49 protein-coding genes, 1 other RNA gene and 1 pseudogene (2 of these 51 only partly in view) are annotated in these 57671 nt (G+C 42.4%); 22 read left to right on the top strand and 29 right to left on the bottom strand.

Going from position 1 to position 57671, the window contains the following annotated elements; all coding sequences use genetic code 11:
• On the top strand, positions 1-364 hold the 3' portion of the coding sequence (locus FM019_RS15895) for a DUF2062 domain-containing protein (RefSeq protein WP_143836940.1). It extends 173 nt beyond the left edge of the window; the window shows 364 of its 537 coding nt (coding positions 174-537); the start codon falls outside the window, past its left edge; its stop codon occupies positions 362-364.
• 21 nt (positions 365-385) lie between these two features.
• Here FM019_RS15895 and FM019_RS15900 read toward each other — a convergent pair whose 3' ends face one another.
• The 5 genes from FM019_RS15900 to smc all read right to left on the bottom strand — a co-directional run bounded on the left by FM019_RS15900 (position 386) and on the right by smc (position 8243).
• Complete coding sequence (locus FM019_RS15900) at positions 386-805, bottom strand: DUF1801 domain-containing protein (RefSeq protein WP_143836941.1); 420 nt, start codon at positions 803-805, stop codon at positions 386-388.
• Positions 806-864: 59 nt separating this feature from the next.
• The gene (locus FM019_RS15905; protein WP_143836942.1) at positions 865-1230 is read right to left on the bottom strand and encodes a cupin domain-containing protein; all 366 of its coding nucleotides are present in this window, start codon (positions 1228-1230) and stop codon (positions 865-867) included.
• Between the two features lie 37 nt (positions 1231-1267).
• On the bottom strand, positions 1268-3295 hold the full coding sequence (gene ligA, locus FM019_RS15910) for an NAD-dependent DNA ligase LigA (protein ID WP_143836943.1): 2028 nt from the start codon (positions 3293-3295) through the stop codon (positions 1268-1270).
• Positions 3296-3366: 71 nt separating this feature from the next.
• On the bottom strand, positions 3367-4740 hold the full coding sequence (zipA, locus tag FM019_RS15915) for a cell division protein ZipA (protein ID WP_143836944.1): 1374 nt from the start codon (positions 4738-4740) through the stop codon (positions 3367-3369).
• Positions 4741-4763: 23 nt separating this feature from the next.
• Positions 4764-8243 (bottom strand): chromosome segregation protein SMC, encoded by a 3480-nt coding sequence (smc, locus tag FM019_RS15920; RefSeq protein ID WP_143836945.1) that lies wholly within the window; start codon positions 8241-8243, stop codon positions 4764-4766.
• A gap of 173 nt (positions 8244-8416) precedes the next feature.
• Here smc and cysZ point away from each other — a divergent pair, with 173 nt between their 5' ends.
• The gene (gene cysZ, locus FM019_RS15925) at positions 8417-9160 is read left to right on the top strand and encodes a sulfate transporter CysZ (RefSeq protein WP_143836946.1); all 744 of its coding nucleotides are present in this window, start codon (positions 8417-8419) and stop codon (positions 9158-9160) included.
• 47 nt (positions 9161-9207) lie between these two features.
• On the opposite strand, the gene FM019_RS15930 is transcribed toward cysZ, so the two are convergent.
• The 3 genes from FM019_RS15930 to nlpI form a co-directional block, all read right to left on the bottom strand.
• The gene (locus FM019_RS15930) at positions 9208-10896 is read right to left on the bottom strand and encodes a putative bifunctional diguanylate cyclase/phosphodiesterase (RefSeq protein WP_143836947.1); all 1689 of its coding nucleotides are present in this window, start codon (positions 10894-10896) and stop codon (positions 9208-9210) included.
• A gap of 196 nt (positions 10897-11092) precedes the next feature.
• A complete protein-coding gene (locus FM019_RS15935) occupies positions 11093-12409 on the bottom strand; it encodes a sel1 repeat family protein (RefSeq protein WP_143836948.1) in 1317 nt (438 codons plus the stop codon).
• Between the two features lie 128 nt (positions 12410-12537).
• Positions 12538-13425 (bottom strand): lipoprotein NlpI, encoded by an 888-nt coding sequence (gene nlpI, locus FM019_RS15940; RefSeq protein WP_185969319.1) that lies wholly within the window; start codon positions 13423-13425, stop codon positions 12538-12540.
• Between the two features lie 274 nt (positions 13426-13699).
• On the opposite strand from nlpI, the gene cdd reads away from it, so the two are divergent.
• From cdd to FM019_RS15960, 4 genes are all read left to right on the top strand, one after another.
• Entirely contained in the window at positions 13700-14071 is a 372-nt protein-coding gene (cdd, locus tag FM019_RS15945) for a cytidine deaminase (protein ID WP_143837034.1), read from the top strand.
• A gap of 85 nt (positions 14072-14156) precedes the next feature.
• Positions 14157-15419, top strand: coding sequence for an adenylate/guanylate cyclase domain-containing protein (locus FM019_RS15950; RefSeq protein WP_185969314.1), 1263 nt, complete (start codon positions 14157-14159; stop codon positions 15417-15419).
• Between the two features lie 17 nt (positions 15420-15436).
• On the top strand, positions 15437-16585 hold the full coding sequence (locus tag FM019_RS15955; RefSeq protein WP_221934388.1) for a cupin domain-containing protein: 1149 nt from the start codon (positions 15437-15439) through the stop codon (positions 16583-16585).
• Between the two features lie 25 nt (positions 16586-16610).
• The gene (locus FM019_RS15960; protein ID WP_143836950.1) at positions 16611-17069 is read left to right on the top strand and encodes a GNAT family N-acetyltransferase; all 459 of its coding nucleotides are present in this window, start codon (positions 16611-16613) and stop codon (positions 17067-17069) included.
• Positions 17070-17107: 38 nt separating this feature from the next.
• Here the strand turns inward: FM019_RS15960 and FM019_RS15965 are convergent, their stop codons facing one another.
• The 3 genes from FM019_RS15965 to FM019_RS15975 form a co-directional block, all read right to left on the bottom strand.
• Positions 17108-17539: a DUF4826 family protein gene (locus tag FM019_RS15965; RefSeq protein WP_143836951.1), complete on the bottom strand. Its 432-nt coding sequence runs from the start codon at positions 17537-17539 to the stop codon at positions 17108-17110.
• 29 nt (positions 17540-17568) lie between these two features.
• Positions 17569-20616 carry an FAD-binding and (Fe-S)-binding domain-containing protein gene (locus FM019_RS15970; RefSeq protein WP_143837036.1) on the bottom strand — a complete coding sequence of 1016 codons (3048 nt, stop codon included), beginning with the start codon at positions 20614-20616 and terminating at the stop codon, positions 17569-17571.
• A gap of 145 nt (positions 20617-20761) precedes the next feature.
• Positions 20762-21589: a hypothetical protein gene (locus FM019_RS15975; protein ID WP_143836952.1), complete on the bottom strand. Its 828-nt coding sequence runs from the start codon at positions 21587-21589 to the stop codon at positions 20762-20764.
• A gap of 84 nt (positions 21590-21673) precedes the next feature.
• On the opposite strand from FM019_RS15975, the gene FM019_RS15980 reads away from it, so the two are divergent.
• A complete protein-coding gene (locus FM019_RS15980; protein WP_185969315.1) occupies positions 21674-22612 on the top strand; it encodes a fatty acid desaturase family protein in 939 nt (312 codons plus the stop codon).
• A gap of 326 nt (positions 22613-22938) precedes the next feature.
• A complete protein-coding gene (locus FM019_RS15985; RefSeq protein ID WP_143836954.1) occupies positions 22939-23157 on the top strand; it encodes a tellurium resistance protein TerC in 219 nt (72 codons plus the stop codon).
• Positions 23158-23232: 75 nt separating this feature from the next.
• Here FM019_RS15985 and ppsA read toward each other — a convergent pair whose 3' ends face one another.
• Positions 23233-25605 carry a phosphoenolpyruvate synthase gene (ppsA, locus tag FM019_RS15990; protein WP_143836955.1) on the bottom strand — a complete coding sequence of 791 codons (2373 nt, stop codon included), beginning with the start codon at positions 25603-25605 and terminating at the stop codon, positions 23233-23235.
• A 207-nt stretch (positions 25606-25812) separates the two neighbouring features.
• Between ppsA and FM019_RS15995 the strand changes: the two genes are divergently transcribed.
• The gene (locus FM019_RS15995) at positions 25813-26625 is read left to right on the top strand and encodes a pyruvate, water dikinase regulatory protein (protein ID WP_143836956.1); all 813 of its coding nucleotides are present in this window, start codon (positions 25813-25815) and stop codon (positions 26623-26625) included.
• A 10-nt stretch (positions 26626-26635) separates the two neighbouring features.
• On the top strand, positions 26636-27319 hold the full coding sequence (locus FM019_RS16000) for a DUF2461 domain-containing protein (protein ID WP_143836957.1): 684 nt from the start codon (positions 26636-26638) through the stop codon (positions 27317-27319).
• Positions 27320-27330: 11 nt separating this feature from the next.
• Here FM019_RS16000 and ylqF read toward each other — a convergent pair whose 3' ends face one another.
• From ylqF to FM019_RS16020, 4 genes are read right to left on the bottom strand one after another with little or no spacing between them, the layout of a single operon-like run.
• A complete protein-coding gene (gene ylqF, locus FM019_RS16005; RefSeq protein ID WP_143836958.1) occupies positions 27331-28317 on the bottom strand; it encodes a ribosome biogenesis GTPase YlqF in 987 nt (328 codons plus the stop codon).
• Positions 28318-28328: 11 nt separating this feature from the next.
• Complete coding sequence (locus FM019_RS16010) at positions 28329-28901, bottom strand: nuclear transport factor 2 family protein (protein ID WP_143836959.1); 573 nt, start codon at positions 28899-28901, stop codon at positions 28329-28331.
• 21 nt (positions 28902-28922) lie between these two features.
• Positions 28923-29255 (bottom strand): RnfH family protein, encoded by a 333-nt coding sequence (locus FM019_RS16015; protein WP_143836960.1) that lies wholly within the window; start codon positions 29253-29255, stop codon positions 28923-28925.
• Positions 29252-29683, bottom strand: a complete 432-nt coding sequence (locus FM019_RS16020) for a type II toxin-antitoxin system RatA family toxin (RefSeq protein ID WP_143836961.1) — start codon at positions 29681-29683, stop codon at positions 29252-29254. The genes FM019_RS16015 and FM019_RS16020 overlap by 4 nt, the downstream gene beginning before the upstream one ends.
• A gap of 127 nt (positions 29684-29810) precedes the next feature.
• Between FM019_RS16020 and smpB the strand changes: the two genes are divergently transcribed.
• Entirely contained in the window at positions 29811-30290 is a 480-nt protein-coding gene (gene smpB, locus FM019_RS16025) for an SsrA-binding protein SmpB (RefSeq protein WP_143836962.1), read from the top strand.
• A 47-nt stretch (positions 30291-30337) separates the two neighbouring features.
• Here smpB and FM019_RS16030 read toward each other — a convergent pair whose 3' ends face one another.
• Entirely contained in the window at positions 30338-30787 is a 450-nt protein-coding gene (locus tag FM019_RS16030) for a nuclear transport factor 2 family protein (protein WP_143836963.1), read from the bottom strand.
• 203 nt (positions 30788-30990) lie between these two features.
• Positions 30991-32229 carry an NADH:flavin oxidoreductase/NADH oxidase family protein gene (locus FM019_RS16035; protein WP_143836964.1) on the bottom strand — a complete coding sequence of 413 codons (1239 nt, stop codon included), beginning with the start codon at positions 32227-32229 and terminating at the stop codon, positions 30991-30993.
• Between the two features lie 81 nt (positions 32230-32310).
• Here FM019_RS16035 and FM019_RS16040 point away from each other — a divergent pair, with 81 nt between their 5' ends.
• The 3 genes from FM019_RS16040 to FM019_RS16050 all read left to right on the top strand — a co-directional run bounded on the left by FM019_RS16040 (position 32311) and on the right by FM019_RS16050 (position 34448).
• Positions 32311-32718, top strand: coding sequence for a MerR family transcriptional regulator (locus tag FM019_RS16040; protein ID WP_143836965.1), 408 nt, complete (start codon positions 32311-32313; stop codon positions 32716-32718).
• A 112-nt stretch (positions 32719-32830) separates the two neighbouring features.
• Positions 32831-33190: a transfer-messenger RNA gene (gene ssrA / locus FM019_RS16045) on the top strand.
• Positions 33191-33363: 173 nt separating this feature from the next.
• A protein-coding gene (locus tag FM019_RS16050; protein WP_143836966.1) for an IS3 family transposase occupies positions 33364-34448 on the top strand; the annotation gives its coding sequence in 2 pieces (ribosomal slippage) (positions 33364-33625 and positions 33625-34448; 1086 coding nt in all).
• Positions 34449-34969: 521 nt separating this feature from the next.
• Here FM019_RS16050 and FM019_RS16055 read toward each other — a convergent pair.
• From FM019_RS16055 to FM019_RS16100, 10 genes and pseudogenes are all read right to left on the bottom strand, one after another.
• Positions 34970-35344: a hypothetical protein gene (locus FM019_RS16055; RefSeq protein ID WP_143836967.1), complete on the bottom strand. Its 375-nt coding sequence runs from the start codon at positions 35342-35344 to the stop codon at positions 34970-34972.
• Positions 35341-43038, bottom strand: a complete 7698-nt coding sequence (locus FM019_RS16060; protein WP_143836968.1) for an RHS repeat-associated core domain-containing protein — start codon at positions 43036-43038, stop codon at positions 35341-35343. Before FM019_RS16060 ends, FM019_RS16055 begins: the two co-directional genes overlap by 4 nt.
• Positions 43039-43074: 36 nt before the next feature.
• Positions 43075-43539 carry a collagen-binding domain-containing protein gene (locus FM019_RS16065; RefSeq protein WP_185969316.1) on the bottom strand — a complete coding sequence of 155 codons (465 nt, stop codon included), beginning with the start codon at positions 43537-43539 and terminating at the stop codon, positions 43075-43077.
• A 271-nt stretch (positions 43540-43810) separates the two neighbouring features.
• Positions 43811-43966 (bottom strand): annotated as a pseudogene (locus tag FM019_RS16070) (transposase); the annotation flags it as partial.
• Positions 43967-44084: 118 nt separating this feature from the next.
• The gene (locus tag FM019_RS16075; protein ID WP_143836970.1) at positions 44085-45176 is read right to left on the bottom strand and encodes a hypothetical protein; all 1092 of its coding nucleotides are present in this window, start codon (positions 45174-45176) and stop codon (positions 44085-44087) included.
• 283 nt (positions 45177-45459) lie between these two features.
• A complete protein-coding gene (locus FM019_RS16080; RefSeq protein WP_143836971.1) occupies positions 45460-46161 on the bottom strand; it encodes a hypothetical protein in 702 nt (233 codons plus the stop codon).
• 216 nt (positions 46162-46377) lie between these two features.
• Positions 46378-47049, bottom strand: a complete 672-nt coding sequence (locus tag FM019_RS16085) for a hypothetical protein (RefSeq protein ID WP_143836972.1) — start codon at positions 47047-47049, stop codon at positions 46378-46380.
• A 5-nt stretch (positions 47050-47054) separates the two neighbouring features.
• Positions 47055-47774 carry an FkbM family methyltransferase gene (locus tag FM019_RS16090; protein WP_143836973.1) on the bottom strand — a complete coding sequence of 240 codons (720 nt, stop codon included), beginning with the start codon at positions 47772-47774 and terminating at the stop codon, positions 47055-47057.
• Positions 47775-48011: 237 nt separating this feature from the next.
• Positions 48012-48521, bottom strand: coding sequence for a hypothetical protein (locus FM019_RS16095; RefSeq protein ID WP_143836974.1), 510 nt, complete (start codon positions 48519-48521; stop codon positions 48012-48014).
• The gene (locus tag FM019_RS16100) at positions 48521-49222 is read right to left on the bottom strand and encodes a hypothetical protein (RefSeq protein WP_143836975.1); all 702 of its coding nucleotides are present in this window, start codon (positions 49220-49222) and stop codon (positions 48521-48523) included. Before FM019_RS16100 ends, FM019_RS16095 begins: the two co-directional genes overlap by 1 nt.
• Before the next feature lie 432 nt (positions 49223-49654).
• On the opposite strand from FM019_RS16100, the gene FM019_RS16105 reads away from it, so the two are divergent.
• Both FM019_RS16105 and FM019_RS16110 read left to right on the top strand, forming a co-directional pair.
• Positions 49655-50233: a hypothetical protein gene (locus FM019_RS16105; protein ID WP_143836976.1), complete on the top strand. Its 579-nt coding sequence runs from the start codon at positions 49655-49657 to the stop codon at positions 50231-50233.
• A 216-nt stretch (positions 50234-50449) separates the two neighbouring features.
• Positions 50450-51295 (top strand): alpha/beta hydrolase, encoded by an 846-nt coding sequence (locus tag FM019_RS16110; RefSeq protein WP_221934389.1) that lies wholly within the window; start codon positions 50450-50452, stop codon positions 51293-51295.
• Between the two features lie 80 nt (positions 51296-51375).
• Here the strand turns inward: FM019_RS16110 and FM019_RS16115 are convergent, their stop codons facing one another.
• Positions 51376-51939: a YSC84-related protein gene (locus FM019_RS16115; RefSeq protein WP_143836978.1), complete on the bottom strand. Its 564-nt coding sequence runs from the start codon at positions 51937-51939 to the stop codon at positions 51376-51378.
• A gap of 222 nt (positions 51940-52161) precedes the next feature.
• Here FM019_RS16115 and FM019_RS16120 point away from each other — a divergent pair, with 222 nt between their 5' ends.
• From FM019_RS16120 to FM019_RS16145, 6 genes are all read left to right on the top strand, one after another.
• Positions 52162-52617 (top strand): hypothetical protein, encoded by a 456-nt coding sequence (locus FM019_RS16120; RefSeq protein ID WP_260681646.1) that lies wholly within the window; start codon positions 52162-52164, stop codon positions 52615-52617.
• 164 nt (positions 52618-52781) lie between these two features.
• Entirely contained in the window at positions 52782-53096 is a 315-nt protein-coding gene (locus FM019_RS16125) for a helix-turn-helix transcriptional regulator (protein WP_143836979.1), read from the top strand.
• On the top strand, positions 53090-54409 hold the full coding sequence (locus tag FM019_RS16130; RefSeq protein WP_143836980.1) for a type II toxin-antitoxin system HipA family toxin: 1320 nt from the start codon (positions 53090-53092) through the stop codon (positions 54407-54409). Before FM019_RS16125 ends, FM019_RS16130 begins: the two co-directional genes overlap by 7 nt.
• A 90-nt stretch (positions 54410-54499) precedes the next feature.
• Positions 54500-56137 carry an FMN-binding glutamate synthase family protein gene (locus tag FM019_RS16135; protein ID WP_143836981.1) on the top strand — a complete coding sequence of 546 codons (1638 nt, stop codon included), beginning with the start codon at positions 54500-54502 and terminating at the stop codon, positions 56135-56137.
• A 15-nt stretch (positions 56138-56152) separates the two neighbouring features.
• A complete protein-coding gene (locus tag FM019_RS16140; protein WP_260681647.1) occupies positions 56153-57055 on the top strand; it encodes an NAD(P)-dependent oxidoreductase in 903 nt (300 codons plus the stop codon).
• A 74-nt stretch (positions 57056-57129) separates the two neighbouring features.
• Positions 57130-57671, top strand: the 5' portion of a protein-coding gene (locus FM019_RS16145) for a transglutaminase-like domain-containing protein (protein ID WP_143836982.1). Its footprint extends 121 nt past the window's final position; 542 of the gene's 663 nt are visible here — the first part of the coding sequence; the start codon lies at positions 57130-57132; the stop codon falls past the right edge of the window.

Below are 57671 nucleotides of genomic sequence, written 5' to 3' on the forward strand. Positions count from 1 at the left end.
TTTCCAAATGTGGCTTTCCGCCGCTCTGTCGATTCCATTGCGCGTTAACCTTCCTCTTTCCGTTGCCACCGTATGGATCACCAACCCGTTTACTATGCCTCCGATGTTTTATGGAGCTTACATGGTAGGAACCTGGGTTATGGGCTCCCCCCAACAAGATTTCGAATTTCAGCTAAGTTGGTCCTGGGTGGTGCAAAGCGTTGAGACCATTGGCCCTGCCTTTTTGGTCGGTTGCGCCGTGTGTTCCGTTTTCTTTGGCATCACCGGTTATCTCGGGTTAAATGCCCTATGGCGATATTCCGTGGCTAAAGCTTGGAAACGCAGAAAAAAACTCAGAGTGACCAACACCAACGATCAACGTTGATTCATTAAAGTTCCAGTACCTTTATTCGGGATAACGCTGTTCCATCACCGCCAAATCTGCTCGGATCAACTCTTCTAAAACAGACAAATCTATATCATCCAACTTATTGATGTATAAACACGCTTTACTGGTTTTGTGTTTTCCCAGCCGCTCGAGCAACTGAGGGTTTTCACTCATACCAGCTCCTACATAAACACTCATATTTTGTTTGCGAGGAGAAAAACCTGAGCGCATAAATTGATTTTGTTTGCCATTTGCTAGTGTGTAGGTATAGGTTCCATATCCAATAATGCTCTGTCCCCACATTACAGGATCTTTGCCAGTAACAGATTTGAATAGTTTAAGCAAAAGCCAAGCATCTTCGCGTCTTCGTTTGCTCTCAACCGATTGAATAAAATCTGCCACAGCGGCATCTGTAGGTCGTGTTTTTAATTCAGACATGCATTTCTCTCCTTCTATAGCACTTTATACTAGAAGAAAATCCTTGAATTGCATGAAAATTAGATCCAGTTTTGATCGTCGATATTTACTGTTAGTGGTGTGGTTTTATCCCCAGTTTGTAAGGTTGCAATAGGCTCAAATAACAGAACCTGGGCTTCTTCTGTTGCTACTGGTTTATGCTCAACACCTTTTGGCACGACAAAGCACTCACCTTGCCGAAGCGTAATAACTTGATCCCTGAGAAGAATGTCTATCTGTCCCTTAATGACTTGAAAAAACTCATCCTCAAACTCGTGAGAATGCCAGTCAAATTCACCTTTGAACTTTGCCAATTTAACGTACTGTCCATTTAGTTGAGCGACAATTTTGGGCTGCCAATACCCGTCTATTAAGTCAAATTTTTGGTTCAAATTAATAGTTTTCATATCCCTCTCCACAAAACACAAAGTAGTTGCTGCGAATTTAGCTATATTGGGTGAACAAATGAATTAACTCTTCTTCAGTTAACACCTCGACACCAAGATCTTGCGCTTTAGTCAGTTTGGAGCCTGCTTTTTCTCCCGCTACCAAAAAGTGCGTTTTCGCCGAAATACTGCCAGAAACTTTTGCGCCTAAGCCTTGTAATTGCGCCTTGGCCTGATTTCTATCCATCGTTTGTAGGGTACCGGTCAAAACAAATGTCTGACCATTTAACGGTTGTTGATCTTCAGATTTTGCCTCGATGCTGGGCCAATTTAAGCCAACATCTAACAAATCATTAATCACTTCAAGGTTGTGCTGTTCTCTGAAAAAATGAAACACGTGCTGAGCAACGATCACGCCAACATCATTGACCTCTTGAAGTTGTTCTAATGACGCTTCTTTTAGTGCTTCAAGATTGAGAAAATGATTGGCTAGATTTGCCGCAGTCGTCTCACCCACTTCACGAATACCTAAAGAATACAAAAATTTGGGCAAGGTTGTTGTCTTGGCAGTGATCAATGCGTTAACCAGATTGGACGCAGATTTCTCGCCCATGCGTTCCATATTTGCTAACTGTGCAACGTCTAACTTAAAAAAGTCCGCGGGCCCTTTTACCAGTTTCTGATCAACTAACTGTTCCACAAGCTTATCGCCCAAACCATCTACATCTAATGCCTTGCGTGACGCAAAATGTTTCATTGCTTCTTTTCGTTGAGCACCGCAAAACAACCCACCGGTGCAACGGGCTACTGCCTCCCCTTCAAGCTTTTCAATGTTTGATTCACACACCGGGCAATGCTCAGGAAAGACAATATTTTCAGCATCTTCTGGGCGCAGATGGGAAACAACAGAAACCACTTGCGGGATCACATCACCGGCACGGCGAATCACAACAGTATCGCCCTTTTTTACGCCAAGTCGGTGTATTTCATCCTGATTGTGCAAGGTTGCATTTGAAACAGTCACGCCACCAACAAACACCGGGTCTAATCTTGCGACAGGCGTAATGGCACCGGTTCTGCCAACTTGAAATTCTACCTCTAACAACTTAGTCATTTGCTCTTGAGCTGGAAATTTTTGAGCGATTGCCCAGCGCGGTGCACGAGCAACAAATCCTAATTCTTTTTGTACTTCGATGTCATTGACTTTGAAAACGACCCCGTCAATTTCGTAACTCAAGTCGTCGCGTTGTTGACCAATTTTGGCAAAATAGTCATGGCACTGCTGGGCGCCTAATGCAGTGTCGATCTCCTTGCAGACTGGTAATCCCCAAATAGTTAACTGTTGCAAACGCTCAGAATGTCGATTGGCTAGCGCCTCTACTTCTCCTTCAACTAACCCCACCGAATACGCATAAAATAACAAAGGTCGCGAAGCTGTTATTTTTGGATCGAGCTGCCTCAAACTGCCCGCTGCCGCATTCCTGGGGTTAACAAATACTTTTTTGTCTGCGGCTTTTTGTTGTTCATTCAGTTTTTCAAATCCCTGCTTTGGCATAAAGACTTCGCCTCGAACCTCTAGCCTTTGGGGATAATTGTTTCCTCGTAGCCTTAACGGCACATTAGCAATGGTTTTCACATTGTTTGTAATGTTTTCACCGACTTGTCCATCTCCACGAGTTGCGGCACGCACCAACAATCCTTGTTCGTATAAAATGCTCACGGCCAATCCATCTAACTTGGGCTCACAGCTGTATTCCACTGTCCATGACCTTTTCAACCGGTCCTGAATACGTTTATCAAATGCACTAAACTCTTCGTCTGCAAAGGCATTATCCAAAGACAACATTGGCACTTCATGTTGCACCGGAGTGAATGCATCCGAAGCCTGACCACTGACTTTTTGGGTTGGAGAATCATGACTGATGAGTTCAGGATGTTTTTCCTCGAGCGCTTCGAGTTCTCGCATCAAGCGATCGTACTCGGCATCGGGTACGCTTGGATCATCTAAGACATAATATTGATAATTGTAATCATTGAGCTGACTACGCAACACATCAAGTTGTTTAGCAACGTCGGGGTTGTTCATAAAGATTTATTAAGACCTTTTATAGGTAAAAACAGGCCAGAGAGCCGATTCAAAGCAGCACTGCAACAAGGTTATTTCACAAGCATACGTTTTCGTTCGAATTCTCTTATTTTCTCAACATATTGTTGCAAACTTTGTTTAGTTAGCGCGCTGCGCCGACCATCCAAAACTTGCGCAGAGAATTCATCTGCGATCTTTCTCGCAGCGTTGTGCATCATATTGAATACTTGATGCGGATCACCTTCTATAGGCAACATCATGAATAATGACACGCCCATGGTGTTAAAATTTTCCAAATTATCAATATCAAAAACCCCTGGCTTAAACATATTTGCCAGACTGAATAACACAGGTCCCTTACCGTTGCTATTTACGTGTCGATGAAAAATATCTTGATCACCAAATTTAAAGCCCAAGGTTAACAACATTGGAAGCAGCGCAGCACCTTGAATGGGTGCATCATCTGCTGCCTTTACGTTTAAAATCAGAACTTCTTGCTCTGGCGCTTCGGCAGTAGCTGCTTGGTCAACTTCTACATTTGTCGTCTTGGCTGCAGCTTTTTCTGGCTCTGCATCTGGTTCCATCGGTTCATCGAAATCGATACGCATCTGATCTTCACGAATTTTTGGCTCGCGTCTTTTGCGCGGCTTACCCTCTGCTTTTGAGCGTTTGACAAAATTTCTAGCTTGTTCTGCGAGACTGACTTTAGGCTCATTTTCTGCTTCGCTTGACGCTATTGCCTCTTTTGGTTGTTGATCGTTGCGCTCGTCTCTATGTGGAGTTTCTTTGCTCTTCGGCTCTTGTTTGTCGAGTTGTTTGGCGTCAAGAGAAGTGGTGTGTGTGCTCTGCTCTACTACGACGGCTTCGCCCGATTCGGCTGTTTTGAGTAAAAACGGGGGAGGCTCAGGTATGTCATTCATTTCAGCAACATTTGCGGCTGTTGCTTTACTGCGCATCGCTTGTACTTGTTGCGCGGCATATTCAGGTTTGGGTTGAGTGACAACCGATGAATAAATTTTAGGCTGCACCTCAACTTCGGATTTTTCTTCAGCAATTTGCGCAGCGTCTTGGGAAAAATCCGTATGAGTTTTTGATACCACTTCTTCACGTGCAGGTTCAGAGTCACTCTGTACATCAACTGGCCGGGTTTGGTTTTCTGATGGTTTTTCGCTATTTACGACTCGGACCGCACCTAGCCCCAAATCGTCGAAACTATTTTCCGTCAAACTTGGCTCAACTTTCTCCTCAGACGCCTGAGGATCAATAACGATGACGTCTTCATCAAACTCATCAGCATCATTAAAGTCATCTTGCCAGTCAGATGTCTCGAGGCGAGCCTCTCGATTGTCTTTAGCGTTTTTACGTACACTCCACATACCGTGGACTAAAATGCCGACAATCGCGACGGCGCCAATGACTAAAAATGCTAGTCGTAATGTATCCATTTGACTTTTTCTACCCTAAATTATTATGCCTGCGCAATAGCGACAGCCTCTTCTACATCAACAGCAACCATCCGTGAAACGCCAGGTTCGGCCATTGTCACGCCGGTTAAATGCTTCGCCATTTCCATCGCGATTTTGTTATGGGTGATATAAATAAATTGCACTGATTTTGACATTTCAGACACCAACTTACAAAAGCGACCCACATTGGCATCATCCAATGGTGCATCGACTTCATCGAGTAAGCAAAAGGGTGCAGGATTCAGTCTAAAAATTGCAAACACCAATGATAAAGCGGTTAGCGCTTTTTCTCCACCGGAAAGAAGATGTATTGTACTATTTTTCTTTCCAGGCGGCCGAGCCATGATCGTCACACCTGTTTCGAGTAAATCTTCACCCGTTAGTTCCAAATAAGCCGCCCCGCCACCGAACACTTTAGGAAACAATTCTTTTAAGTCTGCATTTACTTTGTCATACGTGGTTTTAAATCGGGTCCGAGTCTCTTTATCGATTTTTCGAATAGCCGACTCAAGTGTTTCTAAAGCCGATACCAAGTCGTCGTTTTGCTCGTCTAAATGATGTTTGCGTTTAGCTTGGATTTCGTATTCCTCTACTGCAGCAAGATTGACGGCGCCTAACCTAGAAACCGATGCTTGAGTTCGCTCTAATGATTGTTGCCACTGCTTTTCGTCAGTTTCTTCTGGCAATCCTTCAAGAATCGTCTTAAGCGATTCATTAATTTCCTCGAGTTGTTCTAAGGTACTATTGGCGCGAACCCGATACCCTTCACATTCTAATTTTTTGCTCTCCAATTCAGCGCGCATTTGCTGAATTTTTTCAATAATCCCATGTTGTCCTTTTTCCGCACTGGCAAGTTTGCTGTCTACCTCGGCCAATTGATCGCTTAACATTTGTTGTTGCTGCTCAATTTCCAGTCGCCTGGCCAATAACGTTTCTAACTGCTGCTGTTGTTCCTCAAAAGGCTGACTGATAACACTGGATTCTTGTTGCAATTGAATTTGGCGCTTTTGTAAGGTCTCAAGCATCTGGCGCGTACGCTTATGAGCTTCCAGTCCGCCACTATGCTGACTTTTGATTTCTTGAATCGTTAGAGCGAGTTGATGAGACTGAGAAGTTAAGTGTTCTAATTGATGACGACAGTGTTGCTCACTGTCCAATAATTGAGACTTGCCTGATTCGAGCTCTACCTGCTTGCCAGACATGTCTTCAAGCTGCAATTCTAATTGTTGCACCTGTTCGGCCAGTTGTTCCGATTGGATTTTTTCGTCTTCCAATAACTGTTGTTGCCGACTAAGCTCTTCACTGATCCGCGTCTGTCTGATCAAGGTTTGTTGATGTTGCATTTCCAGTAAATTGAGCTGATTTTGTTGCTGAGTTAATGCCTGTTCCGCTTGTTTGAAATCGCTAGTTGCCGTGTTCAAACGCCCTTGCAATTGCTCGGAACTCGATGCGCACTGAGATATCTTGAGCTCTAAAGGCGATTTTTGTTGCTCCTTGAGTGACTCGATCTGCTTGTCTAGCGCTGATATTCTGGCAGCGCGCTCGATTAAACCTTCAGGTGCATCATTATCGCCAAAGTCCACCCAATCGATCCCAAAGCGTTTACCACACTGAGTGACAATACTTTGATGGGGTTGCAAATTATCCAGAATCTGTAGTGCCGAATCGACATCTTGCGCAATCAAAATGTCAGATAACCAATGTGGAAAAGCGTGATTGTGTATCTTTGACGAGAGGGTGTTTTCAATTTTTTGAGTAGATAGGCGATTTTGAATCAGCAACTTTCCAGCACAATCCAGAGGTAAGTCGTTGATCCTGACCTCCCCTTGTGGCCATATTGCTTCTTGCCATTCATTCACTACCGTTTCAACCGCTCGCTCCCAACCACTTTCGACCTCGAGTTGCTTCCACATTGCCTCAAAAGGAATATTTAATGCCTCTAGCGATTCGGTAAGATTTTGATTTGATTGACTTTCTTGCTGTAAACTTTGCAATGCTGATTTTTGTGCGTTCAGGGATAGTATTTGTCCATTGAGTTCAAACAATTGTTCTTGAAAGTCTTTTTCTTGCTCCTGAGATTGTTTTAACTGTGTTTCAATTTGCTCTACACGTTCATCTGCATGCTTGTGCCGGCCTTTTGATTGTGCAACCTGGTGCTGCAGACTTTCAATTTGTTGTGCGAGCAAATCATGCTCCAACTCATTTTGCTCTGTCTGCAATTCTCCTATGCGTTGTTGCGTGCGCATTTGCATATTCATCGTTGCTTGAATTTGGCTATGACATCTTTGTGCTTGTTGTTTAGTTTGTTGAAAGTCTTGATCGTGCTCTCGCCAAAGTGCTTCATGTGCTCTGAGTTGCTCTTGACTGGCTTGTAACCGGTCTTGTGCGTCTTCTAGTTGTGCTGCGAATGCTTCCGCTTCTGGTTCCAAACGCTGCAATTGTGTCGACAATTGTGCAAGTTTGTCACTTTCTTCCTGCTCAAAATGCAGCGATTCGTCAATATTCGACTGAATATCACTCAACTCAGATTCGATTTGTGTCGCACGTTGTTTAGCATGCAAGCGGTTCTGTTCTAGTTTGGTGATTTCCGTGCCAACTAAAAAGTTATCCTGTTGCAAACTGTCTACTTGTTGTTTGAGATCCTGCTGTTGGTCGCGAAACTCAGTGATCCCTTTTTCATCGCCTCGTTGTTTGGCCACAAAGGCTTCAATGTCGTTTTGTTGCAGCGCAATCGCATTTTCGAGTTCTTCTATATGCTGACTGTGTTTCAGCCAACGTATCGCGCTGAGCTGGCCTTTTAGTAAACGCTCTTTTGCCTTGAGTTCTTTATACTTCTTGGCTGCACTGGCTTGGCGCTGTAACTTTTCTATCTGTTGACCCAATTCACTTCGCACGTCATCGAGACGCTCTAGATTTTCCTTGGTATGACGGATCCTATTTTCGGTGTCTCTGCGCCGCTCTTTGTATTTGGAAATACCAGCGGCCTCTTCGATAAATATTCGCAGCTCTTGTGGCTTGGATTCAATTAGGCGCGAAATCATGCCCTGTTCGATGATGGCGTAGCTTCTTGGACCAAGGCCTGTGCCTAAAAATAGGTCGGTAACGTCTCGTCGGCGACATTTTGTACCGTTGAGAAAATAAGTCGATTGCGCTTCTCTGGTAACTAAGCGCTTGACAGATAATTCGACATAATTAGCAAATTCACCTTGGATCCGACCAGACGAATTATCAAATACTAGCTCAACGCTGCATTGTGAGACGGGTTTGCGTGCAGAGGAACCATTAAAAATCACATCAGTCATTGCGTCGCCACGCAGATTTTTTGCAGAGCTTTCACCCAACACCCAACGTACCGCATCGATTACATTCGATTTTCCACAGCCATTCGGACCGACTACTGCGGTCATATCGTCTGGAAATGGAATATTGGTAGGGTCGACAAATGACTTGAACCCCGCCAAGCGGATTTTCTTTAAGCGCATGCTGTGATAATGACACATTATTATTGTTGTGGGTTGAATGTATCAAATGTCACGAAGTGTAACAATTGGGGATTGGTATTGATTCCGCAGAAAGTTATTATACCCTGCAACATTGATAAGTGTTCTACCTCAAGAGCACGTGCAACGGGATGACCATAGGAAGATTGATCAGAATGCAAAATAGTAGTGGTGCCAATTATTTTTTTGAAGGCTTTAGCCTGATCCGTACCAAAGGAATAAAACGATTTGTCTTCATTCCTCTTGCTGTGAATTTAATTTTATTCTCGATTGCTTTATATTTTTTAGTCGGCCAAATTGATGATGGCATTGCATACATCATCGGCCTAATACCGGACTGGGAATGGTTTGCCTGGTTAAAGCAAGGGATCGTTTTTATACTTTGGCCACTAGCAGTTATTAGCATACTTTTGGTTTTTGCATTGATTTTTGGAACCCTGGCGAATTGGGTCGCAGCGCCGTTTAATGGCCTACTTGCTGAAAAAGTGGAGAGGCATCTAACCGGTCAAAGTTTGGGTGATAGCGGCATTATGGATGTTGTTAAAGACATTCCTCGCACCCTAGGCAGAGAATTAGCAAAGCTCTTATATTACATCCCCAGAGCGATCGGTTTTTTAATCCTTTTTTTCTTGCTTCCGGTTTTTGGGCAAGTGTTGTGGTTTATGTTTTCAGCATGGATGATGGCTATCCAATATTGCGATTATCCGTTTGATAATCACAAAATAGGTTTTAAACCGATGCGTAATACCCTTGCCGAGAGCCGTTCACAAAGCTTTTCATTTGGTGTCATGGTCAGCGTATTTTCTATGATCCCAATCGTTAACTTTCTCGTCATGCCAGTAGCCATTTGCGGTGCGACATCCATGTGGGTCAATGAACTACGCCATCGAGTAGAATAAGCTAATTCCGCAACGCTGGGCGCTACCGACAGTAACGTCGGTAGTTGCTAGGCAACGTCAGTGGTGAATTGCACCAAATACTGATAAAAATCCTCTGCATTGAGTGGAGCACTGAACAGATAACCTTGCATCAGATGACAATCGTTGGCCGATAAAAAATCCGCTTGAGCCTGATTTTCAACACCTTCTGCTACGGCTTGAATACCAAGCGTGTCTGCAAGTTGAATTATCGCCTTTACAATCACTTTGTCATGAGGGTTGTTGTCTAAGTTACGCACAAAGGAACGGTCGATCTTTAATGTATCCACAGGTAGTTGTTGCAGGTAGCGTAATGATGAATATCCCGTACCAAAATCATCAAGGGTAATGCTAAATCCTGCCGTCTTAATTTCTTTAAGCTTGTCGACTAATTTTCTGCCACTTTCTTGCAACGTGCTTTCGGTTACTTCCAGGCGCAACGCATCGGCATGAAGTGCATTGTCTTTCATCAGCGTATCAATGTGGTCAAAGGTATCTTGCTGAAAAAACTGTTTACTAGAAATATTAATGGCCATAGGTACAGCAAGATGACAATGAGAACGCCAATAAGCCAGATGTGAAAAAGCGTTTAATAGAACTTGCTTAAAAATATCTTGCAGTAAGCCGATTTTCATCGCAATTGGAATGAACTCCATTGCCCCCAAAACACCTCGACTAGGATGGTGCCATCTTGCCAAACATTCGATACCCACTAAGGCGTTATTTCGAATATCAATTACGGGTTGGAAATAAGGAATAAATTGCTTGTGCTCGATCCCTTGATGTAATTGTTGTTCAATCAGTCGAATATCTTGCAATTCCTGATTTAACGCGTCGCTAAAATAGTAATAATGGTTTCCACCATGGTGTTTTGCTCGGTACATGGCTGCATCTGCATGTTGCAGTAACTGCTCTGCCTGCTCACCATTTTCAGGGTACACACTAATCCCAACGCTGCAGCCAATCTCCATGATATTCGCACCACTTTTTATCGGCTTTTTTATCTCGCGAATCAGCTTTTCAGTGACTTTTGCCACTGTATCAGAGTCTCGAATGTTGTTCATAATGACTGCAAATTCATCGCCTCCCAGGCGAGCAACCACATCACTCTTACGTAAAGATTTCTGTAAACGTTCTGCGACGGTGCACAGCAATGCATCCCCCACATCATGACCTAAGTTGTCGTTAACTTGTTTAAATCTATCTAAATCAATAAACAATATAGCAAAGCGCAAATTTAGACGCTGAGACTGACTAATTTCATGGTCAAACAACTGGTTAAATAGCGAACGATTCGCTAAGCCAGTTAAACAATCTTTATACGCCAACTGTGCAAGGGTTTCTTCTGATTGCTCATTTGAGTTGACGATATCTATCTTTGCAAGGAAATACAGTGATTCGCCTTGCTGCGCAATCGCGTTTATTTGAATTCGATTGACGCTAGAACCTTGCCCTTCTTTAACGATTCCAACATACCCTTGCCACGGCTCTTTTTCAGCGCGCGTGAGCACATCTTTCCAGTCCGTTTCGGCTGTTTGGTAAAGCGCAAACATTTCACTCAGTGGGGTGAGTATTTTTTCATCCAATGTGAGATCAAATGCGTTGGTAAAAGCGCGGTTGACATATACACATTTGCCTTCACTATTAAATAATCCGACAGGATCTGGCAAAAACTCATAGGCAATTTGCAGCTGCGAGAGAGTAACAGTCGTTGACATGAAACAGAGCCTCTTTTTTTATTATTGTTTGGCACAATTGAACAAAGCTTGGATGGGTCATAAAACACTCATTGCTGAGCGCATTTCCACATATTTGCAAGCATTCTAACTAAAATCTGCGGATTGCCAATAGGTAAGACCACCGGCAAACGCTAAGCGCCTGTTACACATCGCATTAAATCACAATTCAGTTGGGTTATACCTCAGGAATCTGACGATATTGATGATATCGGAGCCACCATTTCTGGGCCTCTGCATGCTGACCTGATGAGTCAAAGTATTGTGCAAAGTTTACATAGGCTGGAGTGAGTGATGTGCGTTCAGTCAAAACTTTTCGCCAAATATCTAGGTAGATGTCAGGAATTCTGCCAATTTCATGTTGTTCTAAAAAGGTCAATTCCGAAGACGGTTTAAATGCCTGAAACTCGTTTGTTTGACATGTTCTAGCCTCGCTCAGTGCCAAACCTGGGTATCGATTTATATATGGAGCAAACTGAGTCGCGTTAATGTTTGGGGCCGTTTTACTAAATACCAGATTGGGCGCATTGTTACGAGAACAAAATTTCTCTGCCATTGATTCATTGATTGGATATTCATCAATAAAACCTGCGAAGTGAGCAAATTCGTGCACAAAAACTTGATAATCATCATTCTCATCCAAATACATAATGCCATTATGGACGTTTGCCACCCCATGTTCGGCAACGACTACTGCATGCGAAAATGGCCTTTGACCTGCAATGCCTATCAACCCCGACAAACTACAAGACAGTCTTACAGCGGGATCGTCTCCACATTGCATTGTCGGAGCATTCACCCAAACGGGGGGATTGAAACAAACAGGAAAATCATCAAATCGACTATCTTTGGAAAATCTATCAATAATCTTGTCGATTTTGATCATGGCAGGTAACGTCGCTGCGACAAATTGTATTGCCATTGTGCAAGTCGCCGATGTGGGATCATTCGTTTTAATAGAGGATAATGGCGAGAATTTTTTTATCAGACTCAACATAGTGCTAGCCTCAACATGCCCCTGCTCTTGCGCCATTTTCAGCAGTTGTTTAGCGTATGCCTCGTCGCCACTTTTCCAGACCTGCGTTGCTAGACGCACTGCTATCTGTGGAGAATGTTTTGATGCTAATTCACCCCATCTTTGGGTTTTTTCGACCTGATCCTTACTAGCATAATACTCATAAAGCGCTTCAATTGCTTTTACATGTCCCTGCTCCGCGGCCTCAGTTAACCAACGCTTTTGACCACTAGATGTTTTAGCAAATTTCGAAAGTTCGTATTGGCTTGGGCTATGTCCTCGTTGAGCTGCCACTAACAACAGTTTTTTGAGGTTTTGCTCGTTTAATCCTTTACCAACAAGTTGAAAAATCGCGTCGCTGGACATTAAATTCGCGCTAACAGTAAGCCAATAGGGATCTTCTCGTGAAATCGATTCGCTCAGCAGCAGTTGCACTGCTTTCACATTGCCATTTTTTGCTGGTACATACAGGACAGGCAATGGATTTTCGTAAGCGGAATAACTCGCTAATAATCGAGGCTCATGTAAACAATGATCTGCTTGTAAGGCTAAGATACAGATGAAGAATAAGAGTATCTTGCTGGAAGTCATCGGATTGGTGTGTGTTATTAACTGTTGTTTCTAGATTGTTTTCGCAACATATCAATCTCAATGCGAGAATAACGGTGCTCAACATACTCGTAGACATTGGTGCTCAATACCATCTTAAAATAGTTCAGGGCTAAACCATTTTGACCGCGTTTGCCATAATGCTTACCCATATAAAAATACACTTCACACATTCGTTGATTGAGCTCGTTAACATTTTTGACTCCCACAACAAATTCATTAAGAAGTGCGTTGCGGGTAATATTCCCAAGATAAAAATCGACGATAAGATTTGCCCAGTTACCTGACTCCAGTAATTTTCGCTGTGCGCGCAGTTGTGCTAATGCTTGTTCTGGATCGACTTCCCGACTGGCCAAATATAACCAAAGCGCTGCAAAAGGGTTGGCCGTGTCTTTTTGATAAAAACGCGTCAGATCCTCGATAGCTAAATCAGTGCGTTTGCCGTAATAAAGGGCGATACCTCGATTTAGAACAGCAAAATCCATTTGTGGGTTAATTTCTAGTGCTGAATCGAATGACTCGTATGCCTCGATGAAATCCATTTGTTGTGTGTAATGTATGCCAATCGAATTATAAGCCTCGGCCATATCAGGTTTTAACTGTTTTGCCTGACCAAAATCATACTGTGCCAAACCTGACAAACCCACATTGTCATAGTGCGTACCCCGCAAAAACAGAAGTTCAGCTCGCTCTTCATTGGTAAGAGAGGTTTGTGCCAAGATCTGGTTGTACCGTGCGATCGCCAGCTGAGAGCGAAAATTAGTTGGTTGAGGCTCAGGAATAAGGATACTTTCTACTTTGGAATTCAATGCCGAGCTAGAATAAATCGTACATCCATAGAGGGGAAGAAGAGCAATAAAAACACAAAGTTTTAAACTAAATTTCATGATGATTAAATGATTCTCTGGATCGAAAAGTGACTTTGCAATAAAAAGTGAAAAATTGGCAACAAATACCATTACTATGGCTACCTCTATAGGCATTCAGGGTCGCTTATTTGACCTAAAAAGTAAAGAATAACGACAGGTAAATCACACAAAGTAACATTTAACTTGAACCCATAAATACTTTCTACTTGTCAAACTATGGCTTTTTAAAGCAAACTGATCGGCCGTTTTTACATCTTCAGGAATCTAGTTTTTGGAAAAACATATTGCGTTAATGCTACAAAACGCTCAGAAAGTTCAAAAAAATGCCTATGCTCCCTACTCTAACTTTAAAGTAGGCGCTGCATTAGTAGCAGAGGATGGTAACGTCTACAGTGGCTGCAATGTTGAAAATGCAGCGTATCCTTTGGGTCAATGCGCGGAAGCTGGCGCAATCGCCAGTATGATTGGTCACGGATGCTCTAAAATTACCAAAATTCTTATCCTCAGCCCAAATAGTGACTTTTGTCCACCCTGTGGTGGATGTCGACAAAAAATCAAAGAGTTTGCAACGTCAGCAACCCAAGTTATTCTCAGCACGCAAGATGGCAAAACAAAACAGGTGTCCATCGCTGAATTATTGCCATTGGCATTTGATTTAAACTAGACCGATAACCGTACTTAATAAATAACAAAATATTGTTCAAATCGACTACGCTGATAACACTCTGTCGATGGCAAAGGAATTGCCTATGTTTGTTCAAGCGTTAAAATTTGTTGCATTTTTAGGAATTGATAAAAATCATTTAGACAATGTCAGCCAAATAAAAATCACCAATACGTTGTCGTTTATGGTGATCCTGGTCCTCGTTGTTCAATTGCCGATAATTTTTGCCTATTGGCAATTAGTGGGTTCTTATGCTCTTGTATTAAATATCAGTCATATAGTCGCGCTTGTTTCGGTGCTGATATGTAATGCAAAAGGGCATTATCAAGCGGCTAGAGCCCTCTTGATGTTGTCTTTTATCGCTTTTGTAAGTGCCTCAACTCTAGTCTGGCCCATCGATTTAAAATTCCCATCGTTTATTCTAATCAGCTTATTCGTATGTCCCTTTTTGTATCATGACTGGGAACGAAAACAGGTAGTTAGCAACTTTGTCATCTACTTTCTGGCATATATCTATTTGCACGTATTCCTTGCGCTGAGAGAAAACGGCGGAGCCTCACTTTTTCAGTTTGAGTTGATTCTGAAAGTCGTCAACGATACGTTTTTATTTGCTGCTGCTTGCATTGCCAGCCTATTGATATTTTATAATCAACAGCAGGCACAAACCCGGATCAAACAGCACCACTGGACGCTTTCAAATGTGTTATCGAAAACCTTGCCCTCGCCTCTTGTACAAAAGCTTTTGCTGAAATATGCCGCGGAATCACCTACGTCGGGAGAAGTTACTCGTTGTGACGGGAGCATATTATTTGCAGACATACAGAATTACACCGACTATTGTCTGCAAACCAGTCAAGCCGACCTGTCTAGAATGCTCAATGCATTTTATTCAGATTTTGATCGGATTATTTGGCGATTTGGCTTACAAAAAGTGAAAACCAATGGTGATCAGTATATTGTGGTTTCAGGCGTACTTGAGCACCATGATAACCATGCATTGCAGTTATGTGTTGGTGCACAAGAATTTTTGCGCGCATTTGAGAATATTACTTCAAGACTCAAGATCGATAATCTAAAATTACGTATAGGCATTGCCAGTGGTGAATTGTTGTCTGGCTTTGCTGCGGCAAACAACTTTTCTTTCGATGTCTGGGGAGAAACTGTTAATCTTGCTTCGCGGATTGAATGCCAAGGACTCGCCGGTCACATTCAGGTATGCAGCACGACTTTTGAACGCTGCAAGACACATTTGACTTTTTCAGCCCCCTGCATTCGTCATTATAAAGGCATAGGTGAACGCAGGTGCTACACCTTGTTGCCAGACCAGTCAGCGCAAAGATTAACTTAATAGAGAAACTTCTTTCGATGTATCACATAACGTTAAAACATAAGAAGGCGTTTATCGAAGAACACTGGCAAAAAAAGCCCGTTGTTATTCGCAATGCATTTTTGAATTTCCAGGATCCGATCGACGAAAACGAGCTTGCTGGATTGTCCCAAGAAGAAGGGATTGATTCTAGGATCATTTCAGAGATCTCGGGTGATTGGTCACTTCACCATGGGCCCTTTGAAGATTTTAATGAGGTATGCCAAGGGGCATGGACTTTATTAGTACAGGGTGTCGACAATTACATCGAGGCAGCCAAATCACTTTTAGATGCCTTCGATTTTGTACCTTCATGGCGAGTTGACGACGTCATGGTGAGTTTTTCCAATGAGGGGGCTGGTGTTGGGCCCCACCTTGACCAGTACGATGTATTCATAGTTCAGGGAAAAGGCAGCAGACGATGGCAGGTCGGCTCTAGGGGCGATTATACAGAAACTTTCCCGTGTTGCGGCTTAAGACAAATTAGCAATTTTGAGCCTATTATTGATGAAGTGTTGGAACCCGGTGATTTAATTTATATACCTCCTGGCTTTCCTCACAATGGTATCGCATTAGAACCTTGTCTAAATTATTCGATTGGTTTTCGTGCACCAACACAACAAGAATTATTAGGGCGTTTTGCGGATTTCGCCGATGAAAAAGGATTATTTACTTCCCGTTACTGCGATCCTGATTTATTGCCCAGAGAATCTAGAGAAATAATGTATCAAACGGAAATACAGAAATTTAAACAATTATTCATACAAATGATCGATTCACCACATTTTGCTCAGTTCATCGGACAATGCTTTACCGCTCTGCCAACCCAAAATGACTATTCCTTTGAATTGAATGAACAATATTCGCCAAATCAGATCGAAAAAATGCTCGACAATGGAATGCTTTTGGAACGTTCATTATCACTTCGTAAGCTATTACTTAAAAATGAAATTGATGATGATTTTCAATGGGATATGTGGATAAATGGACATTTAATTCAAGTTAGTGATGAACAACTCGTCTTGTTACAGAAGCTATTGGAATGTGATGTAATTGATAAAAACACGAAAATAAATTACGAAAATAGTTTATTTTTTAACCAACTCATGTCTAAACTGGTGATTACAGGGGCTTTTTTCCCTGTGTAAAAACACACAATTAGGAGATCCTTCAGTGACGTTGACCATAAAGAACGTCGACTGGGAAAAAGCAAAACACAAACTTAGCAAGTTAAGAGAAAAGGTATTTGTTTACGAATGGCGCATTCCCAGAGAGTGCGAGTTTGATCAGTACGACGACAGTGCGAACCACGTCTTGGTATTGAACGAACATAAACAAGAGATCGCTACTGGCAGAGTCACCCCAACAGGAGAAATTGGCAGAATAGCAGTTGTTCCAGACTATCGTGGACCAGAAGTTTATCGTGCACTCTTACAGGCACTGGTATCAAAAGCGACCCACATGGGTCTGCAACAAGTACACGTGCTTTGTGAGTTGGAAGGTGTTGAATATTATCAACAACAAGGATTTAAACCGGTCGGTTCCGTTTTTATGGATGCAGGCATAGCCAGACAAAAAATGGCGTGTGACCCATCCAATTTTTCATTGAGTCGAGTTGAACTAACACATTAGACAGCACCTTATGGTGCTGTTTTTATTTTAAAACGATGTTAGACCTTACCGCCCTGCACTTCTTGCCATAAGTCTTTTTGATCGTAAATTCGGTAAAGGCCTTCAGCGCGAGAAACCAGCAGATCGACAAATTCTTGTTGAGTCTTATCTAGTTCACCGCCTTTTTGTAGGTTTTCAGCTTTGAGTTGCCACAATAAAGAAAAATGACGAATTGCTTCGCGAGCCGTCTTCTCGTTTTCTACCGGCATAAAGTCACAAGGTACGTCACCGCTTATCACCCAATAAAATTTGTTGTCTAGTGCTTTGATTTTCCATACCGCAACGTAGGGCGCAAGATAGCGGCTGTCTTGTGTAACCACCGATTCATACATCACGCCATTTTCTGCCAAATGCTTATTCGCCCGTTGAAACTGCTCGCGAACCCAAGTGCTAAGCTGTTCCTGATTCATTTGTTGCGGTTGTTGTGTCATGTTTAATCCTAAAAAGTAGGGTGTCGTGTTTACGACAAATATTTTAATAATGCTTGAACGGGGTGTAAGGGCTTGTTCCCTTCAAATCGTGCGACCTGGCTACGACAGGAATACCCAGTTGCCAATATGATGTGGTTTGCTGAATTATTGATGGCTTGTTGCCAACTTAGTTCATAAATTCCTTTCGATTCCTCAAAATGCGATGCTTCATGTCCAAAGGTGCCCGCCATGCCGCAACAACCCACAGCGGTTGAACTTAGTTCAAGCCCAAACCAGGAAAATATTGTTTGCCACTGGTTATCATTAGTAGGAATCGCGGTTTTTTCAGTACAATGAGACAACAGGGTGTATTTATCCGCCTCTGCATTCACCTCAGCTTGTTTGATTTTACCTAGATCGATTTTTTGTTGATGAAGCCACTCATTAACCAATAAAACTGAAAAATCTCCCCGTTTATCACCAAGGATCTTGTTATATTCGTCTCGATAACACAGTACCAAAGAACCATCGATACCAATCATAGGCAAGTCGAGTTGACTGACTTGATTCAAGAACTGTGCTGTGTTGGCGGCCGTTTTGGCAAAGCGTTTTAAGAATCCTTTTACATGTTGCGGCTTCCCATTGGGCTTGAATGGTAATACAACAGGTAAAAAATTCAGTTTGGTCAATAAAGCCACTAAGTCTTCAATCAATTCAGCTTCATAAAAACTGGTAAAGGGATCTTGAACAATTAACACTGTTCGCAGCTTTTCTTGATCCGACAATCTTTGTAGCCGCGCCATATTAAAATCGCTATGGTTTTGGTTTTCAAGGCGCTCTTGAAGTGTAGGTGTTGATAATAATGGTGCGTCAACGTAGCCAATGCGATGCTCAACAAGCGACTTTAGCCATGCTTGATTTTGGAAAAAATTAACAAATTTAGGAGCCTTCGCCATCAGCGGGGCCATCATTTCAATATTCGCTACCAAATGATCTTTAACAGGCCGCAGATAACGTTGATAGTACATGGAAAGAAATCGTGAACGGAAACTTGGCACATCGACATTAACCGGACACTGGTTCGCACAGGCTTTACAGGCTAAACAGCCTTCCATCACCTCAAGCACTTCGTGAGAGAAGTCAACATTTCGCGATTTATACCTGGTATTTTGCATCCGTTCGAACCAGCTTGCAGAATCCTCACCCTTTTCAAGTTCGATCACGTCAATGTTTTCTCGACTGAGTAAACGCAACCACTCTCGGACCATCCCAGCACGACCTTTGGGGCTATGTCGACGGTCCCGAGTGATTTTGCTGGAGGGACACATTGGTGACGTCGTATCGTAGTTGTAACACAACCCATTACCGTTGCAACTCATTGCCGGTTCAAAAGCGTCACGCACCTTAATTGGGATCTGGCTGTCAAGATCACCACGCTTTGGGTCCGAAACTTTGACCAATTGCTCCTCGGATTCAAGTGGCGTACAGATCTTGCCTGGATTCATCTTATTAAGCGGATCAAACACCTGCTTAATTTTACGCAACTCAGTGAACAATTCTTCACCAAAAAACGCTGGCGCATATTCACTTCGGTAACCCTTGCCGTGTTCGCCCCACATCAACCCGCCGTACTTAGCAACAAGCGTAACGACTTCATCAGAAATATCCTGCATAAGTGTTTGTTGCGCGGGATCACACATATCAAGGGCTGGACGCACATGCAAAACGCCCGCATCAACATGACCAAACATGCCATATTGCAGCCCTTTTTTGTCCAAAAGGGCCCTAAACTCCATAATAAAATCTGCTAAATTTTCCGGCGGAACAGCTGTATCTTCGGCAAAGGCAATGGGCTTTTGCCACCCTTTGGCCTTACCTAGCAAACCCACCGCTTTTTTTCGCATTGCATAAATTTTGCTGATCTCTTGCGTGTCGTAAGTTAGCTGAAACCCAATAACTCCGTGTGCGCCGGTTTGCGCCGCAGTTCCCAACGAATGACTGAGTTGTTCTATTTTTTGCTCAATTTCTTGCTGATCATTGCTGTTGTACTCAACCATGTTGAGACCGAGCACATCTTTCCCTGGCACATCCTGGATTAGCTCTTTTACGGAATGCCAAATGATATCTTGTTTTGCCAGGTTTAATACTTTGCTGTCGACGGTTTCAACGGATGTGGCATTCGCAGCAACCATATGTGGCGCATGGCGCAACGCAGACTCAAATGAATCATATTTAATATTTACCAACGCTTTATGTTTAGCTATCGGTGTAATGTTAAGTTTTGCTTCACAAACAAACGCCAAAGAACCTTCTGAGCCGGTAATAACACGACTTACATCCAAAATATCAAGGGAATTAGAGACGCAGTTTTCTAAATCATAGCCGGTCAAAAAGCGATTGAGACGCGGGAATTTGGCAAGTATTTTTTGCCGCTTACCCAAACAGGTTTCAATCAATTGTGCAGTGATCTGGCCGTTACGAGTATTTTGTTCTGCAGCCGTTTTTGCGTCATCTATTTGCATCGGTTCGCTTTCAAGCAAGCTTCCGTCTGCCAGCACTGAGGTCAACCCCAAAACGTGATCACTTGTTTTGCCGTAAACCAAAGACCCTTGACCCGATGCATCAGTATTGATCATTCCACCTATGGTAGCTCGGTTACTGGTTGATAAGTCAGGTGAAAAGAAATATCCATGGGGCCGTAACGCATCATTTAACTGGTCTTTCACCACCCCGGCCTGCACTCGCACGTAGCCCTCATCGGGATTGACTTCGATGATATTGTTCATATGACGGGAAATATCTATAACAATACCACTGGTCAAAGACTGGCCATTGGTGCCTGTCCCCCCACCTCTAGGACTGAATTTTACCTCAGGGAAGTCATTGCTGACCCGTCCAATTGTGCATACATCAGCGGTTGATTTAGGAAAGACAACCGCTTGTGGCAGTTGCTGATAAATGGAGTTGTCAGTGGCAACGGCTAATCGACTCGAATAGCCATACTCAACGTCTCCTTCAAACCCTTCTTCCTGGAGTTTTGATAAAAAAGAGCTGTAGTGTTTTTCGAGGGTCGCTTTTGGGTCTAGACTGGGTAACATCGTCACTGCGTTTTAAATCCACGTTTAATCTGAGCATAATGCCATTTCGAATCGGCATTATACCCCGTGGCGATGGTGCTTTGCCAAACAGATTCAATATATTTCATACAACAAATCTATATGCAGGCGAATGCAGATAGGATCATTAATCTTGATCCAAAATGTTAAGCCATGCGGGCTTAATCTGTTGGTAATACGACGTAGAAGTTCGGATCAACCTCTCCCGAGCATTCACATCAATCATTTCTTCTGGCAACCAAGGATCAATGGAGAGCTGTTCGACTAAAAGTCTACCAATCGCAAAACTGCGTTTTAAAATATCATCGTCGGGCAAAGACTCGGTACGGTTCATTTCCTCAGAAATGTAGATTTCAGCATCAACATAAAATTGATTCAACTGGGCTAACGGCCATAATTTCTGGAATCTAACTTGCTGATTGGTGTCCAGTGAGGTCAAAATAGCGCAAACAAAATCATTGCTCTGTGTCGCATTCGATAAATCGTAGCTAACTTCTTGTTGTAGTTCTGATAGATTATTCGGTCTCAACCATCCTAAATTGGGAACAAATTTTAAACCTAATAATTCCATTCGCCGCACTAGGCGCCTAGAGACAGTAATGCTCAATTTTGCGTCAGTAAAACTGACAAGAAGCCAATCTTGTTTCCAGGGTTGGCATCTATATTTAATATCAAGCCAGAACCTTGGCACAACATATGGATTTTGATTTCGCGTTAGTGTGTAGCGTCCATCATCTCTATTTAACTTTCCTTGTTTGGTTTGACGAGATAACGCCATCCTCACCGAAGCTTCTGTAAGCTCTAGATGTTTAGCAATGTTTAAAAATTGTTTGGCACTGAGACTATTGATATCTGGCTGCTGAAAACCTTTTGTGGCACTTAACAACTCAAGTACTTTTTTGTCAGCGCTATCTGCGAGCAACCGTTGATGGGCAAGTTGGTAATTTAACTTCATAACAATTTTATTTCTATACGTTCTGCTTTTGTTATATATTATGAAATATTACAACCCCCATTACGAACAATCGAGGGTATGTGTATGCTCAGGGTATCAGAGTATGTCTCCGCAAAGGAGCTTAAATCCCTATGCCAACTATCCGATTGGCAGGGATGGTATCGTGTTTTTTATAATTATGCATTGATTTACCTAGGATTTTTACTTTTTTTATTTTTACCCAATCCATTCACGTTTCTGATTTCTGCTTGTCTGATTGCTGGACGCATCTTGGGTTTGGGAATATTAAATCACGACGCAGGTCACAACACGTTATTCAAATCATCATTCCTAAATCGTTTGGTTGGGCGTTGGCTGCTAGGCGGATTGATAATAGTTGACTACGATGCGTTTAAAAATGGCCATTCAGAACACCACCGGCTCGCTGGCAGCGGTACGGATCCAGACTTAATTTTGATTCAAAACTATCCGGCCACAAAAGCGAGCATGAAGCGAAAATTCTTTCGAGACCTGTCAGGCATTAATGGCTTAAAAGAGCTTATCTACCAAATAAAGGTCTCGACCGTCGAAAAACGTATTCCTAACATCGTTTCCCATGCGGCCCTATTGAGCTCGCTGATTGCCCTGGGAGCTGGCTGGACGTACTTAACGTTCTGGTTCGGCTTCATATTTATTTATCCGGCATTTACGCGCCTGAGAATTATGGGCGAACATGGTGCTGTACTCGACAACAATCACCCTGACCCAAGAATCAATACGCGCACAACCTATGCCAATGCAATCGAACGTTTGTTTATTGCACCAAATCATGTGAATTTCCATCTTGAACATCATATTCATCAAAACATTCCGGCTCACAATTTGAAAAAAGCCCACAAATTGTTTAAGTCGCGCGGAGCATATGATGGTTATGATTGTGTCGCAAATGGCTATTGGGATGTATTAAAACGCTGTGTGTCAGATAGCAAAGGCCACTCTAACACAGGTGCACATGCGCCATCATCGGTCCCACAACAAAGTTAACGCTGTCGTACTCTACGCTTGTTTAGTTCAAGAATATTGAGCTACATAAATAAATTCTATTGTAAACGGATTCAGTACACAGAATGTTACAAGGTGAAACATCATTTCATTGAGATTTTTCATATACTTAAAAAAAATTCAACTTTGATGGATAATAGTATGCGTTGGCTAATTATTGGCGTTTTATTATCTTGTGCTGTGGCCTGCTACCTAATTGGGAGCGCAAAAGGTATGGGGTTATTCATAGTAACGGGCGTCTTATTTGAATTAGCCTTCTGGCTAAAGATCATTCGATTTAATCGTAAAACCTAGGATAAGAGAGAAACATGAATAAAGTAATTAGGGTGACCCTCGGTGTTCTGGGTGTATTGGTTGGGACGGTTTTTGCTATCTTACCCGGCTCAATTTTATTCTTACTTGGCGGCTTAGTGTTATTGAGTGTTGATTTTCCAGTTGCTCGCAAGTGGCTTAAAAAATGTCAAGATGGCATGTCTATGGGCGCTAAAAAACTCGATAGAATGATCCTCAATCGAAAACTTCGATAACAGTATCGATCAAACCTAAGACACAAAAAAGGCAGGTATTTACCTGCCTTTTTAATGAAACGAACAAATCCAGTATTAACCGTGTTTTTCACCCAAGTATAACCAGGTTTCAACAACTGTATCAGGGTTCAAAGACACGCTGTCGATCCCTTGCTCAACCAACCATGCGGCCAAATCTTCGTGATCTGAAGGCCCTTGACCACAAATACCAACATATTTGCCACGCTTTTTAGCCGCTTGAATCGCCATACTTAGCAGTGCTTTAACGGCATCATCACGTTCATCAAATAAGTGCGCGATAAGACCTGAGTCACGATCTAGCCCTAGGGTCAGTTGGGTAAGATCATTCGAGCCAATGGAGAAGCCATCGAAGATATCAAGAAATTGATCTGCTAGCAGCGCATTGGATGGCAATTCGCACATCATAATCACTTTCAAGCCATTTTCGCCGCGCACCAAACCTTGTTCAGCAAGTAATTCAATGACTTTTTTGCCTTCACCAACCGTGCGAACAAATGGGATCATGATCTCAACATTGGTCAAGCCCATATTATTGCGAACTCGCTTAATCGCTTCACATTCAAGCGCAAAACATTCCCTAAAATCTTCAGAAATATAACGGCTCGCCCCGCGGAAACCCAACATTGGGTTTTCTTCGTCCGGCTCGTATTGATAACCACCAACAAGATTGAAGTATTCGTTTGATTTGAAATCAGACATTCGGACTATCACTCTCTCAGGTGAGAAAGCAGCACCAATGGTGGAAATTCCTTCCACTAACTTCTCTATGTAGTATTCCACCGGTGACGCATATCCTGCCATCATCTCAGAGATTTCTTCTTTAAGCTCTTCCGGTTGATTATCAAAATCCAACAAAGCTTTTGGATGCACGCCAATCATACGATTGATAATAAATTCAAGACGCGCAAGCCCTACCCCTTTGTGCGGTAGACGAGCGAAATCAAAAGCACGATCAGGATTGCCAACGTTCATCATGACTTTTAAAGGAATGTCTGGCATTGAATCAATGCGCGACGTCACAACGTCATATTCAAGTTTAGCGTCGTAGATGTACCCGGTATCACCTTCGGCACACGAAACCGTTATTGTGTCGCCAGTTTCAATAGAATGGGTAGCATTGCCACAGCCAACTACAGCTGGTATTCCAAGTTCGCGAGCGATTATCGCTGCGTGACAGGTTCTTCCGCCACGATTGGTCACAATGGCAGAGGCCTTTTTCATGATAGGTTCCCAATCAGGATCCGTCATATCAGTAACCAACACGTCCCCGGGCTGGATCTTACCCATTTCGTCGATGGATTTGAGTACTTTCGCCACTCCAGCACCGATTTTATGCCCAATCGCTCGGCCTTCGGTAACAACCTTCGCTTTGCCTTTTAGTTGGAAGCTTTCGATGACTTGCATATCTTCACGAGACCGCACTGTCTCAGGGCGAGCCTGAACGATATACAATTTGCCATCGGTGCCGTCTTTGGCCCATTCAATATCCATAGGGCGATTATAATGCTTTTCTATGATTTGCGCCTGACGGGCCAAATCCATCACTTCGTCATCAGTAATTGAGAATTGCATGGATTGCGACTTGTCCACGTCAACAATATCGACTTGTTTACCGTGTGACAGGTCGGTTGAATAAATCATTTTGATTAATTTACTGCCAAGATTGCGACGCACAATTGCTGGTTTGCCGCTATCTAAGGTTGGCTTATGCACATAAAATTCATCTGGGTTAACTGCACCTTGCACAACCATCTCACCTAAGCCGTAAGAGGATGTGATGAATACCACGTCTTCAAATCCAGATTCTGTGTCGATGGTAAACATAACGCCAGAAGAGGCTACATCACTGCGCACCATTCTTTGAATGCCCGCAGATAAGGCAACACCTTTGTGATCATAGCCTTGGTGTACGCGATAAGAAATTGCGCGATCGTTAAACAATGAGGCAAAAACATGTTTGATGGCAACGAGTACCGATTCATAGCCTTTTACATTCAGGAAGGTTTCTTGCTGCCCAGCAAAAGACGCATCAGGCATATCTTCTGCGGTGGCAGATGAGCGCACAGCAAAAGATGCTTCGTCTCCGGCATCACCCTGAAGCTTTTCAAAGGCGGTTTTAATTTCTTCTTCTAGAGCAGGCTGAAACGGTGTTTCTATTACCCAGTTGCGGATTTTGTCACCAGCTTCGGCAAGTGCAGCAACGTCGTCAACATCAAGTGAATCAAGTACCTCATGTATTCTCGCTTCTAGACCACTTTGCTCTAAGAACTCGTTAAAGCCATAAGCTGTGGTAGCGAAACCACCTGGCACCTGTACCCCTGCATTTGCAAGGTTTGAAATCATTTCTCCCAATGACGCGTTTTTACCACCTACGCGGCTAACATCGTCCATTCCCAATTGCTCATACCAAAGTACATATTCTTGCACTACGTTAACCCTCTAATGTGTAGTCAGATGCGTGCTTACTAAAAAGCGTGTGTGTTTTATGCAAAAAAAGTCTTCAGACAGGTGCAGTATAGTTTAATTTTGTTCACCTTCTGGCTTTTTGCGTCAGGGATTTTAGAATGGTGTAAATGTGAATGTAAAATTTAATTTAGTTCTGTAATTAAATAACAACAATGTTAAGGAAATGTAGTGCGCTCAGCTTTTTACATATCAGATGGCACAGCCATTACCGCAGAAGTGTTTGGCCACGCTTTGCTGTCACTTTTCACCGTGGAATTTAAGCATCAAACGTTTCCATTCGTAGAAACTGAACAACAGGCACATGAGGTGCTGCAAAAAATTTCTGAAAGTTTTCAAGACAGTGGACAGCGACCTTTGGTCTTTTACACTATCGTTAATACTGAAGTGCGCAAAATCATCGCCAAATCAGTAGGAATAAACTACAACTTCCTCGATCAGTTTGTTGCCCCCTTGGAAAAGGCCTTGGGTGTGCCTTCAATGCCAGAAAAGCACCGAACCCATAGCATTCACGAAAAAACCTATGATATTCGAATTGATGCAGTGAATTATGCTTTGGCAAATGATGATGGTTCGAACATAAAAGACTACCACGAAGCTGACATCATTTTATGCGGGGTGTCCCGTTCTGGTAAAACACCAACGAGCTTGTACCTAGCACTGCAATATGGAATTAAAGCAGCTAATTATCCGTTTACAGAAGAAGATATGGGCGATGTACTGCGATTACCTCCCGCACTGAAGCGATTCAAGAAAAAGCTGTTCGGATTAACCATTATGCCTGAACGACTTCATCAAATACGCTCAGAACGACGGGCAAATAGCCGTTATGCATCAATGCAACAATGCCGAATGGAGTTGCGCGAAGTAGAAAATTTGTATCGCAAAGAGAAAATCCCGTTTCTCAACAGTACCAAATTTTCAATCGAAGAAATGTCAGCGAAAATACTCTCGCAAACTGGCCTGCAACGTCGCAAATATTGAGGAATGACCGATGTTTAAACATTTTGATCCGAGCTTAATGTCGTTTTTGCGAGAATTGGCTAAAAATAATGACAAAAATTGGTTCGCTGATCACAAACAAGATTACGAAGACAAAGTGCGAACCCCTGCCCTGGCATTTATAGAAGAGATGGACTCGTGGATCAGGATGATCTCACCGCATTACGAAGCAACGGCAAAAAAGGTCGGCGGCTCTTTGATGCGAGTTTACAGAGACGTGCGCTTTTCAAAAGATAAATCACCGTATAAAACCAACGTTGGCATTCAATTCCGTCATGAAATTGGAAAAGATGTGCATGCACCTGGATTTTATCTTCACATCGCGCCTGAAGAATTATTTTTGGGCGTGGGGACATGGCGCCCCGAATCCAATGCGTTAAAAGCCATTCGCGATCACATTGTTACTAAGCCTGGACCATATGAAGACGCCATCTCCCACGAGCCCTTTACCCAGATGTACGAATTAGCAGGTGAAAAATTAAAACGCGCACCAAAAGGATTTGACGCCGACCATCCGCTTATCGAAGAAATCAAAAGAAAAGACTTTATCGGCGTTTGTTACTTGGATGAATCCATCTTGTATGAAGGCAATTTATGTGAAGAAGTCGCTAAACGATTTGGACGGGCGCAACCTTTGCAGAAATTTTTGTGTGATGCCTTGAAACTTCGATTCTAAGCTGCAGAAACTCAACGCCGTCTGCGTTTTTTATTCCCGGAGCGCTTTTCAGCCTTTTTTTCGCGCTTGTCTGGGGTTTCGGAGCCGTCTTTAAACCGTTGTTTTCGCTCCTCTTTTTCCAACTCTTTTTGTGCCAGACGCTCTTGAACTTCTTGCTCCTCCACCTCGATCATATCCGGAGACTCAAGGGTAATTTGCCCTAACATACCCGAGCGCAATTCATTGACTAAGACCTCACAAATTTTGTGCAAATTTACTTTGCCGCCACTACGTAATGCTCCTCGTTTAGCTGCTGCGGCTTCAAGAAATTCAATTTCAGTTTCTGGCAATTCATCTAATCCGAAACGCTCTTGCATAAGCTCGGGATAAGCCTTAATAAGGTAATCTGCGAGATAGAAGCCTACGTCTTCATAGTCCATTGCGGTGTCTTTTATCGCTCCTGATGCGGCAAGGCGATAACTACTATTGGGATTTTCAATTTTGGGCCAAAGAATTCCTGGTGTATCAAATAAAACGATACCGCTGCCTAAATTAATCCGCTGCTGAGCTTTAGTGACGGCAGGTACGTTACCGGTTTGTGCAATAACACGATCAGCAAGAATGTTGATCAGAGTGGACTTTCCTACATTCGGAATACCGACGATCATGGTATTAATGGCCTTAATACTGGCGTCTTTCTCGGGTAACATTTTGCGACATAAATCGGCGATTTGTTTGGTTTTTGCTGGATTTTCGGTAGTGGTGGGAAAGGTCTTAACACCTTGCTCTTGTTCGAGGTAAGTCTGCCATTTGGCGGTCATCTCTGGGTCAGCCAAATCTGTTTTGCTTAAAACTTTTATACAGGGCTTTTCACCGCGCAAACTTTTAATCGCGGGATTCTCGCTAGAGTATGGAATGCGTGCATCCAGCACTTCAATGACCAAATCGACATTAGGTAGAACCTGTTTGATTTCTTTTTGGGCTTTGTGCATGTGCCCGGGATACCATTGAATCGCCATAATTATCCGTCTTAATAAACTTTTGTTGTGGGCAACTCATTAAGGTTTTCGCCGCCGATGAATGTTTCTTTTGGAGTGTAGTTAATCCAGTCGTACTGTTTGATAATTTTACCTTGAGAGTTATATTCTTGCCATATGATAAAACGCCATGGTCCCATTGTTTGCCCATGATATTTAAATGGTAGAAAAACCCCGCGTGTGACGACTGTGTTACCTTGTATAACTTGTTCTTTTACCTGCAACGAATCCGTACCGATAAGTTCGACGTTTCCGACATCCCATTGATAAAACCCACGAATTGCTGCGTGTCCCGAGACCACTTCACCGTAGACTAAGTCTTGCAATTGGGCATCCGGGGCGTAAAAAGTCATGAATTGGTCTAAGTCATTTCTGTGTGTATAGACTTCAAAAAACGATTTTGCATTGCGCTCTATTTCACTTGTTTGTTCGTCTGCAATTGCCGCAAATGACATTTTGTTTTGGTCTATCGTTGATGCCGTGTTTTGCGTTTTTTTCGACGTGCATGCGGTCAAGGTGCAAATAAAGAAGCTCACAGTGATGAGTGTTATTTTGACTTTAAGCATTGATATTGCCTACTCCAAAACCTACTTGTTTACCCTGCCGCCAGTCACCTTATTGGCACGCCCTTCATTTTTAGCCTTTTCAGCACGGAGCCTTCTCACTTCTTTTGGATCAGCAATTAGCGGGCGATAGATTTCTATGCGATCGCCATCTTTGGGCATGTCGGTTAACTTGCATGCGCGATTCCATATGCCAGTTTTATTGACGCTGAGATCAATCTCTGGGAAACGGCGTGCGATACCTGAAGATTGGATGGCCTGTTCCACTGTTGTGCCCTGCTCTATCACCACTTTCAATAACGCTTGTTTGTTGGGAAGTCCGTAGGTTACTTCTACGGTGATTTGCTTTTCCGTCACAGGTACACCTCTTTGGCTCTGGCCGTAAACGCATTAACCATATTTGTCGCAATACTGTTAAACACCTTTCCAAACGCCATCTCGGCCAATTTGCTAGAAAAATCGAATTCCAATTTTAGCTCTATTTTACAGGCATCTTCTGCTAAGGCGGTAAAAATCCATCCTCCTGATAAATGTGAGAATGGGCCTTCAACCAGGTTCATTTTAATCGAATGACCCGGTTGCAGTGCATTTTCCGTCGTAAACCACTGGCGCACACCTGCTTTGGAAATCAGTACTGAAGCTTTCATGGATTCATCGTTTTGCTCTAGCACTTTAGTTTCAGCGCAACCCGGTAAAAACTGAGGGTATGCCGCGACGTCATTGACCAAATCAAACATCGATTGTGCGCTAAATGCGACGAGTGCGCTACGATGAATTTGCGCCATTAATACTCCGAATATTTCGCCTAATATAATTCCAGAAGTCTAACATGAAACCCAGTAAGGTTTTCAAATTCCACTATTTTTTAACCCAACTAAAGACAAACCAACGTTAACTGATATAATCCGCGGCATGAGTAAAAAGAAGTCAAAATCAAATCAGAGCAATACCATTGCTCTGAACAAAAAAGCCCGTCATGAGTATCACTTGCAAGACAAAATTGAAGCAGGTGTCGAACTACAAGGATGGGAAGTCAAAGGTATTCGAGCGGGCAAAGTTAATTTGACCGATAGCTTCGTATATATCCAAAACGGTCAAGCCTACTTGCAGGGGTGTAAAATCAGCCCGTTAAACCAAGCGTCGTCTCATGTAATTTGTGATCCCGACCGCCCCAAGCGCTTACTCCTTCACCGCAGAGAAATCGACCGGTTAATGGGTGCGCGAGAGCGTCAGGGCTATTCTATTGTGGCAACAGCTATGTATTGGAAACAATGCTGGGTGAAGGTAGAGATTTATCTTGCCAAGGGTAAAGATGCCCACGATAAGCGCGACGCGACCAAGGACCGTGACTGGGCAAGACAAAAAGAGCGGATGATGAAACACAAAGCCTAACAGCGTTGAAACCTTGTGTAGGTATCCAAATAGACAATGAGATCTGGCTAATGCCCGTAGCTTAATACACGGGTAATTTTCCAGCCTTTTTCGGATTGCTTCCATACGTGCACAAATTCAAATGTACCGCAATCAGGTTTGCCATTTTCGGTATGGCAAAATTGGTGTTTGCCTTTTTGGATCGCGCCATATTCGGGTACAGGATAGACTTCTGTGCTGCCTTCAACCAAGGTTCGAATCGGACGGTTAGGATTGGCAAACATGCGCGCTAAACTGTCTATCGTACCTCGATAGTCTGCTAAACCAGCCGTGTCATGATAGAACTCCAAATCTTCATCAAAATACTGCTTTACACCCTCTAAATTAGCGTCGTTGGCTGAAGCGAAAAGCTTTGAATCGAGCGCCATGATCGTTTCTGTCAAGTCATCGGCAGCGACGTTAAGGCTGGAAAAAGAAAACACACCAGTAAGAAGAATGGAAATAATAGAACGTTTCATAAATGTACTCCGAGAGACAATGTGAAGGGGTTGTTTGTGCAACCCTATCAGCTCAGGAAATTTTATAATGTGAAGGTTTGTAACAAGGTGTTTGGGGCAAAATTGTCCATTGTTTACAAACCACTACGAAGCGATAAGGGGCGAGCCAATCACTGTCCCCTTCCATCATAATTGCCGTATCGTTCTCTGTAGGATCCCGAATATCAAGTTACCTCGTTTTGATATTGTTTACGATAACGTTTAGTTAATTTGGCAGACCGTAACTGATCCAAAATTAACGAATAAACAGGTGAAGCGTCTACTTTCACGCCCTTACCTGCCCCTAAAAGCCTTAATTGACGTTTGACTAATGCCATATTCGCAAGCCCACTGAGCGTTTTATCTTTCCATGCGACTTGAGGAATAGTCCCCACTACACCGGGAACATGTTGCCAATGATTTGGCAGTTCAGGATTAAATGCCAACGCCGATGCCAGCCCTACTAACGCAACACCAGAGTCGATCACCTGCTGGGCGATAGGCAACCGCTTAATGCCACCCGTGGTCATTATTGGAATGCTGCTTTGCTCGGCAATTTTTGCCGCAAACTCTAAAAAGTACGCTTCTCTTGCCAAAGTCCTTTGGTCTGCAGTTCGACCTTGCATGGCAGGTGCCTCATAGCTTCCGCCAGATAACTCCACTACGTCGACACCAAAGGGTTCCAGCATCTTGACTACATTTAATGCATCGTCGACATCAAAACCACCCCGTTGAAAATCAGCGGAATTTAACTTCACCGCGACAGCAAATTCACGGTCACAATTCGCTCTCACTGATTTAACCACTTCGAGCAACAAGCGAGCACGGTTCTCAAGGCTACCGCCCCACTGATCTTCTCGTTTGTTGGTCAAGGGTGATAGAAACTGTGCTAGCAAATAACCATGTGCTGCGTGAATTTCAACACCATTAAAACCAGCTTCTTGCGCTCTTTTCGCGGTAACAGTAAAACGTTCAATAACGTCTTTAATCTCCTCCTCGTTCATGGCTTTAGGCTGAGTGAATAAATTTGAGTGCTTACCCATATTTAACGCAATATCAGACGGTGATAACACCTTGCCACCCATTTTTTTAAAAACCTGACGACCCGGATGATTAATTTGCATCCAGATATGTGTGCCATTTTGTTTGCCAATTTGTGCTAATTTTTTAAAAGGTTCCAGATTTGAATCTTTTTCCAAAGCAACACCACCTGGACCTGTCATCGCTAAATGATCGATCATCACGTTACCCGTTATGATCAAGCCAACGCCGCCTTTCGCCCATGCGTCATACAAGTTAAATAGCGCCTGATCTGGAAGCTGTTGTGCGTTGGCCAGGTTTTCTTCCATCGCCGCTTTAACCAATCGATTTTTTAAAACCCCACCACTTGGCAACGTGAAACTGTCATAAACATTAGCTGTCATATTAAGAGCCTTTACAAATTAATTGGCAACATCATAACCTTTAAGTTAACTTTAAGGTCAACACACGAGATGAGAATAATTATGCGTATTGGAGAACTGGCGTCAAAAAGTGGCGTACCCACCAGCACTATTCGGTTCTACGAACAAAAAGGCTTGATGCCCAAAGTGCCTCGCAGAGCCAGTGGTTATCGAATCTATGACAATGATGCATTGGATCGGTTACAACTGATTAAATTCAGCCAGAGCCTGGGCTTTTCACTGGATGAACTACCTAAATTAATTGACAGTGAAGGAGGTTGTGACCATGAGCAATTAATGAACCGACTTATACAAAAACGAGCTGAAACCGCAACGTTAATCGAACAGTTACAGACTCAACAACTTCATCTGAGTATCCTTATCGACAAATTAGAAGATACATGGAAACAAGAACAGTGTTTACCACAATCCGAATTAGCCAATATCCTCAATCAGACTAAATATCAGTAAAACATACCTAGGTACTCAACTTACCTTGAAAATCTTTTTTTCAGCACAATATTATTCTTTAACGGCAATGTGTTATCATTGCCAGGTTGGTGCGTAATGCACCACCAAGCTTGGGGCTGATTTTGGATTCGACAGGATTCGGGATGCCCGAGGTGCATGCAGAGGTGCGGTTTGCCTCTTTAAAAAGCCGCAAAAAAATAGTCGCAAACGACGAAAACTACGCACTAGCAGCTTAATAACCTGTATAGGCCCTTCCACTTCAGCCGTCGTCTATTCGTGAAGGTTTGGAAGGTCATACTAATAGACTAGCGAGGGAAACTTGTCTGAGGTTGAACCGCGAAATAGTATCAGGCCAGCTATTAGAAATCCTGTTTGTCGGAGTTCAACATAGTTAAATAAAAGACAAAATAAGCATGTAGTACCAACGGTTGAAGCTTTCTGGACGCGGGTTCGAGCCCCGCCAGCTCCACCAAATAAACGTTCGAGAAGAACCGAAAACCCTGACAAAGCCATTTAAAACGGTGATTATCAGGGTTTTTTTATGGACATCTATTCGAAACCGTTCGTTGACATCCTGTAATCCCTCCAAAAAGTCGGAGCAGTTTTAAGTAGAAATTCCCGTTAAACTAAAACGAAGGAGTTTTTATGCGTAAATCGAGATATACCGACAGTCAAATCTTAGCGATATTGAAACAGAATGAAACTGGCGTAGCTGTTTCTGATCTTTGCCGTGAACATGGCATGAGTTCAGCACAGTTTTATAAATGGCGTGCCAAGTTCGGGGGTATGGATGCATCGATGATGAAACGACTCAAAGAGCTTGAAGCTGAAAATAATCGTCTCAAAAAAATGTATGCTGAGGAATGTCTTAAATCTCAGATCAGGAAGGATGCACTTGAGGGAAAGTTGTAAAGCCATCTCAACGAAAGGAGATGGCGAAAAGTGCTGTGAAGCATTACAACATCAGCATTCGTTTTGCTTGTGAGAGCTTGGTTATCAGTGCCAGTTGCTATCACTACCAAGCGAGATTGAGTGGTGAAAACGCTCAAGTAGCGGACTGGTTACTGCGACTGACCGAAACGCATCGACGTTGGGGGTTTGGCCTGTGCTTTTTGTATCTGCGAAACGTCAAGGGCTTCCGCTGGAACCATAAACGTGTGTATCGAATTTACCGCGAACTTGAGTTGAATCTGAGGATCAAACCCAAGCGAAGGATAAAACGTGATAAGCCTGACGCACTGAGTGTGCCACAGACGATCAATCAAGTATGGTCGATGGATTTTATGTCAGACAGCTTGGCTGATGGGCGTTCATTGCGAACGTTCAATGTCATTGACGATTACAATCGTGAAGCGCTAGCGATTGATGTTGATTTATCGATGCCTAGTCTGAGGGTTATTCGCTCTCTGGAGCAGGTTATCGAGTGGCGCGGTAAACCTGCTGCAATTCGCTGCGACAATGGACCAGAATATATTTCAAGCCAATTGATAACATGGGCTAACCAACATCAGATAACGATACTTTATATTCAACCTGGTAAGCCGACACAAAATGCGTATGTTGAACGGTTTAATCGAACTGCACGGCATGAATGGTTAGACTTACACATGTTTGAAAGTGTTGAGCAAGCGCAAGAGCTAGCAACAAACTGGCTCTGGCTTTACAACAATGAACGACCTAATATGGCAATTGGTGGCGTACCACCCAAACAACTATTGAGAGCGGCTTAAAGAATTACTACGAATAACTGCTGCTTAAAATGGGGGGATTACACAGGCAATATTCGTGTTAATAAGATTGAAAAAATAGGCTCATATAACGCGTTAGCAGCAATGATATTATTGCTCCGGGATGAGAAATATAGCCTTGATAGTTTCGAAGACTCACATGTTCAAAGATCAGCTTTTAGACTGCTACTGAGCTTTCGTAAGCGTCCGGTGATCACCACTTAGTTTTTAGCAAACACCTTTGAATTATTAGCCATTCATTAACTCAACTGAAGTATTATTTTTTTTGACTTGGTCCAATCCGATGTCAATTCTTGGTCCAAGTCAATAATTATCGTGTCACAGACGATTAGCACACAGTGGTCCATAATCAGGGATTATCCACCTGGAAAACCCCACCCTTCTGGACCGACACAGAACCTACTTTGGACCACAAGGTGATAAACGTGTGGACCAGAAAGGATATCGGTTTGGACCAAGACAATGTTTAAACATGGTCGTGCTAAAAACGTTTTTATATATTCTCACCCAAAATAGTTTGATACTAAGTTTCTGTGTTCAAAAATCAGTTGTGGTATTGATTTGATTACTTCTATGTAATTTTGCCTTTCGATTCCAAGTTCAGTTCCAATATCATCAGGGTCTATTATTTCTGGTTCTCCTAAAAACAACGATGCCAAGTAATCATTTACGGACTCTTCAACAAGGTTATAAATTATTAACTTCCTTTCCCTTTCTAATTCAGATATATCAAGAGATTCAAATACTTTAGATATCAAGTGCCAAGCTTTCAGTTCATTCTCCTGAATTCCAAACTTAGCTACATGCTCTTCGAAGCTCTCGTCAAAGTAAAAATGCAGCTGTGAGTCGATAAACTTTATTACTTTTTGTGTATTCAATTTAATCCACCTAAATAGTTCGTCTTATTCTTGCGAACAAAGTAAGCCAAGGAGTTTGGCTTCTTTAATTTACAGAACTTATCGACGACTAAAGAAGCTCTTTCAATATGATTGTATAACCTTTTTCTACCTATTTTGGTCCGTGAGATTTCACTCCAGTTGTCTTTGCTAGTCCAGTTTCCCATTCCTTTTAAAGCAGGATCATTCTTCAACATTACATGTAATACCCAATGAAACATATGGTGAGTAGTTGATGGAATATAAATCAGTGCTTGCTTGGGATCTCCTCCCAAGTTTTTTGGAATGGAGTGGTGCCCATGAACACTTTCAGATGCAAACCTGCGCTTCAAATAGGCTACACCTAGTTTACAACCTATCCCTTTTGTAAGAGTCTTTTGTCCTTTAGAGCCTCTAATCAAGAAACTAGCTGATGATCCTATTGAACGAGTTGTGCCTCTTGCAACAACATTAAGTCCTGTCATAAGACTTTTGACCGTGAAGTATCCAGATGGGTCTATTCCGTTAATCGGATCTGCATCGCCATAAATATATTTATTTAGTGTAATAGGCGTACATGCCTTGCCCATCCATTCATCCATCTGCGTAAACCGACCCACATTCTGGTCGTAATAACGCGCTCTTAGGTAATAGTTATCTAATTCGGTATCAAACTGCTCACCGGTATACCGATAATCATTATCCGCTGAGCCATCAGTTGCCAACAATACCCCAAACGCTTCGTAGAAGTACGAGTCGGTTATCGCAGCCGAACTGTCAGACAAATTGCGTGTTGTGCCCAAGCTATCGTAATGATAGAAATGCGTGTCGGCAGCAGTATTTTGCGATATCAAGTCGCTTCCAAAGACATATTCTTTGCCAATCGCATCGCTACTGTCTTGCTCGGCAATCACTTGCGCATAGTCGCGATTTGAATCTACCAAGAAGAAAGTGTCAGTAGTATCAACACTTTTGGCTACACGGATACCATCGGGGTTGTATTGATAAGTGGCGGATTGGCTACCATCATTAAAAGAAATCATCCTCTGATTGGCGTCATAGCCATAAGTTTTGGTTGTTATGCCATCAGTTTCAGTGAGCATATTGCCTTGCTCATCATAGGTGTACGAAAACGCGCCCTGGCTAACCAGCCTATCGTTATTGTCATAGGTAAACCCAGTCGCAATGCCATTCACTGTGCTCTGAGTACGATTGCCTACCATGTCGTATATGTATGCACTTGTGTGGTCGCCATTCACTGGGTCAACAATGGCTTCATTCGTTAAGCGATAGACATCATCATAGGTAAATGTGCTAATGCGTCCAGAATGCTCTGTTAATGATGCTCTTCTGCCCGTCACATCCAGACCATAAACGTAGCTTGTTAAAACATTTTCAGCCGCATCCAAGGTGGTAATCGAAGTGACGCGGTTCAGCTCATCAAACACTGAAACGCTAACCAATCCATTGGGATAACGAATGTGAGTCTGATTGCCGACTACATCATATTCAAAGGTCGTCGTTTGGGCTTGATTGTCGGTCACAGAAAGCAATCGATTGAGGCTATCATAAGCATACAACTCGGTGCGCGTATCGCCGTTTTTGTACTCAACAGTAAAGGTAGTCTTATTGCCTACCTCGTCATAGCCGTAATTAAGCACCGTACCATCAGGTTGCGTTTCTTTTATCAAACGATGGCGCGTATCGTATTCATAGTCGTAACGACCCACATAGTTTTGCGAAACTATGCGATTGCCATATGCATCATATTGATAAGATTCGTTTATACCCGAGCCTGTCACACTGGTTAAACGGCCTGTCTGAGGATTATAGGTATAGGTCAATGTTTGACCGTTAAAGTTGGTATGACTAGTAACGTTACCTGCCAAATCATAGATAAAGCTTTCACGTTGACCTAGCGGAAGCTCGCGGGCGATGACTCGACCTCGTTGGTCATACTCCCACTTGGTTGTGCGGCCCTCTGCATCGATTTGAGCAACTTTGTTGCCTGCTTCATCATACTGGTACTGAGTAATCTGACCCAACGCATCGGTGACTTTTATCAAGCGTCCTAAAGGGTCGTATTCATAGGTAGTCGTTTTGTTGGCCTGGTCAGTTTTTCCTATGTTTCGCCCCAGCGCATCAAAGGCATCACTCATTTGTGTGGTATCGGCCAAGGTCATAGATGTACGCCTGTCCAGCTCGTCATAGGTGTAAGTCGTCAGACGGCCCAACGCATCCGTTTCACTCGTCAAATTACCTTGAGGGTCAAACACATAAGTGAATTCATTGCCCTGAGCGTCTGTCATGCTAGTGCGGCGACCCGCTTTGTCATAACCGTACTCTGTTGCATTGCCGCGCTCGTCCACTTCTCTGGTAACCCTACCTGCTGCGTCATATTCCACTTCAATAAACGAACCATCAGGGTGCGTGGTTTTGACCATCCGGTTTAACGCGTCATATTCATAAGTGGTGACGTTGCCATTGCGGTCTGTATCAGTAAGCTTATTGCCTTCGGGGTCATAAGTAGATGTTTCTTCGCTGCCATCGCCATGACGTGTTTTCGTCAAACGGTTGTAAACATCGTATTCAAAATTGCGAGATACCAGACCATCATATTCGAAGGTTTGATTGCCAAGGGTGTCGTAGCCCATGCTTTCAATCAAACCCAAATTATCATCTGAGCGGATTAAACGTCCGTTTCTATCATAATCATAATCGACAACGTCAGTTACTAATTGCCCTGTGCCGTCTCTGCGCTGCATGGTTTCGGTTTCAACGCGATTATCGTCGTCATAGGTAAATGTGGTGACCACTCCAAGCGGGTCTGTTTGCGTGAGTTTATTGCCATCTGTATCAAAGGTATAAGTGGTTTGATTACCCAACATGTCTTGAGTCAACTCCACTAACCCCCTGGCGTTAATATTGTTGCCAGCCAAGTTACTTTGGGGATCGAGTACCGATAACAAATTACCAACCCCATCATAGGAATTAATGTATTGATTACCGTTTGCATCAGTAATGGTGACTTCCTGCCCTCGCACATTGTAGGTGTAACTCACGGTACTCCCTTCAGGGTCTGTAACACTCAAGACGTCATTATTTGCACTGAATGTCCGCGTTGTCACATTGCCAAGCGGGTCGGTTTCAGTTAGTTGATTGTCATTTGCATCATAGGTATAGGTGGACACTTGATTTAGTGCATCAACCATACTGGTGACATTTCCACGCTCATCATAATAGTAGAACGTAATATTTCCGTTGCGATCTGTTACAACCGACTCTCTGCCCGCTAAATCATGGGTAAAGCTGGTTCGGTTGCCTTCGTTATCCTCTTGCGCAATAAGACGGCCATCGTCGTCATATACATTGCGAACTTTACGATTACCTTGGGAATCGTTGATGGTTAACAAACCGTGAACATAATTGTAGGTGTAATCTTCAAATAGTCCCTCTCGCGCAGAGGCCCTAATTAAATCGAAACTAGAATTATATGCGTAGCTGTAGCTTTGTCTGTCAGGCCGTCTAATCGAACTAATCACTCCATTTGAACGGCGTGAAAAGGCAATTTCCTTCCCGCTAGAATGTGTAATGCCGGTTTCTGAGAAGGTAAGCGTATTGCCATTAGGGTCTGTTATGAGTGTAACGTCGTCATTGGCTGTAAAATTATATACATACCCTTCGCGCGTTGTAAGCACGAGGTCATTTTCGTCAAACACTTCGTTGGTGCCAAGAACTTCTAATTGGCCGTTAACAAGCCGAACCTGGCGCGATTCTTCAAGTGCTAATGTTGATTGTGTATCACCCACAGGCTCAAACACTAATTCGACATCCAAGAGTGGGACATTTTGGTTGCACTCTGGTGAGGCTTTAACCTTAAACTGTTCAACATCATCATTAGGTAACGTCACGTTTACCAAAATATCACCTTGCGGTTCCACACAATATTCTCTTAGTGTCCCCAAAGGACCAGTGACATATTCGTTTAGTTGCCACCCTAACCCTAGCGCGCGACTTTTTTCAGTTTTCACTAAGTTGTAATCGAGATTCCAACCATACCCAAAGTCACCTAGCTCTGATTTTCTGCGAGAGTCATAGGTGCGATTAATGGAGATGGGCAAACCAGCTAACGGGATTGTGAATTCATTGACCGTATAGGTGAAGTTTCCAACTTTTAGATCGCCATCCAGCTGCACATCAATTGTGTCGGAGCTTATCAACCCACTGGCATCGGTGACATTTAATTGCAATTTATATAGCCCGTTAGTCAGCATGCTGGGGTCAAATTCATAAGCTACGGCGTTGTTCAATGGTGTTTGTCCTGATACAAGCAATGTAGGACTTTCTATATCGCTGACCGACAACAGGTACAAGCCCCACTCAACCAGATCATCATCCTGAGCCGTTAAACGAACCTGTGTTAATGCACTCACAATATCGCTAGAAACAGGAGAGTCGATACGTGCTACAGGGGGAACAGTGTCCGAACCGTCTTTCACTGACAAGTACGATTCAACCAAAGCAACTTGACCAATGTCATCCGTGGCAGTCAATGATACAGGGTAAATACCGACATCATTGGGTGCGTTTAACGTGGCTTCTCCATTGTCATCCACCACAAGTGGAATGCCATCAATAGTCAATGCGTAATCAATAAATCCCGATGCTCCGAATAACGAAGATTTAATCGTAATCTCCTCTCCTGGTGCAGCAAATTGTGGGGTGATTTCTAGTTGGGCACTAACTGGTTGATCTTGAGCTGATATTTTTACCGTGTAGATAAAACGACTGTTCACATCGGTCGCAGCATCTGTCACGAAGACATGAATATCATACTCCCCTACTTGGTCTGCTGTGGGTGTAAAGGTAACAACGCCTGTTTGTGGGTCAATAGCCAAATCTTTGAGGCTAGTTGGTGAATTCGTCCCAGCAATAAACACCGAAACAGCATAGCTTAATTCATCCCCATCAATATCCTGAACCTCAATTTGATAGCTGTAAGGCGTCCCAACTTTAGCAAAGGGTGCGGGGTTAGCGATTAGCTCCGGTCGATTGTTTTTGCGCACTTCAATGGTAAAGGTTTCAAAGGTTTCCCCGCCTGTCCTATCGTAAAAACGAACAGTCACTGGATAAACGCCAATATCATCTTCAGAAGCTAAAAAGGTTAGTATCGTATTACACGTCTGTGGAATATTTGTGTTGTTTTTAGGTCCATACAACGGATTATCGAGCATTTCGCAATACACCACATCACCATCAGGGTCGGACGGGGTTATGAAATTTTGATAAAATCGACCTGTAAAAACTAAGTAATTATCAAAACGCGTCTCAAAAGTTGGATTTTGATTTCCTATCACAACCGAAATTTCAAATGTTTGCGTGCTACTTAATCCACTCTGATCAGAAATAGACAGTTCAACATTGTGGACACCAACGTCTAATTCCGTTGGTTGCCATGTCAATTCTTGGCCGTTTACGACCATGCCACTTGGCCCGTCTAACAGTTCAAGAAGCAGCACATCACCTTCATTGGAATCGATGGCAAGGACATCATACAGGTAGGAATCGCCCACTTTAGCAGTTGTGACGGGGTTCGACACAATGACCGGTTCAAAAGAGGTGCCTGCGTTATCAGTTTGCCATTGCACTACTGCCTGGATTTCTAGTGCTTGCGACTTGAACGTCAATGTCTCTGCAATCGCCTCCAGTCCAACATGGCAGTGTGTTATTACACCTAGTTCATTGGCAAAGTAATGATAGATTTCTTGCGCTGCGTTTTGTGTAAATACATCCACCCGACCATTTACAATTGGCAGATTGCCGTTACTTAATCGGATATCAAAACAGGCCTCTTGTCCCTTAATGCCTTCTGCAGGGTTTTCTACTAGCGTTAGATTGGCTTGCTCGGTATATCTTGGAAGCCTGATACCGCCTTGATATCCATAAGAGTCAAATGCACCAAACCCATATATTGATGCCCCAAAAGGTTCGTTAGATTCGATAGTATGAGAGCCCTCAGAAACTAACAGCTGTGCCCCTAAATAGTCCGTTCCATTTATCGTAGTGAAGAGAGACGCGTCGACAGATATCCCGTCGATTGTCATTGCACCAATGACATCCATAGTTGCAATGAGATTGACATAGTTAAAATCAATCCTTAAATCTGTTGTAGTGAATTGGTATCGACTCACATATTGCTCAACAGGCGAGAGCAATATCATCGCTGGGTCACCTAACATCTCATTTTCAGCAAAATCAACTGAAGCGCCTTTTGAAAGCTGAGCAACTAAAACCGGGTGAGATGCCTTTATTATACTGGATTCACTAATCGAATCTTCAATCCATTCCCCCGCATCAAGCACACCTATTAATTCACCATTGACGACAACATGCGTGTTATCAAAATCTGCAACAATTCTAATAATGTCGCCACCAAAACGCTCCGCCAAAGGCACTGTGTAATAAGTCGTTCCCCAGTAATGCGACGCGGGAAGTTGTTCAACCAAGTGGTCACACGCGGATTTGCCTGACGGAACATTGATACATTGATTACCGGAAAAAGCGGCGATTGGCTTGTCACTGACAATTTTTGAACCGGTGATAGTGTTGTCTACAAATAGATTTGCTTCTAAAGTGTAAATTTGGCCGGCATTTAAAACTTCTGTGAAAATCTGACCTTCCGTAAAAATAGTGGTATTTCCGAGATTTCCGTCTCGTAAAAGTTTAACCGTCTCAGAAAAGGTAAAATCAACAGTGGTATTATCTTGTGTTGCCACAAAATACACTTGCCCACCATCGTACGACATTACCCGATAGTCGTTGCCTAATGTTTCAGTTGGAAAGACCAGGAATCCGTCAGTTGAAAATTCCAGTTGATTAAGAGCATACAACACGACGTTGTCATCAGTTGTTACATGGATACCTTTATCCGAAATGATCCTAGCGGGACTATTGGAATCCGTTCTCAAATCTACTGGCAACTCAATTTTTTCGGTAACACCCGCGCTTACAGAAAAAGGAAATGAAAGCCCGAGCAACGGTATGTCGACAAGACCTTGTGTATCGGTTTGAGAGGAAACGTAAAGGAACAAATGACCGTCAGTATAATTGTTTGCATTGCTGCCAAACCCTAACCAAAAGTCACTACCTTCGTGACTGGGTTCACCATCGATGATATTTAGTTGAAAGATTTGTGAAGTAAATACTGTTTCTGACACCGAAGCTTTGATTTCGAAACTAAATTGACCTTCAATCACATCGTCCCAAATAATTGTTTCTGTGGTCGTATCTAACACCATTCCATCTGGTGCACTTAACAGCTCCAATGTATAAGGGCTATCTGAGTTAATTTGTAAGGGATAAATAAAGGTTTGTCCTTCGAAACCTATTAACGCAGTATCTCCTGCAAATTCTGGTGGAGACACAGCACTAGGACTCGCACACAAGGAGTTAGGTACTGTACAGAGGTCGATGCAGATATTTACGTCAGCAGTGGTGATAATACCATCGAAATCCGCATCCCTCAGGTCTCCGGGAAACACGCCCTCTGTAACTCTCCCTGAATTAGTAACCAGGTCATCTACAATTGACCTTATATCTAAGAAGTCGATATCACCGTCATGGTCGATATCACAAACAGTTGAGTTAACTGAGAAAGAGAAGAGCAGAAGAAAAATAGTATAGAAAGAATTACGCATCTTAGTACATCCTTGATAATTTTTTTAAAGACAAGTTTAGGACTTTGATCTCTGCCAACTTTTTGGGTAGAAATTGAAGGCTATGTATTCGAAACGGGTTGAAATAATACTTGCTAAGTTTGTTTTTAAACGAACTGAATTGCTATCGCTTCTCTCGACAATTGAAATTGATGATTTTGCGACGACGCTGCCATTGAAAATTCTTCCCTCTTCAATTTCCAAACTTCCACCCACAACTAAGCTTACGTCACTATCTTGAATTGCTAAGTCCTCGCCGAACTCGTATTCCGACATTTCGATGTGCCGACCGACCGCCAGCCGCCCGCCTGTAAAAGAGCCGTGTGAACTAAAGTCTTGAAAAAAGAATCCGTTGTAATGTCCTGCTGGACCTAAAGCTTCGCAGGTAGAGTAAGGTTCACTGGGTAAATCAAATGCGAATGTGTGGTTACTAATGAATAAAAAAGCGGCGGTAGTTGAAAAGCGAGCAAAAGCTTTAAGCATAAAACAGTCCCTGTCCAATTTGTTTTTATCTCGATAGTGAAATTTCTTATTCAGTTTAGTGCGATTTTTCATAATTACAACAGGAGCATATTTAAACAGCACTCATTTGTCTTAATCACTACTAATCTCCTAGCCTCCCAGATAGAAATAAACTAGCACCTAACCATCTGAATTTAGCAACGCCAAACTCTTGATTTTAACCATCAGGAGACTTTGACGTGGTAAAGCGATCAACACATCAATGGCAGGCATTGTTCAAGCAACATGACGACAGTGGCACTGTAATCCCCCCGAACTTGGCACGCCATTTATAAAACTGTGCTGAACTCATGCCATGTTCACGGCAAAGATCAGAAACAGCTACGCCAGTTTCATTCTGTTTCAATATCGCTAAGATTTGACTGTCGGTATATCTCGATTTACGCATAAAAACTCCTTCGTTTTAGTTTAACGGGAATTTCTACTTAAAACTGCTCCGACTTTTTGGGGGGATTACAATTCAACGCCAAGATCAGGCTGTCGAAGGTGTCACCAGGATTTTATTGTTAGGTTCGTCTCATTACCGGAACTTGTAACTTACTCAAAACTCCGTCCTTAAGGTTGTCTCTCAATGGAGCCGTTGTGCCCATCAGTTCTTTGTAATCATTCTCAAAATCTTCTTCAGTTCCTGCAAAATATCGGAGTGATGAACTTCTTAATGAAGCTAATAATTTTTTTCTTGATTTGGTAATAAAGTCACCATAGAAATCATCACCATCCTGGATACTCTCAAAGTCTTGCAATTCATTAATATGCGTTAATGAACTAATGCAGCCTCCATAAAAACTCATCACTCTGGTTGTTGGTTGATGATATATCTCACTTCGACTAGATAAGGCTTTAAAAGCAACACCAGCTAAAAATCCGGCATTAACTATACGTTCTAAAGTATCAACACCTGATTCAAATTTTCTTCCGATTTCAGAAAACCCTCTGATACAGAGTCCAAACATAGAGCCAGCGTTAAAATCAGCATCCATTTCGAGAGCTCTAGCTTCATTGTTATTATTTTCTTTATACTTACAATGACCAAAGATGACGTGACAGACTTCATGAAAATAGATTAACAAACATGCATCTAATACCAAATTTATTGTTTTCTCTGAAACTTCCACCCTTTTTTCTATGTGGGGAAACCAGTTATTTATTGAATTTTGGCTAGACATATTATATTGAGAAATTGGCGATTCAGAATCAAGCTCTATTCCTATTGAGAGTAAAATTGCCGGTATGCCTAGGCTATAACTAATTTCATAATTATTGTCACCATTATCAATTCGGCTTGCATGAGCATAAAAGTTGTCTTGGCTCAAAGGGCGATATTCTAAAGTCCACCCTGCAGGCGATAACCTATGTCTATCGAGTAAATCATTTTGTAGATGAACTTCATCTATATGCTTACTGCATACCTCATGGATTATATCTAGCCTCTCGCCATATACGTTTTGCTTCATAAAAACTTGGTTTAGTTTTTCTTTGCTGGGGCCGCTTGATGTCATTTGCCCAAAAATGCTGTCATCAGCATTACCGTCTATCATTTTTTGCAAGTTAATGAATCCTTCTTCTTTAAAACTAACAACTTGTGACTGAGTGTTCATAGCAACACCCGCTTTCTGTGAAAAACCATGCTCTGTGTTTTCAGGGGAAAAAATATTAGCGTCAGCTTCACGTTCAAAGAGATCGTTTAATCACTAGCATTCTGCTTACTGGTTATGCTCGAACTTGTCAGTCATGCTTCGGCCAATAGCGGACATTATGCTCGACCAACAAATAAGAGCGATTAACGGTCGCTCATCGATCATCTTACCATGGTCAGTTTCAGACAACGAACGGACGTTCAACGCCTAGCTAACCGCGCGAGCTGCAGCGGGACCGCTCAAGTTATTTCTTAGATTTTTCACTGTCATTGTCCTGACTTTCGTTTCTTAGAGTTTTGAGCTTCATGGTCAAAACCATAGCCATCATCGCTACCATTGTGGCAAATACAACGGTAAATCCTGGCGCTGCGATATCAAACAATTTCGAGAATCCACCATCGTTGATGGCACCAAGGTCTCGCAGCAGTACAACAGTCATAGTTCCCATAGCAGCAGTCAAACCCAAAATAGAACTCATTCTTGCCACCAATCGACTTCTGTAATCAGATTCAGATATTTTTCTTTCTAGATTTTCGGCAGAAGAGTTGCTCAGAACATCTTCAACTTCTTCTTTCTTAGAAATTAAATGGGCCAATGTTTCACAGTAGTTCTTTTTTGTTTCTGATGATATGAAACTTGAGTCCATTATCTCTTTAATTAGCTCCTCAGCAATCTGCTTTGGCCTAAACACATCATCGCGCGTAACCTTGTATTTTCTAGCTGTAGCGTTAATTAGAGATGAAAGCACTTCTTCATCAGGTATATGACCTTCTGATATACCTGGGCGTAGGGCGTACACCACCTCGCGATTTACGGTAGCCAGTTTTTGAATGTACTCTTTGTTGTCTTTTTTCGAAAAAATATAGCGCGTAATTAGGGTTACGAGTAGGCCGCTAAGAATTCCTCCTCCGATACCTACTACCCACGCATTATTTAAAATATCCATAGTTTTCTTTTAAAGTCTGCTAGCTTATTGCTGAGACTTCATAGTAGCACCTGTTTCCACTGAAAAAACATGTTCAGTGTTTTCATAGGAAAAAATATTAAATGTCCGTTCTACGTACTAAGCCGTCTATCAAGTTAGGTAGTATTCGGCCATTAGCAGACATTCAGTCTTTTACTTCCAATGACTGGTTGAGACAAAGAGCAGATCTTCAACGCTTCAATCATCCGCCGCTTTAGGGGCCGGTGAAATTGACTTGTTAGTGATAACTTCAAGTTCTTTCACAGACCTGCTTGATAAAGCAATAACTCGAATCCCAAGTAAAAGAATTACAGCAAGAACGGCTGTTTCAGCGCCGAGAAATATCCAGTGGCCGGTCAGCAACGATTGGCCAGAATAGTTCAAAAGAAAGACCCATGCCGCTTGATACATTATAATCAACAGAAAAAGACTCCCCGCTTCTCCAGCAGCATGTAGCGCTATGGTCACCCAATCTAAAAACTTACTTCTTTTATCCTTTCTAAGGTGTTGCTCCCATTGAAATACTTTATTGTCTTCATTACATAAGATCTTATTGATATTTGGATAAACAACATCAAAGCAGTATTGAGATAGTCTTAGTATTCCAAAATACAGGCCGATATAAACAACAAATATCATCGTGAATATTAATGACAACCCCATAGTTAATGGTACAGCAATATCAACTATTCGTTGGATGTCGTCTTTAAAAATCCCAGTTGTAACCGTGATAAAAGATAATATACCGCCGGACGACGCTAGAGATGAAAACACCATCTTTCTCTGTGACTCCTGAATTCGAGCGATTTCATTACGCAATTCACTTTCTTCCTGTAATAGCGCTTGTAGCCGACCTGATTCTATATCCATCGTTATCACTTTTTCGAAATTGCTAACACAGCATGACAATTATGTAAACTACATGACTCAGTCACTGTGTTATCTTTGAAATGGTAGTAGATATATTTGTAAAAGCTTAATTCAGCCATCGCTTTCTCTATACCATTTGTTATTGAAGTAGGAGTAACTTCAAACAATATAACTGGCTTATCGCGATATACTATTTCTCTCGCCCCTTTAATCACAGATGCCTCTGCACCTTCAACGTCAATTTTTATAAAACTGATGTTGTTGACTCTATTTTCTTTACAGTATTCATCTAAAGTCTGTACTTCGACCATTTGAGTCTTACCTTGAGCATTTACATGTTCCCGGAACAATGAGTGCTTTCCATTATTAAACTTGTCAAGCCAAAGAGTTTGTGACCCGCTAAAATCGCTCAATGCACAATTGTTTAATACTAGAGAAGCGCGGTTAACCAAAGAATTTCGAACTAAAAAACGATAATTCTCACTTTCAGGTTCAAAACAATGCACTACAGAGCAGAATTGTGACATAAAAAGGGAATGATGACCTGTATTTGCACCTACATCAATTGCTACTGGTTCGTCTAATTTTGATAGAATATTTTTAATGATTTTTAGTTCTTCCGGTTGATAAGAACCAGAGTTCAGAACAAATAGGTCTACATAGTTATGTCTTGAGCCAATAAAAACACCACCAAAAAATTCTGTGACAAATTCGCCTATTCTCATTGGATTTATAGAGTAACTCTTGTTTTTACTTACAGTTTATTGCTGAGATTTAACAGTAACACTCGTTTCCTCTGAAAAACACAAGTTCTATGTTTTCATGAAAAGGATTAAATGTCTGCTTTACAAAGCCACTGATCCGTCAATGCACTAATCGGACCTTAACTTTTCAGATTACCACAAGCATCTAAATCTGGTTTCGCCCAGGAGAAGACGTTAACGCCGTACTCAAAGGTGCATTTATGAATCCTTTGGAGGACCTTGTTCTGTGCCACCTTCTGAGAATTGGCTCAATATATCGTAAGGCACCTTAATGCCATGCTTAGACTGCCTGATTTTTAGTATTACCCATATAAAAATCAGCCCAAATGACAAAACTCCAAATGATAATGTCGCCACAACCTCTAAGGAGGTGAAACTTACATCGTCATTTGTACTCGAAACCCAAGCCCCCAGAAACAATCCAAACAGAGTTAACGTAACTGAAAACAAACATTGCAAAAGCGTCTCCCAATTCGCAGCTTCAGCTCGAACCAATTTTACAGTCATATCTTTCGGCAAAAGAGCGCCAGTATCTAGCCCCTCAGCTTTTTTTGACTGAGCATTACTGCGATATTCACTTTGTATTTGTCGTAAATCTCCAGTTCTATGCCCTTGGTCATAGTCTTGCGCAACAGCGGAAGATGGTGCATGAGTTGCGGACTCTTCTGTGGAGCTATTACTAATTCCTTCGCTTCGCCGTATAGCCATTACAGACCTACCCTACTAACAAAGCTGTCAATTTTATCCCATGATAGCTTCATGGCCTTTTTAGTTAGCGAAAGAACATCAGCATGTGAAACATTTTTTGTTTTATACACATCTATATCAAGAAATATCCCCGTATCCGAAAAATGGTCGGATTGAAAGCTAAAGTATCTACTTGCTTCATCCTTATGAATAGGGCCGCATGTAACTCTTAGTTCGAGCTCCCCGACAACAAGCTCAATTACGACTTGAAGATCCTTTTCTTTTTCACCTATCAGATTCTTAAAATCATCAGTAAAGAACTTCGAATACAGGATAGAATTAATTTCTTCGAATTTTTTCTCGCTATTAAGGAAAACTTTAGTCCTGCATCCAAACCTAGTGATACCCGGAACGGTATAAAATTGATTTTTCGACAGAGTTTTCCAAAACTTGCCAGCTTTATCTTCGAAAAAGTTTCTCGTATCCGGGTCATAAACAAACAAGCCTGCCGACTTGAACCCAGCAAATGCACCAACCTTCTCTGGTTTTTGTGGTGCATCCCGGAAATTAACGACATTGGAGTCAATCTGCCAATGTGGGAAAAGTTCTGCCCCTTTGATGTGATCAGCTACATAACCTCTAACGTCGAGAAATCTACCCGTTGCGTGATGCCTTAATTCGAGCACATGCTCAGAAACAATAACTTTTTCTTGATTCTTCATATCTAATCTCAACCATTCATCCTGGGCACAGAACGTCTCGATAATCGGGGTTAGTGAAAAAGCTCGAACGTCCGCTTTGGGTCGAAAGCCGAAATAAACCCATGGCACATTTATTTACCATATACATCGTATCCAAAAAGGTACAGTATTAATTAAAAAGTTTGAGAAAAAGTTCAGATACCGCAAATTAAAAATGTCTGGAATAATATTCTTCATACAGACTAATTAACCAAATTTTGTCAGATACAATTATCGTGGTACATGTCGTGGTACAGAGAGATATCTTTGATTTAATATTCCATATTTATCAAACAATTAAGTTTCAGGTTAAGTTCCCGCCAGCTCCACCAAATAAGTCAATCAAGGCCAGTCAATTAGACTGGCCTTTTTTGTAGATGAGCTATTTAACAACCATTTCGGTAAGGAAATCTAGTGAGAAAATCATTGTTTTGTGCATTATTATTTATTGCAACTCATAGTAGCGCTTTTGAGATAGACACAGAGGCTTGTGCTGGTACAGAGTACATTTATGACTTAGAAAATAACTTAGTAGAATACGACGCTTCAACTCACACCTTTGTGACGCCATCTACTCCAGTGTTTTATGCTGCATTTGAAAATATTGCACATATTTGGCTAAATACATATCGATATTCAAATATACTAGTGACTAACACTTCGGAAGCTCCAATTAGCTTTTTCTACCGGCCTTCATATTTTCTGGATTCTAATGGTTTGGAAACTAACGCATCTCCTGAAAGTTACAGTGGGGTTTTCAATAATTCCAACTCACCAAAACTGGATGCGGGGGCGATGATGCCTTCTAATTCGATGGGACGAATTAAGCTTTCTCCAACCACATCAATTACTTATGGAACAGCTCAAATATACTGGAATTCCTCAACTTGTTTCCAAACACCACCATTGGTAACGTCAGTTGAATCTTCCTATTTCAAAAGTGGAGACGGGGCGATATCAGTGCAATTAACTAACAATGGAAAGAATTGGTAGAAGGCAAAATACATGGATGTATTTTGTAAACCCGCCAGCTCCACCAAATAAGTCAATCAAGGCCAGTCAATTAGACTGGCCTTTTTTGTTTCTGACAAACCACATCTTCATTATGGTTATCAATCCCCAAATAATGGCTGTTCAGCCTATTGTTGTTTCCGATGATTGGCTGATGATCTAGTTTATCGTTTATTCTCTCAATATGAGTGCATGACTATGTATGTCGTCATAAAAAAATTATGTGTTTTGCTCTTTATCTTTGCTCTTTTCATAGAGAACGCATCTTTTGCCAATCAACCGGTTTCATGGGACAAACTCCCCAGCCTGAACAATATTCATTCCTTTGAAATGCAACATACGCCAGGAAATAAGCCGTCACAAACCCATTACATCTTTGTCAAATTACCTGACGAATATGATCAAAATGAAGCAGCCTCCTACCCGGTTTTATATTTATTAGATGGCGATACAAACTTTCCGTTAATGGCTTCTTATTATCACTATCTGCGATTTATGGAAGATGTACCACCGATGATTATTGTTGGACTGAGTTATGGATCTTTTGATTGGAAACAAGGTAACAATCGAAGCCATGATTTTACCGTTGCGAGCAAACAAGCAGAGCATTACGGTGGCGCAAGTCGGTTTGAGAGCTTCCTGAGAAATTCACTTTTACCCGAAATAAAGAAACGCTATCGAATTAACGAGTCTCGGCAAATCCTATTTGGCCAATCATTAGGCGGCCAGTTTGTTTTATATTCTGCGTTGTATGGAGCAGCACCTTTTTATGCTGTGATAGCCAGTAATCCGGCCCTTCATCGCAATCTTGACTATTTTAAACAGGATGCAAAGCCGCGTGCTGACCGGCCTGAGATATATATTACCAGTGCTGAATTTGACGCTGATCGGTTTAAAACCCCCTTATTAGACTGGCACAATCACTGGCAAAAGAAAAAGCCTGAATGGCAGTACAGGTTCGAACATTTGCCTGCGCACAATCACTTGTCTGCAACGCCCGAGTCAATAAGGCTGGGGCTTAAAGCTTTATTGGAAGAAAATTGAACGCGGGTGACAGTAACAGCCACCCATTTATTAGTATGAAGTTAGAAGAAGTACGAGTACTAGCCAGGCTAGTCAGTTTTTTAATTTAGTTCTCCATCTTTCCAGAATTTAGTCCCTTTGATGGTTGCCTGAAATGCTAAGCCACTCTCTGTGAAGGTATAAACGGTCACATCACCATAGTATGCTTCCCCTTCTACCGACCCGCCTTTATCACCCGCTTTCGCTGCTGCATCAGCATTGCCACCGAAGGTCCAACCATTATTGACAAAGGAGCTAATAGCTTTTTGATTGTGAAATACCATTACAATACGATAGTCCTTCACACCTAACCCAAGCCCTACTCCACCTTCGGCCATATTCATATAAACCCGCGAGCCTGATGCTTTGTTATTTACCACGCCATATCCTGTGCCCGCTGACACGAACAAAAGATTGACATTTGCATTGGAAAATACTGCGTAACCAGGGGCAGAGGCTAGTTGACTTTGTGTGTCAGGTTTTTGCTTATAGAGTTTTTGTAGCACATCTTGTTCCATTGAGAGAATGGCCTGACGTTTCTCGGCAACTGACCCTCCACCCATAGACGCACAAGACGAAATTAATACACACAATAACACGGTGCCAATAAGTCTAATTTTCAACATAGTTACTCTTCGCAAAAGGAATGTTAAAAGAGTGTAAAACGGATTCATGTATTTAGTAAGACCTTTTGGAAAATTAACTATCTCACTACACAATTGGGAAAAAGCGAATAGCAAATAAAGCGGATTAATAGTGAATATTTCATTCTCTTAATCGATTTGGTTTTGCATTTTACCTATTTACTGGATACGGTAGCGCTGTCGCGATATTGAGGTTTGAACATTTTGCAAGAACACGGTGAATTTGAGGTAGGACGCAGTGAACAAGTCATTTTGTTATCTGCTCGTGGTCCTTGGAATGATGAAACGTTGAAAAGCGGCGCTGGGGTGATGAATCGCCGTATCCAGCAGCTTGATCAAACACAGCCCTGGGCGCAATTGAGTTGCTTGTTTGGCGAAAGCCTCATGACTCCGTCTGCGTTCAAATATTTCACTAAACATACCGGCATACGCAAAGAAATGGGGCTTACTACTTTAGCGATTGTAATCAAAAACTCGGACATCACCAGCACCATCAAAATGCAATTAACCAAGGCATATAGTGAGATTGGCATTCAGCACGAATTTTTTGAAGAGATCGAGCAAGCGATAGAGTGGTTGCAAAAACAGGGTATAAACCTCTATCAACCAAGCATTGAGGATTTTTTCAACAAGTTCTGCTTCACTCATCATGAGCATTAACATCACAATGTGCCTTTTGTAGCACATTAAACAGTTAATAATCCTTTGCGTCCCAAATTCGACACATTAATATAATCCGATATAATATCCAAATATTGGTACATTATCGCAAATATCGGTTATAGTGTACTTTATTTTGCATATTATATTTGGTGTCTTACCCTATGAACGTAAACGAAATGGTTGCCGAGCTGGGTACAAGGTTGAAACAAGCCAGACTCAATTCAGATTTAACCCAAGAAGCGATAGCTGAAAAAACTGGCTTATCACGCAAAGCAATTATTAACGCTGAAAAAGGCAATGCCCAACTAAAAACGTTGGTATCAATTTTGATCGCTTTGGGATTAGAAAAGCATCTGGACAACTTTATTCCAATCGTCAGCGCCTCTCCCCTGCAAATTGCAAAGTCACAGCGTTCACTAAAAAAGCGGGCATCAGGTAAAACCCAATTAGACCAAGATGAAACACCGTCATGGTAGTCGACGCAGTCAGCGTAAATTATAACGAGCATGAAGTTGGTGCTGTCAGTTATGACGCCGAAAAGAAGTTAGGGTATTTTGAATACTCGCCCGCTTTTATCAAAACGGGTATACAACTCTCTCCGCTTAAAATGCCGTTGAGCAAAACCATATATAGCTTTCCTGAAATCGACTACGACGCATTCAAAGGATTACCTGGGCTGATCGCAGATTCGCTTCCGGACGATTTTGGTAATGCAGTAATGAATGCATGGGTCGCTTCACAGGGTAAGTCCACTACTGAAATTACTCCCCTTCAAAGATTAAAATTCACCGGTTCAAGAGGCATGGGTGCGTTAACTTATGCGCCAGCAACGCGAGCCAAAAACTTGAATTCGTCCACCCATGTTGCAGTAGAAACCTTGGTGGAGATCGCCCAGGAAATCGTTAATCAGCGCACTCAATTTGAAGTCAACTTGGCACAATCAGGTGGTGAGGATAAAGACGCCATGATGGCTCTGATGTCAGTGGGCATGAGTGCAGGTGGAGCAAGGCCAAAAGCCGTCTTGGCGTTTAACGATAATTTTACGCAAGTTCGTTCAGGACAAACAAATGCGCCAGAGGGGTTTACCCACTATTTAATGAAATTTGATGGCGTCAGCGAGCACAACCAAAATAAAGAAACCTTCGGGGATCCATTAGGTTACGGCGCAATGGAGTATGTCTATTATCTGATGGCTCGTGAATGTGGCATTGAAATGATGCCCTGCCATTTGCTCAACGAAGGAAACCGACGACATTTTATAACGCAGCGATACGACCGAATTGGCAATCAAAAAGTACATGTCCAAACTCTCAATGGTCTTGCCCACGTGAGCTTTAAACAGGTTGGGATCTATTCTTACGCAGAACTTTTTGAGGTTGCCAGGCAGTTAAAACTCTCCGCCAATGAAGCTGAACAGTTGTTTAGGCGAATGGTGTTTAATATTGTTGCGCGCAATCATGATGATCATGCAAAAAATATTTCTTTCATGTTTGATAAAAATCACAAATGGCGTCTAGCTCCTGCTTATGACCTTGCTTACAGCTATAAACCTGGTAGCCGTTGGGTAAATGAACACTGGATGTCGGTAAATGGTAAACGCGATGCTTTTAATCGTGAAGATTTTTACACATTTACAAACGTCAGTCCTATATTTACTAAACGTAAAATCAATCTGATCATTGACCAAACCGTTGAACAGGTTAGTCATTGGCAGAGGCTTGCAAAAGCGCATTCGGTTCCAGCTTCGTTGATCACACTTATCCAAACTCATTTACGTTTAAGTTTGTAAACCAATGATTTGCACAGCTTACGAAACAATATGATCTGCCTTGATAGTTTAAGACTACACTTCATTAGACGAATTTAATCCGAGGAAATTATGAGACGAAAATTTTACGTATTCTGCGTGCTAAGTTGGGCGATATTAGCCTCTGCCAATATGTTTTGGCACTGGACAATTTGGCTGTGGATAGTATTAGGCCCGCTCTCTATTTTGGGGTTATACGATGCATTACAAACCAAACATTCTATTCGTCGAAATTTTCCTGTTATTGGCAATGGCAGATGGATCATGGAAGACATTCGTCCATTTTTACGTCAATACTTTTTCGAGTCTGAGATGGACGGAACACCCGTTAATCGCATGTTCCGCTCAGTTATTTATCAACGTTCAAAAGGTCAAAGAGATACCATCCCTTATGGCACTAAAATCAATACACAAGAGGTAGGCTATGAGTGGGTCAGCCACTCAATTGCGGCCATTCATTACGACCGAAAAGCGCCTGAACCTAGAGTAACTGTGGGTGGCCCGGATTGCTTGCAACCCTACGAAGCCAGCATTTTTAATATTTCTGCCATGAGCTTTGGCGCCCTGAGCGACAATGCGATCCGTGCACTAAACAAAGGCGCTAAAATGGGTGGTTTTTATCACAACACGGGAGAAGGCTCGATAAGTCCTTATCACTTGGAAGGTGGAGGTGATTTAGTTTGGCAAATTGGTACTGGCTATTTTGGTTGCCGAACGTCCAACGGCAATTTTTGCCCAGACACCTTTGCCAGAACAGCCGATGATCCTGCTGTTAAAATGATAGAAATAAAGCTCTCTCAAGGTGCTAAACCTGGTCACGGGGGCATTTTACCTGCACATAAAAATACGCGAGAAATCGCTCGTATACGACTGGTAGAGGAAGGTACACAGGTCGACTCGCCACCCGGTCATCGCGCATTTGGTAACCCTGTTGAAATGATGGCATTCATCAAACAACTGCGGGATTTATCTAAAGGGAAGCCCATTGGAATTAAACTCTGTGTGGGGCAAAAAAGTGAGTTTGTGTCGCTTTGCAAAGCAATGGTTCAAACGGGTATCAAACCAGATTTCATTACTGTTGATGGCGGCGAAGGCGGCACTGGAGCGGCGCCTTTGGAGTATTCAAACTCAGTAGGCATGCCCCTTCGCGAGGGTTTGATTTTTGTTTGTGACATACTCACTGGATTTGATCTGAAAAAAGATATTAAAGTCATCGCCAGCGGAAAAACCTTCACCGGCTTTCATTTGGTCCGCAATATCGCTATGGGTGCTGATATCTGTAACAGTGCAAGAGGCATGATGATAGCGCTTGGGTGCGTACAATCGCTGATTTGCAACACCAACGAATGTCCTACAGGCGTGGCGACTCAAAAACGATCTTTAGCAAAAGGACTGGTTGTCGAAGACAAGTTCAAACGCGTAGCCAGGTACCACAAAGAAACAGTTCACGCGGTGCTTGACATTGTCGCTTCAGCTGGTCTGCGCGATCCTTCTCAACTCAATCGTGGTCATATAAACCGCCGTACCAGTCAACTTGAATTTAAACGTTATGATGAGATTTATCCTAATTTGCATCCAGGCAGCTTGCTCAAGGGAGAAGTACCCAGTCAATATCAACAAGAAATGCAAGAATCCTCGACAGATAGTTTTATGCCCAAAGCATATGTGGTTGAATGCACAAGCGGTTTAACCAGTGTGGCCAACAAGTAGAATTAAGGAGTAAATGTGTCCCCAGCGTTTCAAGCAAAAAAAGTCGCGTTTTTAGGATTAGGTGTGATGGGGTTTCCCATGGCAGGATATTTAGCCAAAGCTGGACATCAGGTCACGATTTATAATCGCACTGCGCAAAAAGCTGATGATTGGCTGAAAAAACATCAAGGTACACAAGCAAACACCCCTGCCCAGGCAGCTAAGGATCAAGATGTGGTGTTTGCTTGCGTAGGCAATGATCAGGATTTACGTCAAATCACCGTGGGTGAAGAAGGCGCGTTTAATCAAATGTCGCCAGGAAGTATTTTTGTCGATCATACGACAACATCGGCGATTGTCGCTCAAGAATTATCTAAAATTGCTGAAAAGTCAGACATAGGCTTTATAGATGCACCGGTTTCAGGTGGCCAAGCAGGTGCTGAAAATGGTGTGTTAACGGTAATGATTGGTGCGCAGCAAGCGCACTATGACAAAGTAAAAGATTTGATAGATTGCTATGCAAAAATGCAAAAATGTTTAGGACCAGTGGGCAGCGGTCAAAAAGCAAAAATGGTCAATCAAATCTGTATCGCAGGCGTTGTTCAAGGTTTATCTGAAGCACTGCACTTTGCCATGCAAAGCGGCCTTAATACGCAAGACGTAGTTGATGTTATTTCCAAAGGTGCTGCGCAATCCTGGCAAATGGATAATCGAGCGAAGACCATGAGCCAAGGGCAATTCGATTTTGGTTTTGCTGTAGACTGGATGAGGAAAGATCTAGGCATCGTACTCGAACACGCAAAAGAAGTGGGAGCGCACCTGCCGATTACAGCGTTGGTTGATCAATTTTATAGTCAGGTTCAAGCTAACAGAGGTGGAAGATTTGACACTTCAAGCCTGATAACCCTGCTTAATAAACAACCAAAAATCGGAAACTAGCTGCATATTCTTGTTATTTGAAGACCAATTGGCATATGATGGGATCTCATCCGATCAGTTGACAGAGAACCACTATGCCATCCCAGTCGAGCCTAGCTGAAACTCCATTTTTTAATTTCAGTCATCCTAGTATTCAGATTTTACTGGCAAAATTGGATGCCGAAACTCAATTGGGCAAGGTGCTTCAGGCATACAAATTAATCCGAGATGGTATCTCGTACAATCCATACACATTTAGCGAGGGTGAAGAGGCGCTGAAAGCTAGCTATGCGTCCAGCCATGATAGTGCTTATTGTATTCCCAAATCGGCGCTGATGGTTGCAGTTTGTCGGGCACTAGGCATTCCCGCCAAGATGGGTTTTGCAGACGTAAAAAACCACCTTTCCAGTCCTAAACTTCTAGCATGGTTAAAAACCGATTTGTTTGTCATGCATGGCTATGCACAACTGTACATAGATGACAAATGGGTGAAATGCACACCTGTTTTTAACAAGGCGTTATGCGACAAAATGGGCATAAAACCGCTGGAGTTCGACGGTACTCAAGATTCTATTTTTCACCCGTTTACAGCAGATGGACAAGCCCATATGCAATACGTTACGGATCATGGCACCTT

The sequence above is a fragment of the Aliiglaciecola sp. M165 genome (assembly GCF_007197995.1).
In the GTDB taxonomy this organism is placed as follows: domain Bacteria; phylum Pseudomonadota; class Gammaproteobacteria; order Enterobacterales; family Alteromonadaceae; genus Aliiglaciecola.

Coding starts and splice junctions, on each gene's coding strand:
- FM019_RS15900 (WP_143836941.1), bottom strand. CDS start 805: ATGTCTGAATTAAAAACACGACCTACAGATGCCGCTGTGGCAGATTTT.
- FM019_RS15905 (WP_143836942.1), bottom strand. CDS start 1,230: ATGAAAACTATTAATTTGAACCAAAAATTTGACTTAATAGACGGGTAT.
- ligA (WP_143836943.1), bottom strand. CDS start 3,295: ATGAACAACCCCGACGTTGCTAAACAACTTGATGTGTTGCGTAGTCAG.
- zipA (WP_143836944.1), bottom strand. CDS start 4,740: ATGGATACATTACGACTAGCATTTTTAGTCATTGGCGCCGTCGCGATT.
- smc (WP_143836945.1), bottom strand. CDS start 8,243: ATGCGCTTAAAGAAAATCCGCTTGGCGGGGTTCAAGTCATTTGTCGAC.
- cysZ (WP_143836946.1), top strand. CDS start 8,417: ATGCAAAATAGTAGTGGTGCCAATTATTTTTTTGAAGGCTTTAGCCTG.
- FM019_RS15930 (WP_143836947.1), bottom strand. CDS start 10,896: ATGTCAACGACTGTTACTCTCTCGCAGCTGCAAATTGCCTATGAGTTT.
- nlpI (WP_185969319.1), bottom strand. CDS start 13,425: ATGAAATTTAGTTTAAAACTTTGTGTTTTTATTGCTCTTCTTCCCCTC.
- cdd (WP_143837034.1), top strand. CDS start 13,700: ATGCTACAAAACGCTCAGAAAGTTCAAAAAAATGCCTATGCTCCCTAC.
- FM019_RS15950 (WP_185969314.1), top strand. CDS start 14,157: ATGTTTGTTCAAGCGTTAAAATTTGTTGCATTTTTAGGAATTGATAAA.
- FM019_RS15955 (WP_221934388.1), top strand. CDS start 15,437: ATGTATCACATAACGTTAAAACATAAGAAGGCGTTTATCGAAGAACAC.
- FM019_RS15965 (WP_143836951.1), bottom strand. CDS start 17,539: ATGACACAACAACCGCAACAAATGAATCAGGAACAGCTTAGCACTTGG.
- FM019_RS15970 (WP_143837036.1), bottom strand. CDS start 20,616: ATGTTACCCAGTCTAGACCCAAAAGCGACCCTCGAAAAACACTACAGC.
- FM019_RS15975 (WP_143836952.1), bottom strand. CDS start 21,589: ATGAAGTTAAATTACCAACTTGCCCATCAACGGTTGCTCGCAGATAGC.
- FM019_RS15980 (WP_185969315.1), top strand. CDS start 21,674: ATGCTCAGGGTATCAGAGTATGTCTCCGCAAAGGAGCTTAAATCCCTA.
- FM019_RS15985 (WP_143836954.1), top strand. CDS start 22,939: ATGAATAAAGTAATTAGGGTGACCCTCGGTGTTCTGGGTGTATTGGTT.
- FM019_RS16000 (WP_143836957.1), top strand. CDS start 26,636: ATGTTTAAACATTTTGATCCGAGCTTAATGTCGTTTTTGCGAGAATTG.
- ylqF (WP_143836958.1), bottom strand. CDS start 28,317: ATGGCGATTCAATGGTATCCCGGGCACATGCACAAAGCCCAAAAAGAA.
- FM019_RS16010 (WP_143836959.1), bottom strand. CDS start 28,901: ATGCTTAAAGTCAAAATAACACTCATCACTGTGAGCTTCTTTATTTGC.
- FM019_RS16020 (WP_143836961.1), bottom strand. CDS start 29,683: ATGGCGCAAATTCATCGTAGCGCACTCGTCGCATTTAGCGCACAATCG.
- smpB (WP_143836962.1), top strand. CDS start 29,811: ATGAGTAAAAAGAAGTCAAAATCAAATCAGAGCAATACCATTGCTCTG.
- FM019_RS16030 (WP_143836963.1), bottom strand. CDS start 30,787: ATGAAACGTTCTATTATTTCCATTCTTCTTACTGGTGTGTTTTCTTTT.
- FM019_RS16035 (WP_143836964.1), bottom strand. CDS start 32,229: ATGACAGCTAATGTTTATGACAGTTTCACGTTGCCAAGTGGTGGGGTT.
- FM019_RS16040 (WP_143836965.1), top strand. CDS start 32,311: ATGCGTATTGGAGAACTGGCGTCAAAAAGTGGCGTACCCACCAGCACT.
- FM019_RS16060 (WP_143836968.1), bottom strand. CDS start 43,038: ATGCGTAATTCTTTCTATACTATTTTTCTTCTGCTCTTCTCTTTCTCA.
- FM019_RS16065 (WP_185969316.1), bottom strand. CDS start 43,539: ATGCTTAAAGCTTTTGCTCGCTTTTCAACTACCGCCGCTTTTTTATTC.
- FM019_RS16075 (WP_143836970.1), bottom strand. CDS start 45,176: ATGAACACTCAGTCACAAGTTGTTAGTTTTAAAGAAGAAGGATTCATT.
- FM019_RS16080 (WP_143836971.1), bottom strand. CDS start 46,161: ATGGATATTTTAAATAATGCGTGGGTAGTAGGTATCGGAGGAGGAATT.
- FM019_RS16085 (WP_143836972.1), bottom strand. CDS start 47,049: ATGGATATAGAATCAGGTCGGCTACAAGCGCTATTACAGGAAGAAAGT.
- FM019_RS16090 (WP_143836973.1), bottom strand. CDS start 47,774: ATGAGAATAGGCGAATTTGTCACAGAATTTTTTGGTGGTGTTTTTATT.
- FM019_RS16095 (WP_143836974.1), bottom strand. CDS start 48,521: ATGGCTATACGGCGAAGCGAAGGAATTAGTAATAGCTCCACAGAAGAG.
- FM019_RS16100 (WP_143836975.1), bottom strand. CDS start 49,222: ATGAAGAATCAAGAAAAAGTTATTGTTTCTGAGCATGTGCTCGAATTA.
- FM019_RS16110 (WP_221934389.1), top strand. CDS start 50,450: ATGTATGTCGTCATAAAAAAATTATGTGTTTTGCTCTTTATCTTTGCT.
- FM019_RS16115 (WP_143836978.1), bottom strand. CDS start 51,939: ATGTTGAAAATTAGACTTATTGGCACCGTGTTATTGTGTGTATTAATT.
- FM019_RS16125 (WP_143836979.1), top strand. CDS start 52,782: ATGAACGTAAACGAAATGGTTGCCGAGCTGGGTACAAGGTTGAAACAA.
- FM019_RS16130 (WP_143836980.1), top strand. CDS start 53,090: ATGGTAGTCGACGCAGTCAGCGTAAATTATAACGAGCATGAAGTTGGT.
- FM019_RS16135 (WP_143836981.1), top strand. CDS start 54,500: ATGAGACGAAAATTTTACGTATTCTGCGTGCTAAGTTGGGCGATATTA.